Below are 42,854 nucleotides of genomic sequence, written 5' to 3' on the forward strand. Positions count from 1 at the left end.
TCAGGCTGCCCTCAGCTCCACCGCCCTGCTGCGACAGGGTCAGCGGTGAAGGTCTCCCACCTCCACTCGAAACAGCAGCGCCTCACGGCGCACGGGTGCGGGACGTCACCTACGACGAAGACCGATCCCAGATCCGCACCGGAACCGGACCCGAGGTCATGGCCGCCTTACGCAACGCCGCCATCGGCGCCCTCCGCACCGCCGGAATCGCCAACATCGCCGCCGCCAACCGACATCACGCCCGCGACAGCACCCGGCCCCTGGCCCTACTCGGCATCATCTGACGACTTTGCCGGGGCCCTGGTTGTCAGCCGGGGGGCCGGGGGTTCGAGTCCCCTCGTCAGCGCGCATGAAGGGTTGGCCGAGTCTGGTCGATGGCGCCGCGTTGCTAACGCGGAGCGGGTCACACCGCCGGGGGTTCAAATCCGTCACCCTTCGCCAAGCCGTCGTAGCTCAGTCGGTTAGAGCACGGAGCTGATAACTCCGGGGTCGCTGGTTCGATTCCAGCCGACGGCACGCAGCAATTCTTGCCCCCGTAGCTCAGTGGATAGAGCACGAGATTACGGATCTCGGTGTCGCTGGTTCGATTCCAGTCGGGGGCTCTTTCCGGGATATGGCGCAGGTTGGTAGCGCGCCGGGCCACGGTAATATGATCCGCATGTCGCGTCCTTTCAAGACCTCCGATGAGGAGTTCGCCCAGGTCGTTGCCCGGTGCCGATCCTGGAGGCACGTACTCCGCGAGCTGGGTGGTACTACCACCAGCACAACCGGGGTACGGCGGCGGGCGGAACAGCTTCAGCTCGACACGTCGCACTTCACTGGACAGCGGTTGTGGAGCGACGAGGAGCTGGCAAGGGCGATCCGGAAGGCAACGACGTGGAACGACGTCGCGATCAAGCTGGGAACTCCGGCGTCCAACGCGAAGCGCCATGCATTGCGTCGAGGTGTCGACTTCGCCCACCTCGACAGGCGGACGCCCATCGAGGGGGACGACGTCGCTTCCTCGCTGAGCCCCCAGCAGGATCTCCTGCGGAACGCGGGTGAGTCGCTGGCCGCGGCCTGGTTCAAGCTCGCCGGTTGCGGCGTCGGGCAGGTGGCAGATCAGCAGCCGTACGACTTGCTTGTGGTCTTCCCGAGCGGGCAGCCGGCAAAGGTACAGGTCAAGACATCACGGCGCGGAGTCAGCGGCGGGGTGCCGTGTTTCCAGATGAACACGAGGAATTACCTCTCGCCGACGCGGCGGACTCGCCTGCCCTACGACGAGCAGGACGTCGACTTCTTCTTCTTCATCGGTGGCATGGAGGACATGTGGTTGGTCCCTCACGCCCGCGTACTCGGGCAGGTTCACTGCTATCCAGGGCCGGAGTACGAGCGATATCGCGTGCGGTGGCCCGCGTAGGGCAACAACGGGACGTGGCGCAGGGGTAGCGCGCTGGTCTGGGGGACCAGAGGTCGGGAGTTCGAGACTCCCCGTCCCGACAAACGGGTAGTGGCGCAGTTTGGTAGCGCGTTCGCTTCGGGAGCGAAAGGCCGTCGGTTCAAATCCGGCCTACCCGACTCGTGGAGGGTTCCGGCCCGTGGGGGCCAGCCGGCCTCGAAAGCCGGAGGGGGGTGCAAGCCCTGGCGTTCGACTCGTCAACCTTCCGCCAAGCGCCGCTAGCTGAGTGGCTTAGCACCTGACTCTTAATCAGGGGAGCGGAGTTCGATCCTCCGGCGGCGTACCAACTTCCCCCAGTAGCTCAGTGGATAGAGCGCTGGTTTCCTAAACCGGGTCGTCGCAGGTTCGAATCCTGCTCGGGGGACGTCTATCGGGCCGCTAGCTCAGTGGTAGAGCTGCCGACTTTTAATCGGAGTGTCCAGAGTTCGATCCTCTGGCGGCCCACTTGCGGGATGGCGCAGTTATGGAAGCGCGCTGGGCTCATAACCCAGAGGCCGCCGGTTCGAATCCGGGTCCCGCTCCCGCCGCGGTAGCTCAGCGGGAGAGCAACGTCTCGACAAGGCGTAGGTCGCTGGTTCGATCCCAGCTCGCGGCACGCAGACGCGCGTTCGGTTATGGGTAGGCCCTCGCCCTTTCAAGGCGATGAAGCGGGTTCGAGCCCCGCACGCGCGACCATTCCGGCGTCGCCCAATCGGTAGGGCAGCGGACTGTTAATCCGTACAGGTACAGGTTCGAGTCCTGTCGCCGGAGCGATGACGGGGCCGGGACGGGGCGTCAGCTCCTCCCTGCGGAGAGTGGTCCACCAGGGCTGCCCGTCATCTTCATGCCCGTGTAGCTCAGCGGTAGAGCGCTGGTCCCACACACCAGTTGTCCCTGGTTCGATCCCAGGTGCGGGCACTGGCCTTCGGGCCGACGTTGTGACTGTAGCTCAGCGGCAAGAGCGCCGGATTGCGGCTCCGGAGGTCGGCGGGAAGTCGTACCCACTTGACAGACCCGTCCACGGGTACCTCCTCGATTTCGTCGAGGAGGTACCCAGATCTGGCGCGGGCGACGCCCCCGTCAGGCCTCCTGGCGCACCGGCTGGTAGACGGTACCCGGAGCGGCGCCCGCATCGAGATGCCACGGCAGCTCGCCGGTCGCGGTGCCGTTCGGGTCGTCGGTCTGGTTGCCGACCACGTAGCGCACCTTCCAGCCGGTCGGCTCGGCGATGCACTCCATGTAGCCGTACATGCCGTTGTAGGCGCCGCGGATCTCGTCGTCGGGGAGGAACTGGTTGCTGCTCTGGCTCGTCATCGGGGCGTTGATGAACTCGGTGGCGACGAACGGGCTCGTGTGGTCGCGGAAGCGGCGCACGTGGGTCACGATGCCGCAGTGGATGTCGCCCGACAGCACGACCGGGTTGAACGTGGCCGGTGTGGCAGCCTTGCGCTCCTCGAGGACGGCCGTGACGCGGTCGCGCACGCCGGTGAACGCGTTCCAGCCGTTGTTGCCGCCGTTCCACCAGATCGGCGTCGGCGTCGCCAGCGCGGTCCACGTCGCGGTCGTGGTGCGCAGCCAGTCGAGCAGATCGTCGGTCTGGGCGTTGCCGAGTAGCGATGGGCCGCGGTACTGGCGGACGTCGGTCAGGTACAGGTCGAGATTCGTGCCCCAGGCGATCCGCCGATAGAGCGCGAGGTCGTTCTTCGTGTCGCCGAGCGGGCCGGGGTGCCCGTTGCGCAGCGGCATGTTCTCCCACAGCGCCTGTAGGGCGCGGTTGAACCGGCGGACCTGGCCGACCCCGCCGAGGTCGCCGCCGCGGTAGTCGTTGAAGAATTCGTGGTCGTCGGGCATGACGTACACCGGGAACCGCCGGTGGACCTCGCGCAGGCTGTCGCGCAGCTTGTACTGGCCGTAACGGGTGCGGTAGTCGTCGAGCGAGCTGATCTCGCGCGGCGGCACGTGCGCGCCCCGCCCGAACTCGTAGAAGTAGTCGCCGAGGAACACGACGAAGTCGATATCCTCGCGGCCGGCGAGGTGATCGTGGCCGTGGAAGTAGAACTCGCCGCCGTCGGCGCGGGCGATGTTCTGGCACGTGACCACGGCGAACCGGGCCGTGCGGTCGTCGCCGGCCGCGAACGCCGTGTGCGTACGGCCGATCGGGCTGCGGAACACCGTCCCGTCCGGCCCGTCGACCTCGAACTCGTAGAAGTAGCGCCGACCGGCATCGAGCCCGGCGACGTCGACATGCACGGAAAACCCGTTGTCGGCGAACGCCACGGCCTCACCCGAGGCGATCCACTTGGACGGCGCGCCCAGGTGCGACTCGGTCCGGGCGAGGCGCCAGCGAACCGGCACGTCGGTCAGATCGCCCATCCCGAACCGGGTCGACGGATCGAGCGGTTCCGGGGCGAGCCGGGTCCAGATCACGACGCGGTCGGTCAGCGCGTCGCCGGACGCGACACCGAGCGTGAACGGATCGCCGTCGACCGGCGACATGGCGAGCGCGGGCCCGCTCGTGGTCGCCACGGTGCCCGCCGCGAGCAGCCCTGCACCCGCCAGCGTCAGAAACCGCCGGCGGTCGAGACCGGCTTCGTTCATGTCGCTCTGCCCAATCGAGTTCTCCTACGTCATTGGGTTGCCGGCGGGAACGTAACGACGCCGGTTTGCGCGTCGTGGCCCGCGCCGCGAACGGCAGGCAGCGCGCAGGCGAACTCGTTCGATTCCCGCCAGTGAACTCAAGGGAGCGCGCCACCGATGGTGAGGTGGGCCGGGCTGTAACCCCGGTGCGTTCGCGCTTAGGGAGTTCGAATCTCTCCGCTCCCACGCATGCCCGCGTAACTCAGCGGATAGAGCACCGCCCTCCTAAGGCGGGTGTCGCTGGTTCGAGTCCAGCGCGGGGCGCAGCATCGAGCGTCGCTAGCTCAGAGGGAGAGCAGCCGGCTTTTAACCGGCGGGTGCAGGGTTCGAGCCCCTGGCGGCGTACTTGCCGGGTAGAGGAGTTCGGTCGTCCTCGCCGGCCTCACAAGCCGGAGAACGCGGGTTCGAATCCCGCCCCCGGCCACCAAGCCCTGATAGCTCAGCGGGAGAGCACCGTCTCGACAAGGCGGGGGTCGCTGGTTCGACACCAGCTCGGGGCACAGCATCGCGCGTTCGGTTATGGGTAGGCCCTCGCCCTTTCAAGGCGATGAAGCGGGTTCGAGCCCCGCACGCGCGACCATTCCCCTGTAGCTCAAGGGCAGAGCGGCCGGCCGTTAACCGGTTGATCTTGGTTCGAATCCGGGCAGGGGAGCGATGACGGCTCTTCGAACTTGAGCGGGGTTTCGTGTCGGGCGGCCCGGATGTGAGGGGCTCGCAGCTCATCAGTGATCATTCGAACAGGACCTGAGCTAGACCAATTCGGTCAGATGGCCAACCCGGCACCCCCGGACACGACGATCTCCTGCCCGGTGATGTAAACGGCATCGTCCGAAGCCAGAAAAGCGACCGTCCCCGCGACGTCTTCTGGCGTCGCGAGGCGGCCGAACGGATTGTGCTCGGCCATCGCCGTCATCGTCCCCGCGACGTCATCGGTTGCCGTCCGGATCGAGGCTCTCGTCATCGGAGTGTCGGTCATTCCGGGGCTGACCGCGTTGATACGAATCCGGCGCGGTGCGAGCTCGAGCGCAAGTGTCGGGATCATGGCCAGCATCGCGCCGTGTGACCCGGCCGCGACGCTGCTGCCGGTGAGGCTGCGCGTTGCTCCGATACCCACTGTCACAATGACCGAAGCGCCGTCGGACAGCAGCGGCAAGGCTTTGACCAGGGTGAAGAACACCCCTTTCGTGTTGACGGCGAACACCTCGTCGTAGCCCGATTCGTCCCAATCCTCCAGCGTCATCGGACGGTTGACGCCGGCGTTCAGGAACAGCGTGGTCAGACTTCCGAACTGTCCTCCGACTTCGGACACGACCTTGTCGATGTCCGATAGCGACCGCACGTCAGCTTGCAAAACCAGGACATCGTTGGGCAATTCTTGCCGTGCGTGAGCCACGCTCTCCTGACGTTGTCCGGTGACGGCAACGCGGTAGCCGCGATCGTGCAGAGTCCGCGCGGTCGCCTTCCCGATTCCGCTGGTGCCGCCCGTAATCAGAGCCGTACGTTCCGACATCACACTCACTCCATCGTTCGTTGTTGGCTTGGGCTTGACCCGTTTCGACGGACAGGGTCGTTGTGTTGATCTTAGTTAGGCGGCTTGGTCGATCGGTAGCGGTTGTGAGCTGGTGGCCTCGAAAGCCGCAGGGCTGAGGTAGCCGAGGGTTGAGTGTCGGCGGCGGGTGTTGTACCAGCCTTCGATGTATTCGAATATGGTCTGGCGGGCGGCTTGGTGGGTGGGCCAGGCCTGGCGGTGCAGGAGTTCGGTTTTGATGGTGGCGAAGAACGACTCGGCGACTGCGTTGTCCCAGCACTGTCCGCGCCGGCCGACGGACAGGCGGATGTCGTGACGGTGTGCGAGGCGGGCGTGCTGGGCGCTGACGTATTGCGTGCCGCGGTCAGAATGAAACACCAGCCCGGGCTCGGGTCGGCGGCGTGCGAGAGCGTCGGCGAGGGCGGCGTCGACCAGGTCGGTCTTCAGGTTGTCGGCCACGGCACCCAGCCGACGACCCGGCGTGATGCGAGATCGATGACGGTGGCCAGGTAGAGCCAGCCCTGCCACGTGTTGATGTAGGTGATGTCGCCGCACCAGCGGGTATCGATTACGCCAGGATCAACACGGAAGTCGCGGCCGACCAGGTCAGGCCGGAGCCCGGCGGCCGGATCCGGGATTGTGGTCGTGCGCCAGCGGCGTGGGCTCTTGCCGGCGAGTCCGGCGGTGCGCATCAGCCGGGCGACGCGTTTGCGTCCGTGTCGTAGCCCCTGCTCGGTGAGGTCAGCGTGGATCCGCGGCGCCCCGTAGGTGCCCTTGGACCGTTCGTGCAGAACGGTGATCTTGTCGGTGAGCCGGGCATCGACCCGCTCGCGCTGCGACCGGGCGCCGGTTTTCTGCTGGTAGTAGGCGGATCGGGAGACCTCGAGCAGTTCGCAGGCACGTTTGACGTTGTGCTTGCCGGCCTGCTCCGCGGCGATGAACGGGAAGACGTTCACCGGGTCTCCTTCGCGAAGAAAGCCGTCGCCCGTTTGAGCACATCGACGTCTTCGCGCAGCCTGCGGTTCTCTTTGCGCAGCTGTGCGAGTTCGGCCCGCTCGTCGGTCATCAGCCCGTCGGCGCGGACGCCGGTGTCGAGTTCGGCCTGCTTGACCCACTCACGCACTGCCGTCTCGGTCAGGTCGAAGTCCTGGCTGACCTGCCGGAGCGTGCGGTCACCACGCTGGCACAACTCGACAATCTCGGCCTTGAACTCCGGCGTGAACGAACGCCGAGGCCGTGGCCGCTTCTTTCCCATGCTCTCCATGATGCTGGACATCCTCCCGGAGACCCCCGGTCCCCTGATCTCGGATGTCCGTCAAAACGGGGCAGGCCCACCTGGGCTGGCTGCGGCTCTTGGCCTGGGCCCGCGAACACGCGCCCCCATGACAGGGATTTGGCACCCCACAGGGGTGCCGTCCGGCAGGTACCCTCGGCCGGTGTTCTCGCCTCAAGGCCCGTCTCTGCGTGAACTGTCAAGCCCCGGGTTTGGTGGAGAGTTTGATGTTCCCCGGGTTTCGTGGAGTCGGGGAACATCACCTGCCCGGATGACATTCTCGGCAGGTACAGCGTCGAGGCGGAGCACGTCTGGCCGATATCGCGAGGCAGTTGGAGGTTGCCGCTCCCGGGTGGTACGACCTGCATCGACACGCGGAGCAGTCAGGGGACGGGGTGTTGCTCGACCGCCTGGACGGCATGGCCTCTGCCTGACGAGCCGCCGACTCTGCCGGAAGAAAACCCGCCAAAGATAAAGGCCCCCGTGCTGTTCAGCCGTGGGCCTTTACAAATGACTCGATGGTCTTTTTGTGATGATGCTTTTCCTGCTTTGGACTATTCCGCACGCAATACTTCAACTTTAAGTACCTTCGAGTGAAGACAGTCTAAGCTCCACCATCACCCCCACGCAAGTAGACGCGCTGGCTGGTCTCGAGAAGAGTGTGGAGATAGGTGTGTGGCTTGGCCGATCCGATCTCCATTTCTCGTGGCGTGAGCATGTGCAGGTCGATCGTGATCGGAAAGGCGCGCAGCGCCTCGTTGAGCTCCCGGTCACGGATCCAGGACGAGGTCGTGAATGGGCCGATCACCAGGATGTCGATGTCACTGTGCCGGTGCGTGGTGCCCTTGGCCCACGAACCGAACAGGATGATCTCGTCCGGGTCGCAGTGGCTGACGATGACGTCGACCAACGTCGTCAGCACCGGCGCCGACGGCCGCGTCATGATGTCGTGAAGGCGACGACCAGGTATGCCTCCGTCAGGTCGTCGGCCGGTAGTGAGTGGAAGTTCGGCACGCCGGTTCGCCGGATCTTGATGGTCAGCGGTCCGAGGATGTCTTGTGGCGGGGCCACCGGATCGACGATCAGGTGGTGTGCCTCGGTGGGTCCTCCCAGCCGGGACATCAGGTGCGTAGCGGCAGGGGCGGGCCCGGCGAAGTCGACGCTCACGTCGTAGTTGTCCGGGTGAGCGCTGTCGACGATCAGATCGAGTCGCGTGATCTTGACGCCGCGCGCACCGCGGGCTCGGAACGGCAGGTGCTTTCGCTCCAGCATGACAACCAGTTCCTGGTCTTTGCCGGGCTGCGGCGACAGGAACCGTTGCCATTCGCCGGCGAACTCTCGGTTCAGGACGAACAGCCGCATCCCCGACTTCGGGACGACCGTGGCCAAGTTGGTCCGGGCCGCGTCGACGAGGCCGGTGCTGCCCGGTTCGGCCTTGTACCGCACGTGCAGGATGACATCCGAGATCGTGTTGAAGTCGAACTGGTTGTGCTCGGGTGGCAGGTCGATCGTCCACTCACTAACCGCGCCGGCTCCCTCGAACGGCAGGAACCTGTCGTCGTTGAAGCTCAACTCGAACATGCCGCTGTCGTTCTGCGCGTGACTCGTGGCGATCGACGTGGTCGGCACCGCGTGGGTCGCGAACCGGTCGTCCGCCGGTGCCAATGGGTCGCCGTAACCGCCCGCGGTGCCGTCCTTCACCCGGACCCCGTTGTTGGTCAGCGACAGGGTGCAGTTGACGCTGGTGTACGGGCCGACGACGCACGGGACGCTGATCGAGACGGACGTGATGCGCCGCCGGAGATGGCCGGGATAGTCGAGGTCGTACAGCCATTCGGGCAGCTTCACGTGGCAGGTGCCGGTCGTCTTCAGGGTGAGGAGGGCGAGTGGGTCGACCTGCGCGAGCGAGACGTTCTTGCTGATCTCGAACGTACGGGTGTTCCGCTCGAGCCATGCCGCTTCCATGCGGCGCAGGTCGTTGGTCAGCCGTTCACCGGCGAGCAGACCCTTCTTCAAGCCGTCCCAGTATCCGAATTGGACGAAAGAGAACGTGTCGTCGCCGAACTCATAGCGCATCGCCTGCTCGGCGCGCTTCGCCATGTCGAAGGCGAGCTGGTAGCCCTGGAAATACACCGTGCTGACCTGCCGCAGCATCCAGTCGTAGAGCTGGCGGTTGGTGTACTTCGTACGCAGATAGTCCTCGATTCCGCGCGCCTGCTCGATCTGCGTCTCCTGGCCGGCGAGGTCGGTCTCGGCGATGGCGACCCGCACCTTGGCGGCTTCGATCTGGGCCAGCAACTGGTTGACCTCGAGACCTGCCTGGCCTTTCTGGAACTCCCACTCCTCGGCGCGGCGCTGGTACCCGCCCATCGTGGTCGCCATGCTCGCCCACTTGTCGGCGGCGCCGGCGATCGCGGAGATGGTGGAGACGGCGCATTCGGCGGCTTTGGAGAACTTGATGCCGTCGGGGATGTCGGCGGCCGCGACCGGTGAGCCGCCGAAGCCGGATGCCCCGATGGTGAACTTGGGGATGAACGCGAGGCCGCCGGCCAGGGCATACCCGAGGGCAATGGCAGTTTGGGCCAGTGTGGAGATACCGCTGAGGGTCAGCGCGGTGCCCTCCCAGAGGTTGATGTAGTCGCGAGAGCCGTAGTATTCGATCCGGCCCTCGGCCGTCTCCCGGCTGCGCTCGAGCGCCACCTGGTTTTGCTCTGCCTCCTTCACCTGCAGCCGCTTGATGTCGAGGCCGGCATCCAGCAGCCGCACCTCGTTCGACGCCCTGATCAGGTCCAGCGCCTCGGCGTCGCCTTTCTCGATGGCCGCGAGCAGGCGCTCGCCGAGGGAGTGGACGTCCTGTGTGTACTCCAGTGCCTTCTGGATCAGGACTCGGGAGCGGTATTGGCTGGACGGCGCTCCGCCGCCGCCCAGCACGGTGTCGAGGTCGACACCGGCCGCCGCGGCCTGGACGAGCACGGCCGGGTCGATCGGCGGCTCGAAGAGCGGAAGCTGCCGCACGATGCCGCGGATGTTCATGCAGTTGCGGATCTTCCAGAGCCGGTCGGCGACCAGATCCCAATAGCCGAGCAGGTCGTTGTTCTGCGGGATGCCGAAATAGGAGATCTCGAGTACGGGCATCGTCTCGGCGCCTTCGTCGGTGCGGATCACCTGGACCGGCGAGTCGGCGAAGTTCTCCATCAGGATCTCGATCTTCTGGTTGCCGAACGGGTCGAGCGCGCCCTCGGCGGTGAGCTCGTTGTACGACTTGTCGGAGCGGGTCACGTCGGGAACGGTGACCGGGCGCGGGCCGAGAATCTCCCAGGCCAGCAGGTACAGGGTCGTGGCCTCGTTGATGGACTCGATCGTGTCCCGGCGGAACAGCTGGTCACCCCAGGCGATGAGGTTGTCGATGTACCGCATGACCACGGTCTTCTGATACGCGACTGGGCGATAGCGGGCGATCAGGTGTGGCTTGAACGGGTTGTTCTTCCACGCCCGCAGCTGGTCGAGGTTGGCGCCGATGTCTTTGAGCAGCTCCTCGATCCGCTGCCGCCGGTACTGCTCGTCGTTCTGCTCGTAGAAGGGCCGGGTGATCCAGAAACGCTGGGGCGAATCGACTCCGTCCGTGCTGGTGGGGTCGAAGATGAAGTGGAACCAGCGCATGGCCTCTTCGAATCGCTGGTTCTGGGTCAGCTTGACGGCCGCCATCAGCGGAGCGTGGAAGAAGATCTCCCAGTTGTAGACGCTGTAGGCACCGCCGAGGTCGAAGTCGACCACGTCGCTCGCCGCCGCCGGCCGCGCCTGCGCGGGTGTGGCCGGGGCGTATTCGGTGAATCGGTAGCCGTTGCCGGGGTGATACGACTGCGGCGAGACCTGAATCCGGCGGTTGAGCAGCCCGTCGAGTCCGGAGCGCTGCAGCTCCCGCAGGAAGATCGCCGAGTACGGGTGGTAGAAGGGCGTGAACTCGTACTGCAGCCGTTGCAGCGTCTTGTTGTATCCCATCAGGACGGTGCGCCAGTACGGCTTGATCAGGAATGAACGCTGCGGATCCTGATAGATCATCGGCGGAGGGAACCGGACTGCCTCGTCGAATTGCAGGCCGTGCTGGGAGAAGACGAGATCGAACGGTGCCCGGGCGCCGCGCAGGAGCGCGATGCTGCCCGTACCCTCCAGGACGTTGAGCACGTTCGGGTTCGACACTCGGGTGTTGTTGCGTAGCCGGGTGTTCTCGAAGTGCATCCCGGCCGGGAGGATCGTGCGCGGCATGGTCTCGCGGCCACCGGCTGCCCGGCCGATCGCGGCGCCCTGCGCGCCGAACGTGGTGCTGACCCAGGTGTGCGAATCGGTCGCCGTGAGGTTGTCGGAGACGTTGCCGTTCGCGTCTTTAAGGTGGTACTGGCCGCTGAGGCCCTTCATGCGCGTGCCGGCCACGTTTCCGTTGAAGAGGAAGGACGACGAGTGCCAGGGGCGACCGGCTTCGTCGTAGACGGTGGCCGTGAGGCGCTGCTTCTGGCCGGTGTAGGCGTCGGTGAACCGTGTGCCGTTGAACTCGACCGACGTGGAGATGAAGATGTCCAGCCAGAGCATGTTCTCCTGCGAGCGGTAGCGCGGCCGGAGATTGTAGGAGTGCAGCGGCCGCTGCCACGGGTGAAGAAGCCTCTCGCGGGACAGTTTCTTGGCCGTCCAGCCGTCGTCCTTGTGCGTGGTCCAGGCGAGCTGGAGTTCGAGCTGGGTGGACGGGTCGGGAGTGTTCTGCGGTGTGTCACTGGGCTTGGCGGCCGGCTGCTTGCGCGGCTTCTGCGGCTTCTCCGTGAACACCAGCCAGAAGACGTACAGATCGCGGTTGTAGACCACCGGAATGGCGTGGTCGCCGCCGATCTCGACATCGATGCGCTCCCAGGGTGACCAGGTGCCGTAGTTGAGGTCGTATTGGCGGTAAAAATAGACGGCTGGGTCGGCCTTGGTCCGCCCGAGCACGTGCAGCCGGTTGATGTTCGGCGGCAGGTTGTCGTAGGGATTGTCGTCGTCGACCTCGTAGTAGACGCCGGTGACCTCTAGCCGGGCCACCTCGTGGACCTTCTCCAGATAGTGCCGCAGCGCCGCTTCGGCCGCGGCGTCGGTGATGTCCGCCTGCAACAGTTCGTTCTCCAGCTCGGTGAAGAACGGTGACTTGTCATCGCGAAGCTCCGGCTCGATCCAGTTCTCCGGGTAGAGGAAGACCTTCCGGTTGGCCTCCCAGACCCGGTAGTTCTTCATCCACCGCCACTGCTTCCAGCTGTCGAGCGAGACGGTGTCGGCGAGGGCGGCCCGGGAAACCTGGACGAACGCCTGCTCCAGATTGAGGAAGCAGCGCTGGACGAACATCTGGGTCGAGCCGATCGCCTGCTTCGTCCGCGACGTGAGCTGGCACGAGCTCATCTGCACGTCAATCAGCACCCAGGCGAGCAGGTCGTCGGCATCCTTCCAGCGCATCGGGTTGGGCCACTGCCTGCCGTCGACGGTGATCGCCGGAGCGGCGGTGCGCAGCGAGTTCTCGACCAACCACGCGGTGAGCGCGTCGCGCTTCTTCTCCCGCAGGCCGTCGACGAGTGGCGTGGCCACGGTGAGCCAGGCCCTGGTGGTGTAGTGGGCCTTCGTGGCCTGACGGACCTGTCGGGCGGTGGTGAACTGCGCGTTCGCGGTGTCGCGATCGGCCCAGGCCAGCAGTTGGGTGGCCGGCACGCCGACGCGGCGGAGGGCTTGGAAGCATTCCGCGAGCCGCCGGTACGTCTCGACGGAGCGGTACGAGGACGTGAGGCCGTGCGTGAAGCCGAGCCCGGTGTGCAGGTCCGCCAGGTCCTCGCGGTCCCAGCCGGTCAGGGCGCAGAGCTCGTCCAGCACGGCGGAACCGGCCGAAGCCTGGTTGCGGGCCAGGTCGAGGACGGCGGTCAGCGAGGTTCCCTCCGGGGCGGCGTGTTCGTCCCGGAACCGGAGCAAGCGGTGCAGGGCGAGCCAGCGCTCGTACAGCGATGTCGCGGGTGCGGTGTCGACGGGCAGGTCGGCCGGGCTGAGAGCACCGACGGCCGCGCCGTTGGACAGGAACCAGGTGATCTCGGCCGGGTCGCTCATGCCGTGCAGGGTGAGCAGAATGCCAGCCTTGTGCAGCCGGCGATAGCTGCGCAGGAGAGGCGCGGAGACGGTCAGGTCCGGATCGAGGAACCGGCCGATGATCGGGCCGGCGTCGTCGACGAGGCCGTCCAGCAGCACAGCCGCCTGCCCGTCGGTGAGTGCGAGGGCGGCGGCGACTCCCGCGATCACCTGGCCTCGCGGATCGGCGGCCGGGTTGCTGCGCAGGCTTTCGCGTACCGCTGCGATCTGCTCGGCGATGACCTCGTCGCGCAGGCCGTAGGCCGACTCCGGCCGCGCGTTGAGCAGGTGGTCCAACGCCTCGACGGAGACGCCACCGGCGGCAATCGCTTCAGCTTCCGAGATCGCGTCGAGGGTTCCGGCCACCGTCGCGAAGGGATCGTCGATGCCGACCAGCTTGAGCATGGTGACCAGGTCCGGCGCGCGCATGCCGAGCCCGGACGCCAGGGCGGCGTACCCGACCAGGGTCGAGAGGTTCGCGACGGTGAGCGCTCCGTCGGTGCGCCCCAGCAGGGGAGTGAGGTCGACGTCGCTGACGCCGAGCGCGGCGACCAGGGCCGGGCGATGGTCGGCGAGCAGCGGGCCGGCGGCGATCGGCAGGTCGAACGCGGCGTCGACCGGGTTGGTGATCGTCGGATTTCGGAAGAGCCGGCTGTACGCGGACCGGATCACCTTCTGCTGTTCCTCGGGCACTTTGCGGTCTCGGGTCGGCAGTTCGCCGTACATCGCGAGCACGGTCTCGGCGTTGATGCGCAGCCGTGACTGAAGTTCGCGGACGCGCGACAGGCGCACGAGGGTGTCGCCGTCGAGGTTCTTGTTGCCGATCTTCGCGGCCCGGATCAGCAGGTCGAGCTCCGACATCTGCCAGGGCGTGTGCCGCCACAGCCGCAGGAACCGGTGCAGCTTGTCCAGCTTCGCCGTGGTGAGGTTGGTCAGCCGCTGCTCCCGGAGGCTGTAGGTGCTCGCGGGCCGTTCGATCACAGAGTGTCCGCCGCCGGCCGGGTTCACGAACTCCACGTCACACAAGCGCAGCAGTTCCGGGTACGTGATCTTGGCGCGTTCCAGGAAGTCGGCGACCGGGATCGTGGCCGGGATGGCGGTCAGTCCCCAATAGAGCTTCTGGTCCGCGTCGGTCGCCCGGGCCGTGGTGATGAGATCGGTCTCGCGCGTGGAGATCCCGAGGCTCTCGCCGGCGATGCTCACGTCGGTCGGCTTGGGGCCGGCGGCGGCCTGGAACCGCCTCATCAGCTCGTGGCGGGGGAGACCCAGGTGGTCGAGAAAGACGCGCGCCTCTTCCTGCCAGAGGTTGAAGGCGCTGTGCATCGGGAAGTCGGCTCCCGCCAGCTTGTCGTAGACGGCCTTGTCCTCGTTCTCGGGGAACGCGCGCAATTCTTCTTGCGTGCGGGTGGTCTGGTGCCCGATGGCCGGGTCGCCCGGCGGCACCAACGCCTCCAGCACCTCGTTGACCAGGTCGATGTACGGGAGCGCGACCGTGGTGTTGTCGCAGTTGAGCCTCAGGTTTCCCAGGTCGGGCCGTCGCTTGAAGAGCTGTTTGCGGACCGTCTCGCCGGCGATCTGGGAAGGCTGCTCCTCCAGGAACCGCAACATGTCGGCGAGATATGCCGGTGGACCGAGGACGGAGAGGCAGTCCGGGCAGTCGCAGACATCCATGGAGCCGAACAGGGTCTCCAGGTTGGGCACGCCGCCCGAGAACTCCTCGAGCTCCGCCGCCGTGTAGGTGTGGGCGACGATGGCCTTCGGCGTGGTGCGGTTGAGCTCGGTGCGGTACGCGACGAGGCGATTGACGGCCTGGCCGTACTGGAACTCGGCTACGCCGTAAACGGTCAGCGCCGTCCGCTCGTCGATGCCCGCGGGGGCCAGGGTCGTGACGATCCGTTCCTTGCCCATGTTCAGCACCTGGAGAGCGCTGTGGATGCCCTGGTCCAGCAGGACCCGGCCGAGGCTCGCGTCCGGGGCGATGCGCCGCACCCGCTGGAGCACCTTCAGCTCGCCGCTCACCGCGTCATCGACGGCGACATGGTGGGTCGCGGCGTAGGCGTCGATCCGACTGGTACGCAGGTCGAAGTCCGGCTCGGCGTCGACGAACTGCTGGACTTCGGCGAGGTGGGTCAGCTGCGTGTTGACCCCTCGGCCGGCCTCGGCGACGAACGCGACCGTGGGATAGAGGCGTTCGGTCTGAGCGGCCAGTGTGGCGGCGTAGTTGGCGACCTTCTCGGCGGCGTTCGTGCCGTCGGTGCCGGGCGGCACGGCTCCGCCGCCGTCCGTGATGAGCTGCACCCACTCGGCGTGGCCGAGCTTGGCGAAGTCGCGCGGCGAGTTCGCACGGTTGTCGGCGGGGTCGTCGATGATCGCCTTCAGCCGGCCGGCCATCGTGCTGAAGTTCTTAGTGACCTCGCCGAGGCTGACGGTCGTCTCGAGGTCGTCGATCGCGGGCAGGCCACCGAAGTCGGCCGGCCGGCTCCGGGCGTCGGCGAAGAAGTCGGCGCCGAGGGTCTTGTGGGTGAGGAAGGCGTCCGCCACGGCCGGGTAGCGCGCGGGGTCGATCGAGGACGCGTCGAGCAGCGTCTTGAGGTTGCCGTCACCGATGAGGATCGGCTTTTCCAGCACGTACGTTTCGCGGGCGGCGGCAAGCGCGGCCAGGATGCCGTCCCGGCCGGTTCCGATGCTGATCGGGATGTAGTTTTCGCGCACCGCGTTGTCGAACGCCTCCAGCTGCAGGGCGGGGTCGAGGAAGACCAGCCCGTTCGCGACGCGTTCGACGACCTGGTCCACGAGCGTCCACTGCTGGGTGCTCTGCAGCAGGTCGCTGGGAAGCGACGGCGGCAGGTTCTGCCGGATGAAGGCGTAGACGGCTGCCGTATCGACCGGCGGGGTGTCGATCTCGGCCGCGACCCGGGCCGCGACGACCATGCGCATCACGTCGTTGACGCCGAGGCCGGTGTTGACGGAGACGTGCGTGATGTCCTGAACGGAGTCGGTCTCCTCGAGGTTGAGCAAGCCGACCGGGTGGGCCGCGGCCGTCACTGCGGTCAGGCGCTGCTCGAACTCCGAGGTGCCACGGTACGGCTGGCCACCCTCCACGAAGTTGACCCAGGCGATGGTGGTCGGGTTGAACAAGACCTTCTGGTCCAGCACCGCGTTGGCGCGGTCGACCACCTTCACCAGTACGTGGTACGGCAGCTTCCACTGCTTCGTCGCGGGGTCGAGCGGCGGCGTGTAGGGGATGTCGTAGAAGCCGGAGCTGGTCGTCGGACGCTCTCCGAGCAGGGCCCCGGTGCCCCGGATCAGCTTCTCCCACAGCTGGACCCGCAGGCCGGCGCGGCCCCGCCAGAGCTCGTCGCGCACGGAGCCGCGGATCCGGGCCGGCAACGCCTCGGAGACCGCCTGCGGGTTGGCGCCGGCGATCTTGGCGTTCAGCCGGCGGAGTGTCTCGCCTTCGACGTGTCCGGTGACGGGGATCTGGTTGCTCTTCTGGAAGGCGATCACCGCCGTACGGGTGGAGGCGCCGAACGTGGCGGTCTTGAACTCCTTCTCGTCGATCGGCAGACCCAGGAAGGCGAGCGACTTCTGGAGCTTGCCGACGTGCTTGTTGGTCATGTTGAGCCGCAGGTTGCGGGTCACCGGGGTCAGATCGTCGGCCACCTCGACCGTCAGCTTCGCGACCGGCTTGGGGCGGCTCGTGGCGACCGTCTCCATCCGGCGAAGGGTCAGCGGGTCGAGCTCCCCGGTCGGCCGCAGGCGGTATTTGCGCTGGAAGGCGACGATCGCCGCCTTGCTGGTTTCGCCGAGCCGCTTCTCCCGCAACTCGACGGGGTCGATCCGCAGCTCCAGTTTGCCGATCCGGATGGCCGACAGCAGCGTGCGGTGGATCTGCCCCACCTGGGTCCTGGTGCTCAGCCGGGCCTTGAGGGCGTCGCCTTCCAGACGATCGACGAGCTCCGGGCTCAGGGTCGTGTCGGTGGCCAGGCCGGCGCCGCGAAGGTAATCGGCGTACGCGGCACGGGTGCTGTCGCCGAAGCGGCGGCTTTTCGTCTCGGCGGGATCGATCTGGTGCCCGCTGCGAGCGAGCAGATCCTGGATCTTCGCGGCCCGCGTCTTGCTGTCGGTGAAGTACCGGTGGCTGAGATCCCGGTTGAGCCGATCCAGCGTCTCGCTGGTCAGCTCGCCGGATGCCGGCAGCCCGGCGGCCCGTTGAAACTCGCGGATGGCCGCGCGCGTCGAGTCGCCCAAATTCCCGGCCGCTTGTTCGTCGGGGTCGACGGTGATGCGGAGCCGGCCGAGCCCCGCATGGAGGGTCGCCAACTCGTGCCGGTCCGGCGTGCTGGAGGTGATGCGGATGGGCGGCATGGCGACTCCCACTTTCGATGATGCCCGATGCGTTTACCTGATCTCGGTGACGTGATGCTTCAGCGGCGGCGGCTTGACGTGCTTCGCCGCCGCGGTGGACAAACGGGTACGGAACTCGTCGATGCCCGCGGCGAACCGGGCCAGTGCGTCGGCACTGAGGTTCAGCGCCTTCACCGCGTCATGGGTCGTGACGTCGGCGGAGCCGCTGATGAGCTCCCACAGGGTGTCGAAGCCGAGCACGGCCGACTCCCGGATCACCAGGTTGACCTTGTCGGTGGGCAGCGTCTCGGAGTCCTTCGCCACCCTCAGGAGCTCGGTGACGACCTTGGCGGCGGCCTTCTTGTCGAGGCTGTACTGGTACTCGACCTTCGCGCGCAGGAACTCCGGCAAGGTGCTGCCGCCCGCGATGCGAACGTCGCTGTTGCGAGTCACGTGGCCGACGTCGATGTGTGAGACGAAGGTGTAGTTCGACAGATCGGGGTCCGCGTGCAGCGTGTCCGCCAGGCCGTTCTTCTTCCCGCAGGAGCAGGCCTGAACCACGAAGGTGATCTGCTGACTCTGCTTCGCTTCCTTGAGCTCACGCTTGAGCGTCGGAGCTCCGATCCACTCACCGTCGCCGAACGACATCTCGCTCGAGATGCCGTGCCCGAACGTCATGACGACGTCGGGCTTCTCCTTGGCGATGACGTCACTGAGCTTGCCGGATGCGACCGACTGCGCCTTCACGCCGTGGTCGGTGGCCGCCTGCGTCGCCTGGCGCTTGAACTCGTCGTCGCCCTTGTCGTACAGAATCAGATATTTCTTCTTGTGCGCCTCGTCCCAGAGCTTGCGTGCCATCTCGTCGGTCTGCTTGGGCACGGCCTGGCGAAACTCGTCGAACGTCGTGAACGTCCGCGGATCCGGCTCGGCGTCCGGCTGCCCGGCGTCCTTGGGATCGGTTCCCTCGGGATCCCGGTAACGCACCGGGTTGTCCCTGCAGTAGCGGTAGAGGTTCGGGCCGTCCACCAGCAGCAGAGGGTCGGGCGAGCACCAGCGGCCGAGCCACGAGGCGTAGAACCGCGCGCCCGCGTAGTCGAAACCGGTCTCGTCGTCGCGTTCCCGGCCGATGTATCGGTAACGCTTGAGGCTTACCTCCGCGACGCCGCGGCCCGCCTGGAAAGAGCTCGCCCCGAACGGCGTGAACTCCTCCAGGCTGATCAGCGCGCCCGCGTCGTCGAGCTCGACCGACGCGGTGCGGAGGTGGTTGGCGAGCTGATAACGCTGGAGCGGCACCGGGTCGGCGGTGTCGGCGCCCTGGTCGACGGTGAGCGTCTCGACGATCGCCACCTGCGCCTGATCGTCCAACACCCGCAGCGACTCGCGTTGGAGCTGGACGGTGGTGCCGGCGGCGTCGTACTCCCGGTACACCTCGAACACGCCGAGGTAGATGCGCTCCTTGCGGCGCGTGCCGCCCTGGGACTCGATCACCTTACGCATGCGCCGGCCGCCGGCATCGTAGGCGTACCAGGCGACTCCGCCGCCGCCGAGGTCCGCGCGGTGCAGCCGGTCCCGGAAGTCCCAGCGCAGCTCGGCGCCGTTCACCGCGGTGATGCAGCCGTGCGAGTCGCGGCCGTTCAGGTCGGCGTAGGAGTAGGTCTCGTCCGGAAGCACCTGGCTGCCGATCGCCGTGTGGCTCAAGCGGTTGCCGGTGCGACCGGGCTCCAACCGGCTCGCTTCGTCGCAGACGTACGTGCGGGTCCAGCCGCCGCCGGTGGCGATGTGCTGCATCCGCTCGAGGTTGCCGGCGAGGTCGTACCGGTACCGTTCGGTGTAGTTGCGCAATGCTTGGTTGTCGTTGGGATCGGAGCGAACTCCCACGAACGGGCGGTCCCGGCGGTCCGCGGTCGGGTTGGTGTCGAAGGCGGTCTGCCCGACATGCTCGCGTCCGGTGGCTTCCACCAAGCGGTACAGGGCGTCGCAAGTGAAGGTCGCAGCCGCCTCCACCAGCTGTCCATCGTGCAGGACCGCCTTCTGAGCGGCGTCGCGGATCCTGGTGGTGTTGCCGACCGGGTCGTAGGTGTAGGCGAGATCCTGCACCACCGCCGGGTTCGCGAAGAGCTGAGCGGCGGTCGTGTCGGCGGCGGCCGGGCGCGTCGTCCGCAGCCCGATCAGCCGGGACGTCGCGGGGTCGTACGTGTAGGTGGTCTCGGCGCCGTTGGCGTACTCGATCCGCTCACGTCGGCCCTTGGCGTCGTAGTCGATGTCCGTGACGAACGCGGTCGGCCCGCCCGCCGCGCGGAGCGTCACCTCGATGCTGTCCAGCAGACCGGCTTCGTTCCAGCCGGGCCGATAGACGCTGCCGTCCGGAGTGCTCGCCGTGACCACGCGGTTGAGGGCGTCGTACGTGCCGGCGCTGGTGAAGCTGCCGTCGTCCACCGGCGGGTCGTCCGCCCAGTCCACCGTGCCGTCGTACGTGCGCAACAGGTCGCGGCGGCTGGACACGAGGTTGCCTTTGAAGTCGTACCCGAGATGGGTGACGCGGCCGACCGCGTCGAATACTTCGTACACACGGGTCCGGTGATTGCCGGCCGCGCCCTGCGCCTCGCCGTAGACCGTACGCTCGACCAGGCGCTCGCCCGCGCCCTCGACGAGGAAGACATCCGTCGGACGGCGCAGCGCGTCATAGGCCACGCGCCTGGTGTGGCCACGGCTGTCCCACTCCCGCAGCGGAGCGCCCGTGACGTCGGGCAGCGACCAGCGCTCGCCCGAGTCCATGCCCGCCTGCCGGATGACCCTGCCGAGCATGTCGTAGTCGGTCCGCATCGCGAGACGGTCCAGCGCGTCGTGCACCGTACGCTGATTGCCCTCGATGTCCCACGCCACCCGCGTGGCCTCCGCCGACTCCACTTCGACGCCGTTGTCGACGAACCGGTTGGCGACGATCGTCGCGAACGGGCGGCCGAGCGGGTCGAGATGAGTGGTGACCGGGGTGTTCGCGTGGACCGCCGCCCGCTGAGCGGCGTCCGCCTCGTCCAGGCCCAACGCGTTGCCGGTCCGCCGGGCGAACCAGGTCGACCACCCGGCGCCCTGGCCGTCGAAATACCCTCGGACGTGCGCGCCGACGTCAGGATCGGTCCGCGGATCGCCGGTCTCGAGATCCCGCGGCGCGACCGTGTCGTTGCGGTCGAAGGCCGTCTGCTTCCACGGCGAGTGCACGACCTTCTCGTAGGTGTGGTCGGGATGCAGGATCGCGACGACCCGGTCGACCGGGTCGTAGAAGAGGAACGGGCTCACCCCGGTGTCGGTCAGGTCCGGCTCCGGCTCGTACAGGTGGGTCACGCTGAAGAACGGCTCGTATCGGCGTACCGGAAGGCCCTTGTTGTTGAACACCGTGCGACCCGTGCCGACCCATCGAGGCGCGGCGACCGCCTGCACCGGGTGCCCCTGCGCGTCGCGGACGAGCAGGCCGGGCACGACGTCTCCGCTCGGCAGCGTCGTCGATGGCTGCCGTTTCGGCGCCTCCCCGGTCTCGGCGAGACGCTTCGCCTGGATCGGCCGCCCGAATCCGTCGGTGAAGTCGACCTTGATCTGGATCGCGGTGGCGGCCCCTCCGGGGTCGGTGGTGTGGGTTTCCCGGGCCATCGTCAGGGCCAGGGCCGGCTGGCCGCTGCGGCGGAACAGGTCGAGGTCGTAGACGATGCGCGTCGTGGCCGTGCCGAGAAGCGCCGCGGCCTCAGCCGACGGGTCGGCGAGCAGCGCGCGGCGGGCGGCCGGTGTGGGATGCGGGTCGATCTGACCCAGCAGGTCGCCGCGTTGTTCTCCGGCCTTGCCCATCAGCGCGGAGGCCACCACGAGGCCCAGCGCGTCGAACGCCACGGCGGTGCGGTTGCCGTTCGGGTCGGTGACCTGGCGGGGGAGCAGGACCCGATAGTCATGCTCCGCGACGACCACGTTGCCCAGGGCGTCCTCGGATCGGGCGACCAGCAGGTCGGACGGGTCATACGTCACCACGGTGGCGTTGCCGAACGGGTCGACGACCTTGCGCGGCAGATAGAAATGGTCCCGGGCGGTCGCGAGCTCCTGCGCCGCCGTCGTCGCCGTGGGGTCGAAGTACGCGCTGCCGCTGGGAATCCACCACGCGTCGGCCATGAACACGTACCCGCCCTGGCCCTCGAGGACGGCGGCCGGAGCCGGCAACAGTGCCTCGTCCGGCGCGCCCGGCCGCTCACGGACGAAGGCCGAGTCGACCATCCCCGGGGTGAGCGCGAGCCGGTAGACCTCGGCGAGGATCGCCTGCGGCTCCGCCGTCGCGAAGGGGAGAAAGGCGGTCAGGTCGTCCGCGCGATAGACGGTTCGCACCGCCTCGACCAGCCGCCGCTGCCGGGTGGTGTGGTCGGGTGCCGAGTTGTATGCGATCTCGGTCGCGTCGGCGATCATCGCGAAGTCGTCCGCGGCCCAATCCTCGAAACCGAACCGCTCGGCGCCGGCCACCGGCCGGAACCCGGTCAGCTCGCTGGTGCGGACGGCCGCCGGCAAGGGGACGCGGTAGTCGTCGGGATACTCGGCCGGGTCGTCGATCGCGTTGGTGTATGCGTTGTCGATCAGGACAACGATGGGCCGTGTCTGGACCTCACGGTCGCCCTGCCGGAGGGCCGCCAACCCCTGGTTGGGCACCATCGTGACCGCGCCCGCCGCGTCGACCCGCCGCACGACCTCGCGTCGCCCGTACGCGATGCGAAGCTCCTGCCGCACGTTGCCGGAGGCGGTGTCGACCCGGAGCACGATCGCATGCTTGGCGCGGGGATCCTCCGGGCTCCGGTCGTATTGCGACTCGAGCGTCTCCCGCGGATGCGCGAAGAACACGGCATGCCGCTGGTGCACCCGTGGCTGCAGCATGTGGACGGCGAAGTTCTGCTCGGTCACGACGCACGGATGCGCGTCGAGGCCGTAGACCTCGCGGTGCAGCATGACCCCCTTCAACGCCCGGCGGGCCTCCCGCTCCTCCTCGATCGTCAGCCCGCCCGGCAGGACGGTGTCGTCCAGCGAAACTCGATCCCCTCCCGCAGCGCCCCCGGTGTGGAACCACGTCCTGGTGAAAGTCGGCGGGACGTGCGACGCGGCATCGACGTTGGTCGCGGTGACCAGCTCCGCGAAAAGCTGGGTGTCCCATTGCTCCACCAGGCCGAAGCCGTGAAACTCGCGTTCGGCGGTGTCGAAGTTTCCGTGGTGATAGGCGTAGCGGGTCAGGAACCTGTTGCCGGTCAGGTGGTCGACCGTCTCCACCCGTTCGAGCACGTGGACCGGGAACGGCAGACGGGTCACCCACGGCTTGCCGGCCAGCCGGTCCGATTGGAAGAACGTGGTCGACGACACGTAGCTGAGCCGGATTTCGGCCCCGAGGTTGTTGCGCCGGCCGATCAGCAGGTGGGGTTTACGGCCGCCCATGAGGTCGACGTAGCGCATCGACCGGCCCGTGTCGTCGGGACTGCGGCTCCACCAGACGAGGCAGGCGGTGCCCGCGCCGAGCAGATCGACGATCCGTACGTCCTCGGGTCGCTCGGTGATCGGGCACTGCGGCAGCGTCACGCCGTCGCTCCAGCTGTTGCCGGACAGGTTGCGGTAGAGCGTCGCCCCGTCGCCGCCGAGGTAGACGACGTCGGTGGTCCCGGACCCGTCGACGTCGGCGAGATGGATCCGTGCCGGGTCGAAGAGGTCCGCCGTGGCGAACACCGGCGCGTTGTCCATCACGATCTTGGCGCCGAACCGCCCGTACCCCAGATTCGGCCAGTACCAGACAGATCCGTTGGTGATCTGAACGAGGTCGGTCAGGCCGTCACCGCTCAGGTCGGCCACGAAGAACCTCGTCGCGCTGTCGCTGAACACCAGCTGAGGCCCGCCGGACTGACACACAGCCGGCCCGAAACCCTCCTTCCCGAGTGACGGATACCAGGTGATGGCGTCATCGCCGGTGACGACGATCTCCGCGATGCCGTCGCCGTCGAGGTCGAGCATCCGCAGGTTCGGATCCTTGAGGTCGAGGTTGGGGAACGACGCGAAAGGCTGAAAAGTCGACCAGTCCCCGGCGTCCGTGCGCTCGTGGAACCCGCCGGTGCCGGGCTCGAGGGCGGCGAGGGCCACCCGGCCCTCGCCGGTCAGATCGATCAGGGTGGCGACGCCGGGCCGGCCGGCGAGCGCCGGCCGGGATGTCACCGGCCGGCCGGGATCGAACCGCGCGAACGGCGGGCTGCCGGCGTTGCGGCGGTAATACCAGGCGCCCTCGTGCTCGGTGAGAATGCCGGACACGCCCTCGCCGTCGAGATCCACCCACTGCGCGGGCGAATCCGCGGCGTCGAGGTCGGTGCCGCCGACGGTCTCCACCGGCAGCCGGGCCAGCTCCGCCGCGTCCGGCACCCTGCTGTAATCGAGATCCACCGGCGGGTACGAGCGCACCAGATAACGGTCCGGGAGCAGTGCCGTGGCGCGTAGCGCGAAGCCGGACTCGACGACCGCGGTGAGGTAGGTCGCGGCGGGATCCGGCTCGTACTCGAATCGCATCGCGCGGGTCAGGTAGCCCGCGCGACCCAGTTCCCCGGGGAAGTGGTGGAACATCAATACGCGCCGGCAGAGGCGGGCGGTGCGCACCTCGAACCCGGCACGGTAACTGGAGAACGGATCCGCCCGGTCCGGCCAATGCGCGCCCAGGGACCGGGCCGCCGTGACGCTGGCGAACTCCTCGCCATCCACCGCCGGGGCCTGAACGTAGTGGCCGTCGTCGTAGTCGAACACGACGTCGAACATCCAGTCTCCGATGATCTCCGGGTCGATGGCGGTGCCGCCGGCGTCGCGGTTGGGGATCCGGTTGCCGTAGCGAACCCGCTTGAGATAGCGGTTCGCGCTCTCCGGCTCGTACTCGTATCTTGTGGCATTGCCCTTGTCGTCATAGCTGGAGCAGATGAGCCAGCTGAATACCCGCGTGGGATCAACGGGATCGACGATCCTGCTCTGCGGGGTGCGGCCATACCAGGACGTCACGTTGTCACGGCTGATCGTGCGCCAGCACGTGTCGCCATCGGACTGCCGGACCCACCGCTCGATCCGGGCGAACAAGCCCTCGATCCGCAGCCGGTAGCGATGGACCAGGAACCCGTCCCGAAGCACCGGCACGTGCCGCCACCCGCCCGCCGCGTCACGCTCCAGAAAAGGCACGAGATCGTCCGAACCGGAGACAACGAACGTGTCCGACTCGTTCGCGTCGTCGTACCGGGGGACCTGGCGGTCCGTCCGCCGCCTGATCACGGGCAGCGCGAGGCTCCAGCCGAGGCCGAACGGTCCGTTGCCGGAGCCGCTGTCGTACGAGAGCGACAACTGCGGGCCGAACCCCGCCCGGCCCGGCGAGAGGGGGAGCGGAAAGCGCAACGTCGCAGTGCCCGTCGCCTGGTTCGCGGCGAACGTCTCGCCCACGGCGCGGATCGCCCCGCCGCCCTTGGGAACCGTAGGGGGCACTACGGTGGGGCCGCTCGTCCCGGCGGCGGGGGGTTCGAACTGTGTGAGGCTTCCGGTCATTGACGCCTCCGGTGCACCGTGTAGTCGTCAACATCCTTGTGCCGTGTTGCGGCCGAACGACCAGCCAGTCCCGTATCTGACAGAGTTCGGCGGCGGCGTTAATCCCGACGTGGAGGCCGGCGAGTGGCGGAACCTCGATGTGTCCAGCGCGATCGACGCGGCCCGCGGCGTGGGTGACAAGCCCGAGTATTTGCAGTGGGCCGTCCAAGATCCATACTGCAAGACTGCAGGGAGGCACTCCGCGGCCGCTCGCCGATCCTTCACGCGGGCGCTGCGGATGCTCAAGGTGAAACCGACTGAGGTAGTCACGGATGCCGCGCCGGTCTATCCCGGCGTGCTCGACGAGCCTGGTGCCTTTGGCGTAGCGCCACGTCGAGCGTAATGCGAACAACCCGATTGAGGCCGATCACGGTCAACTCAAGCGCCCGCTGCGACCAATGCGCGGACTTGGGACTGATCGGACCGCTCAAGTGGTGATCGCCGGCCATGCCTTCCTGCAGGAGCCTGCGCCGCGGTCACTACGAACTCGTAGTCGCCGCCCGCCCGACATTGCGGGTCGCTGCGGCGTTCACCAAACGCGACTCACTGAGGAGCGGCAGGCGCGTCTGCCTGGTGGCTGGGGCGCCCGGCATGCCGCGCCAGGTGGGGGGCGGAGACGGGCAGGATGCAACCGGGCACATCGCGGACGAGTTGGCGGCCGGGCGCGACCACCTTGGCGACGGTTCTGGGCTAGGGCGGAGATCATCACCCGGGGCATACCCGGGGGGGTATGTGTTACCGTGGGATGCGGAGGTAGATGAGATGAAGTTGCGTCCCGAGATGACCGGCGAGGCCCTGACTCGCTTGAAGCGAGCCCGAGGGCAGCTCAATGCGGTCATCGAGATGATGGAGAACGGCGAGGACTGCCGTGAGGCGCTGACCCAGCTTGCTGCGGTGTCGAAGGCGATCGACCGGGCGGGCTTCAAGATCATCGCCTCCGGGATGCGGCACTGCTCCGCTGCCCGTGATCGCGGCGATCAGCCGGAGATGACCGAAGAGGAGCTGGAGAAGCTCTTCCTGGCCTTGGCGTGAGCCGCCGGGGCTGACTCTGGTAGGCCCAGGCGGCGTGTGACCCGCCCGGGCGGGTAAACGCGTGTTCGATTTCGACCAAGGGTGACGACTAATCCCCGGATACCCCCGGGGGTATAACTGGAAGGAGTGGACGGATGGCGATGCAGGTGTCGGTCATCGCGACCTCGTCCCTGGGTGACCGCAGCTACCTGGCGACAGACGGCCGGGTGGCGGTGGTGGTGGACCCACAGCGGGACATTGACCGGATCGTGTATCTCGCGGGGGAGAAGGGTGTGGGGATCACGCACGTGGTGGAAACGCACATCCACAACGACTACGTCTCTGGTGGCCTGCAACTGGCCCGGCTCACCGGCGCGGAGTACCTGGTCTCCGCCCACGACGAGGTGGGCTTCGACCGCATGCCGGTGTCCGACGGCGACCAGGTGACCGTGTCCGATGGGCTGCGGCTGCGGGTGGTCGCCACTCCCGGGCACACCTTCCACCACCTTTCCTACGTGCTGGACGAGCCCGGTGACGGTGGCTGGTCTCCGGTAGGGGTGTTCACCGGCGGCTCGCTGCTGTTCGGCACGACAGGCCGCACCGACCTGCTCGGGCAGCAGCACGCTCACACGCTGGCCCACCAACAGCACACCTCGGCGAAACGGCTGGCTGACCTGCTGCCCGACGGGGCCCAGGTATGGCCGACGCATGGGTTCGGCAGCTTCTGCTCGGCCAGCCAGGCCGACGCCTCCGAGTCGACCATCGGCCGTGAGAAGCAGGCCAACCCGGCGCTGCGGCTGGCCGCCGACCAGTTCGTGATTGAAACCCTGGCCGGGCTGGACGCCTACCCGGCGTACTACGCCCACATGGGCGTAGCCAACACCGCCGGACCGGCTCCCGTCGACCTCAGCCCCGTGACCCGCGCCGACGCCGGTCAGCTGCGGGAACGGATCGCCGCCGGCGAGTGGGTCGTCGACCTGCGACACCGCAAGGCGTACGCCGCCTCGCACCTCGCCGGCACGATCGGCCTCGGCCTGGACGGGCCCATGTCGACCTGGCTCGGCTGGCTGATCCAGTGGGGCGTGCCGATCACCCTCCTGGCGGAGACCCCGGAGCAGGTCGCGGGCGCCCAACGGGAGCTCGTCCGCATCGGTATTGACCGTCCGGCGGCGCAGGCCACCGGAACCCCCGAGCAGTGGGCGACCGACCTGACCGACCTGCGGGAGCTGACCGTCGCCGACTTCGCGGCCCTCGCAGCCGCACATTCGGGCAACATCCCCGACGGCCTGCCCGCCCCGCGGGTGCTCCTGGACGTCCGGATGACCAACGAGTGGAACGCCGGCCACATCGACGGCGCGGTGCACATTCCACTGCCCGACCTGCCCAAGCGCCTTCGCGACGTGCCGGCCGGAACCGTCTGGGTGCACTGCGGCTCCGGCTACCGCGCCACCGCCGCCGCGTCGCTGCTGGCCAACGCCGGCCACGACGTCGTCCTGATCGACGACATGTTCGGCCGGGCCGAGCAGGCCGGCGTGCGCATGGCCGCCTCGGTCTGACGATCGCCGCCCTCGTGCCGCGCCGACCACTCGACAGTGGCGTCGCCGGCGTCCTGCACGCCACCACACCCCTGTGGTCCGTGCTGGTCGCCCTCGCCCTCGGCGCGGAACACCGACCTCACCTGGCACGCCTCGCCGGGCTGCCGGACTTCACCGTCGCCGCCCTGCTCTGCAACGCCCTGCCGTTCCTACTCACCAACATCAGGCAGCAGAGCGTCGCACGCGGGCACCCCGACCACGTGGGCCCTACGCCCCACCAGCGGCCCGAGCCCCGAACCGACTCCAATCGAAAGGAAGCGCATGAGCACGACCCCGACGAGCCCCGCGACGCTTGACACGGCCACCCTGCGCGCGCTGATCGCCGCCGGGCAGGCACCCCGGCTGCTCGACGTCCGCACCCCCGGTGAGTTCGAGACCTCGCACATCCCCGGCTCCTACAACGTGCCGTTGGACCTGCTCAAGGAACACCGCGAGGAACTGCGCCACCACCTCGACGAGGACGTTGTCCTGGTCTGCCGCTCCGGCGCCCGCGCCGCCCAGGCCGAACAGGCCCTCGCCGGCGTGGGCCTGCCCAACCTGCGCGTCCTCAACGGCGGCATCATGGCATGGCAGGCGGCCCACGCGCCGATCAGTCAAGGCAAACCCCGCTGGAACCTGGAGCGCCAGGTACGCCTTGCCGCCGGCTCCATCGTCCTGGCCAGCATCCTCGCCTCGGTGTTCGTACCCGGCCTGAAGTGGATCGCCGGCTTCATCGGCGCCGGCCTCACCTTCGCCGCGCTGACCAACACCTGCGCCATGGGCATGCTGCTCGGCAAACTCCCCTACAACCGCGGCGCCACCTGCGACCTGGACAGCGTCGTCGCCCAACTGCAGCGGGAGCCTACGACCGGGCGGCAGGAATGACTGGCAGCATCGCCCTGACCGCCGGGTTGGCCGTACTGATCGGGATCAGCCTCGGTCTGCTCGGCGGCGGCGGTTCGATCCTGGCCGTACCGCTGCTGATCTACGTCGCCGACCTGCCGGCCAAGGAAGCCATCGCCACCTCGCTGCTCGTCGTCGGCGTCACCAGCGCTGTCGGCGTGCTGCCGCACGCGCGGGCCGGGCGCATCCGGTGGCGCACCGGGCTGCTCTTCGGCGTCGCCGGCATGGCCGGTGCCTACGCCGGCGGCCGCCTGGCCCAGTTCATCCCGGCCGGAGTGCTGCTGACCGGGTTCGCCCTGATGATGCTCGCCACCGCCATCGCGATGATCCGCGGCCGGCGTGCCGCAGAGGCTCGGCCGGTGCCGCACGAGCTTTCCGTCCTGCGGGTCGCTCTCGACGGCGTCGTGGTCGGCCTGGTCACCGGCCTCGTCGGCGCTGGCGGCGGCTTTCTGGTGGTCCCGGCACTGGCCCTGCTCGGCGGCCTGCCGATGCCCGTCGCCGTCGGCACCTCGCTGGTCGTCATCGCGATGAAGTCCGTCGCCGGCCTCGCCGGATACCTCTCCAGCGTCAGCATCGACTGGGGCCTGGCCGGCGCCGTCACCACCGCCGCCGTGATCGGTAGCCTGCTCGGCGGCCGGCTCGCCAGCCGTGTTTCCGAGAACGCGCTGCGCAAGGCATTCGGTTGGTTCGTCGTGGTGATGGGCGTGTTCGTCCTAGCCCAACAGATGCCCGGCCAGGTAAGGGCCAACCCCCTGCCATGGGCCACCCTCGGCCTGACCGCTGTGGTGGCAGTCGGCATCATCGTCCGGCAAAACCGACGGCGTGGCCGGCAAACCGCCCCTGAGGTCGTGGCGGCCGCACGCCGCTGAGACTCGGGGGGGTCCGAGATCGCCTCACCACCGTGGGCGAGCATCAACGTGAGATCCCCGCGAGCCGTGCCCGGGTCGTGCACACCACGTCGCCGCCGCAACCCTGCAAGGGTGTCGCCGCATGCACCGGTCAGCCCGGTCGCGTCAGCGACGTCAGCCAGCAGCGGAGCGTTGGCATGCACGAACCAAGCCACGCCCGTCGGCGCTCACGAATGACCTTGGGCGAATGATGAGGACCTCCTGTCATGAAGTGGAGCTGCTGAAGGCGACCACGTCACAAACCAGGACATCCTCGTGTCCTCACCCAACGCAGCGCTGAGTCCACGTGCCCAGCTGCGTCTGGCCAAGTTCATGGTGAATGAGGGCTGGCCGGTCGCCCGCCATTGCGACCTGTGCCGATGCGGCGGCGGCACGGCCGGCCAGGCGAATGGTGCGTACAGCCTCACAACGGGTCACGGCGGGTCTCCAGGTCTCAGGCGTGGCAGCGGACGCACTGACATGCCGATGAGCGTGCGTCGGCGACCGAGGTCGAAGCAGGTGCAACATGCTGGGTGCGCCGATCAACATCGAGTGGGCACGGGAGTGGCGGGAGACCGTCGCTGATCAGGGCTCGCGGGCGCCGTACACGCGCAGGATGCTGTGGCGCAGCGCTGCCGCCGTCTGCGCGGTGGTCATGCGGCCAGCGGCAACTTCGCCGCCGGCCGCGTGCCCGAGCGCCATGGTCGCGGAGACCAACCAGGCCGGGCTGACGGTGCTGTCGAACTCGCCGGTGACCTGGCCACGCCTGATCAGCCGCTCCAGGCGCTCGGTGACTGCGGCATGCTGACGGTCGGAGTCCGCCTGGTCGGCGGCGGTCACCGAGGGGTGCAGGAGCAGCGGGTACCGGTCGAACAGCCGCCAGGTGACGTCCAACCAGCGCAGCAGCGCCTCGGTGACGGTGCCGCTGTCCACGTCGGCGGCGTCGAGGGCGGCGACGGCTTCGGCGGTGATGCGGTCGATGACCGCGGCCACCAGCAGCGGCCGGGACGGGTAGTGGGCGTACACGGTTTGGCGGGTGACGCCAGCTGTGGCGGCGACCTGTTCCACCTTCGCCGCCGGATGCCGACCGAGCACCTGGACGGCGGCGTCGAGTACCGCGGCGGCGCTGCGCTCGGCGTCGGAACGCCGCCGGCGGCGCCGACCATCTGTTATCTCTGACACGTTGTCTAATCTACCGCCTTGCATTAACGTAGACACCGTGTCAAAGATAACTCGATTCAGGGAGATCAAATGACGCCCCGTACCGACCTGACCGGCTACCTGGCCCGCTATCCGCAGGAGGCAGGGCTGGGCGACGAGGATCCGGCAACCGTGCTGGACCGCTACCACACGCCGGACTATGAGCTGGTCAACGACGGCGTGCTGCTGGACCGGAAGCGGCTGCTGGATCACATCCGTCCGGCCCGCAAACGGGCCATTGGTCTCCGTGTCGAGGTGGAGCAGGCGCTGGTGGACGGCGGCCAGGTGGCCGCCCGGTACCGGCTCATCGCGGAACTGCGCAAAGGCGGCACCATCACCACGGAGATCTACATGTTCGGGGAGTTGGCTGCCGACGGTCGACTGCGCCGCGCCATCCAAGCCACGCGGGCGATCCCATCAGAATAGTTCCAAAAGTTTGCCAAGCGGCGCCTCGACGGTGATGACCACAGTGAGGTTCGCGCCCGCCCGATTGGGCTGCGCGCTGGCCGGCTGAACCGCGTACGACCCGGTCGGATTTTGTGTCCCAGCGGTGGCTAGGGGTCGGGGATCACGGTGGGAGCAGCCGGGTGCACTGAACGGCGTTGAACTGCATCCGACGGGGGCGCCGACACCGCCGCGCGTTGCACCTCGGCGGCCAGGCCGCCGGGCCCGACACCGACCCGCTGGTGGTACTGCCCGACTCCACTGCCCAGGCGTTCGCGGTTCCGGGCCGGCCCGGCCGTGTTGTCGTGACCACCGGCATGCGCCGGCTGCTCACCGACCGCCAGTTCGACGCGCTCCTCGCACACGAATACGCGCACCTGAGTTCGGGTCATCACCGGCTGGTCCAGTCGGCCGAGCTCGCCGCCGCGATGCATCCGGCCCTCTGGTGGGTCGCACGTCACGTCGACTATCTCGTCGAACGAGCCGCCGACGAGCAGGCCGCCGTGGAGGTGGGCAACCGCCACACCGTCGCACACGCGATCGGCGTGGTCGCACTGGCTTCGCGGGTTGAGATGGATGTCCCGCGAGGCCTGTACGCCGCATCGCCGGGGGGAGTCGTTCCTCGCCGGGTGGCCCAGCTGCTGCGACCGCACGCCACCCTCCGCTCACCCGCGCTGCACGGGCTGCCGGTGGCGCTGGCGCTGTCGTCGCTGATCTGGTCCGGCGAGGCGGTCTACGACTTCGTTCAACTGATCGGGGCGCGGCCCGGCCAGGCTGATTAGCGGCCGCCGGCTAGCCCGATTTTCCGGAGCACACTTCGGCAGCTACTGCTCCCTGTTCGACGCTCCCGCCGGACAGGGGCATCATTCGAGCGCGCCGGCATGTCCGTCACAACCGCCGGGACCGGCGGCCCCTGCACCCCTGGCCGGGCGGAGCGGGAAACTGATGGCATGTCCTCGACGATGCTCGTGGTTGGCCCGAAGCTCGGCGTTGCGCTGGTCGTGCTGACCCTCGTGGCGGCGGCCGTCGTGACCCTCGGGAAACTGGGCCACGGCCGGCAGGTGACGGTCGCCGCCGTCCGTGCCGCGATTCAACTGGGTGCCGTGTCGGTGCTGATCGCCGGCATTGTGGTGTCGCTGTGGGCCACGGCCGCGTTTGTCGTCCTGATGTGCGCGGTGGCGGCGGGCACCTCCGGTCGGCGGATTACGGGCGGCAGTCGGGGGTGGTGGGCCGGTGTGCCGATCGTGGCGGGCAGCATGGCCGTGGTGGCGGGGCTGTTGTTGGCGGGCCTGGTGCCAATGCGGGGTATCGCGATCATCCCGGTCGCGGGGATCCTGATCGGTGGGGCGATGACCGCGACGTCGTTGGCCGGGCGGCGTGCGCTCGACGAGTTGACCAGCAGGCGCGGTGAGGTGGAGGCCGGCCTGGCCTTGGGTCTACTTCCCCGTGACGCCGTGCTGCTGGTGTGCCGTCCGGCGGCCGGACAGGCGTTGGTCCCGGCACTCGACCAGACCCGGACGGTCGGCCTGGTGACCCTGCCCGGCGCGTTCGTCGGCGTGCTGCTCGGCGGAGCGAGCCCACTTGCCGCCGGAGTGACGCAGTTGGTCGTCCTCGTCGGGCTCCTCGCCGTGGAGGCCGTCGCCGTCGTTCTCACCGTCGAGCTGGTGGCCAGTGGCCGTCTCCAACCCGCCGGGCCGAACCCCGACCAGGCCACTGGCGCAATTCGATGTCGCAACGGCCGCAACGGCTTGCCTGATGGCAGTCGTCCGCTTCCATTCATTGCGGTCGGTCGTCGAACGTGCAAGCACCGGCCTAGGTCGGCAGCTCGTGGGCTCGGGATGCCTGGCCGATCACAGGCCGTTTCGCCTGCCCGGCCGGCGTCCGCGACGGCGGGAGACCACTGGGACGGAGCATTGTCTTCGGCTGGCCGCCGTCCGGATCGCGGCGCGGGCTGTTCAGATTCTGACCTGCCTGGGAACGGGCGGTGCGGCCGGTGGGCACGACGGTGCGGCGACCGCGCTCGGTCGCAGATTCGAAAGGTGACGCAACCATGTCGCGGTGGCTTTGATCATTCCGTCCTCGAACGCGAGGCGGGCACTCATCGCCGGGGATCCCTCGGCGGTGGCATCCGTCAGATTCCGCTGGCGTAGATGGGCCGCCGCCAGGCTGGTGCTGATGAACGCCTCGAACGTAGCCAGGTCTGCGCTATCGACGGCCAGTATGCCCTTGGTGTAGATCTCCTCGAGGCTGGCGTGCTCTGTCACGTCGGTCAGCCACGACTGTTGCCGGTGCTGGCCCGCTGCCGTCAGCACACACCTAGGCCGGTTCTGGTTCTTATTGTGCGGTGAGATCACGCGTTCCAACCGCACGTGCCCGGAGCGTGCAAGTCGGTTCACCGTCGTGGTGAACCGCCGAATGTCGACCGCCTGCTCGGGGCCGAGAAGCAGGGTGTGGCGTTGGTGCAGGTCGAAGGCGTTGGACGGCTGCCCGTTCAGCAGGACCAGCAGGACGTCGCCCAACGCCACGGGCGCGGACATCAGCGTCCTCCCCAACTCGTACTTATCCAGCCCTCGGCTCGTGGGCAGCAGCGACGACGGTGGCGAAACCGACTCGTGGGTGCCCTGCTGCGCGGCCTGCGGCCAACTGAGCCGAGGGCGATGAACTTTTACACAAGATGTAGAAGCAAGCAAGCGGAGGCTTGTCCGGATCGGTTCGCCTCGGGCCGCGTACTCGAACGTCACGAGGCGAGACGTGTCGGACCTGGATACCGGGGCCCTGCTCGGGTGACGGCACCTCAGCATCGGGGTAGCAGGCATGCCCCGCCCCTTCGCGCGCGATGATCGGAGGTGACGCGGACCCTGCCGGGTCCGCCGGGACTGCGGGCGGGAAGGAACGAACGGCGTGCGTGTGCTGGTCGTCGAGGACGAGACCGCCCTGGCGGAGGTGATCCGTACCGGCCTGACCGACGAGGGATTCGCTGTCGATGTGCAGCACACCGGGACCGACGGGCTGTGGGCGGCCACCGAGAACCCGTACGACGTGGTGGTGCTCGACATCATGCTGCCCGGCCTCAACGGCTATGAGGTGTGCCGGCAACTGCGGTCGCGGGACGTGTGGACGCCGGTGCTGATGTTGACCGCGAAGGACGGCGATTACGACCAGGCCGACGCGTTCGACCTCGGCGCGGACGACTATTTGATCAAGCCGTTCTCGTTCGTGGTGCTGGTGGCCCGCCTGCGGGCCCTGATCCGCCGCGGCGCCCCGGCCCGACCGGTGATCCTGACCGCCGGTGACCTGGCAGTGGACCCGGCCCGGCGGCAGGTGACCCGCGCTGGGCAACCGATCCGGGTGACCGCCCGGGAGTTCGCGCTGCTGGAGTTCCTCATGCGTCATTGTGGCGACGTGGTGTCCAAGCGGCAGATCATCGACAACGTTTGGGACGCGCACTTCGACGGCGACCCCAACATCGTCGAGGTGTATGTCGGCTACCTGCGCCGCAAGATCGACCAGCCGTTCGGCCGGCGGGCCATCCAGACTCAACGGGGCATGGGCTACCGGCTGGCCGCCGACGGCGGTTGACAGTGCCCCAAGTGGTGTCAGGCCTCAGCTCACAAAATGCGGGTGTGGTCGGTGAACCGATCCGCTCGGGAACGCAACAGTAGTGGCGATGGACAACGAGGATCTGATCGCTGCCATGGCCGGTGGTGACGAGAGCGCCCTGCGGGAACTGTTCTCGCGGCACGCCCCGTGGCTGGCGGGTCGGCTGCGCGCGGCGCTGCCGCCCCCCGACGTGGAGGACGTCCTGCAGGAGACCTTCCTGGCCGCCTGGCGGGGCGCTGCTACGTACCGAGGTGGGGGTGCCGGCGGTTGGTTGTGGGGCATAGCCCGCCGCCAGGGCGCGCTGTGGCTGCGCCGGCGCGGGCAACCCGCGCTGCTGCTGGCCGCCCTGGCCGAGACCGGTGACCACAACTGCGCAGACCCGGCTGAGACGGCGCTGTCCAGGGCCGAGCTTGCCGACGCCGTGAAGGTGCTAGGGCCGGAGGGCAGCCTGCAGCGCGAGACCTGGCGGCTGATGTACGTCGAGGACAAGTCCGTGGCTGAGGTGGCCGAATTGATGGGTGTTCCCGCGGGAACGGTGAAGAGCCGCGCGTACCAGATTCGCCGGCTGATGCGTGCTGCCCTACGGCGCCACGAGCCGGCGCGCGATGGAGGTGGGCAGTGACCAACGGTGATGTGATGCGCCGGGTCGAGGAGCCCGACGGGCGGGGCCCCGCACCGGAAGGTGTCGATCTTGATCGGGTCTGGGTCGGGGTGGCCGCCCAGGTGTGGCGTCGCCGCCCCGGGGCGGTGGAGCGGCTGGCTGGGCATCTGCTCCGCTCGCCGGGCCTGGCCCGGGCTTTGGTCACGACGCCGTCGCTGCTGCTTGGTTGGGTCATCGCCACCGCGGTGGTGCTGCTCGCCGGGCTCCTCGCCACGCTGAGCACCGGAACGCCGTACGTGGCGCTTCTTGCCCCTGCGGTCGCCGCGGCGGGCATCGCGTTCGCCTACGGCCCGGGCATCGACCCCGCCTGGGAGCTGTCGTGCAGCGTGGCCGTCAGCGACCGCATGGTGCTGCTGGTCCGGGCGCTGGCGCTGTTCGGTGTGAACGCGGCGTTCGGGCTGGGCGCTTCGGCCGCGTCGGGAACCGCCACGGCCGTCACGATCGGTTGGCTGGTCCCGATGACCGCGGTGTGCGCGCTGGCCCTGGCCGCCGCGACTGTCGCCCGGTCGGCGAACGTGGGCGTGGCCGCGGGCCTGCTCGGCTGGACGATCACCGTCCTGTCCGGGCAGGTAGCCGCCGGTCGGCTCACCGCCGCGGTCACCGACACCGCGCTCTGGCCTGCCTACCTGGCGTTCGCCGCCTGCTGTGCGGCGATCGTCCTCTACTCGACCCGGACACCGAGAGGAACGTCATGAACGTCGAGATCAGCGATCTCACCCGGCGCTTCGGCCGCACCGAGGCCGTGGCCGGGGTGACGATGGAGACCGGCCCAGGGGTGTTCGGTCTGTTGGGCCCGAACGGGGCGGGCAAGACATCGCTGTTGCGGATGTTGGCCACGGTGATCCCACCGACCTCGGGTCGGATCCGACTGCTGGGCCGCGACCCCGGCCAGTACGGACAGCGCCGGCAGATCCGGCGCCGGCTCGGCTATGTGCCGCAGAACCTCGGCTACTACCCGCGGTTCACCGTCGTGGAGTTCGTGGAGTACTTCGCGCTGCTCAAGGAGATGCCGCCCGCGCGGGTGCACCACGCGGTCGCCGCCGCGGTCGAGCGCGTGGGCCTGGGCGACAAGGCGACGGCGAAGCTACGCACTCTCTCCGGTGGGATGCTGCGCCGGGTCGGGATCGCGCAGGCCATCGTCAACGAACCTGAACTGCTCCTGCTGGATGAGCCGACCGCCGGGCTGGATCCCGAGCAACGGGTGGCGTTCCGTGCTCTGCTGCGCGACCTCGGCCAGCGCGCCACCGTCATGGTCAGCACGCACCTCGTCGAGGACGTCGGTGCCGCCTGCACCCAGGTCGCCCTCATGGACCAGGGGAAAATCGTCTTCCAGGGGACGCCGGAGGAGTTGACATCGCGCGCCGAGGGAACCACGGCGGCCGGCGATGCTCCACTGGAGCGCGGATACAGCGCGGTGTTAGCGCAGGCGCGGTCATGACCGCCGCCCCAGTGATCTCCGCGCTGGACGAAACGGCCCGTCGTACACGCGTGGCGATCACGGCGGCGGGAGGGCTGCTTCGCCTGGAGATGCGCCGCAGCGTGATGGTGTGGATGCTGCCACTGGTCGCCGCGCTGTTCTGGTTCATCACCTACCGGCCGAACATGGCGTACCCACCGCTGTGGAACGTCCGTGCGATGGCCATGCAGACGACAGCTCTGGCGGTCTTCGCGCCGACGGTGGTCGGCGCCTCCGCATGGCTGGGCTGGCGGGAGCGCCGTCACGGCATGGCCGACCTGGTCATCGGTACGGCCCGGCCGCGGTGGACTCGACAGCTCGCCACCTGGACCGCGACCACCTGCTGGGCGATCGTCGCCTACCTGGGATGCGTGAGCGTCTTGTACGCGGTGACCGCGTGGCAGGGCGCCTGGGGTGGGCCGCTGTGGTGGCCGGTCGCGGTGGGCGCCGCGAGTATGCCGGCGTTCTCCGCGCTCGGATTCGTAGCCGGGGTGCTGCGCCCCAGCCGGTTCACCGGACCGCTGGTCGCGATCGGTGTGTTCCTCGCGCTGCAGATCAGCCTGCAGTTCATTCACGGCGATGACTCGTACTGGCAAATCTCGCCGTTGGTTGCCGGCCCCTGGGAGATCGGGCCTGACCCGGGTGTGGCGACCTTCTACCGCTACCTGCCCGACCTTCCCGTCGCGCAGGTGTTGTTCCTCGCCGGCCTGACCGCGGCGTTGCTGGGCGTTCTCGGCCTACCCGCCGACGCCGGCGGGCGGTGGCTGCGCCGGTGCGCGGCGGCTATCACCGCGGCCGGGCTGCTGGCGGCCGGAACCGCGGTTGCGTTGGCCGGCACCGGCCGCCTCGACGCCCACGGCATGATCGCGATCCCGCTGCTGCACACCGCGGGCAACGATCGTCCAGTGCGCTACACGCCCGTCTGCAGCCACACCCCAATCCCGGTCTGCCTGCACCCCGCCTACACCGGCTACCTGCCCGCGGTGACGGACGCCCTCGAACCGGTGCTCACCGAGGTAGCGGGCCTGCCCGGCGCGCCAACGCGGATCAGCCAGGCCGCTGCGAGATATGAACAGGGGCCAGACAATCGCGTCAGCATCGGTCGGGCTGGCCCCCCTACGAGCGGCACGCCGCCGATATTCCACCTGCTCCTGCCCCATCAACTGACCACCGACGAGTTTGTTGCCGAGCTACGCGTGGACGCCGCGCCCAGCATCGTGAACAGCGTCGTAGGCGGTGGCCGCAACGCGAGTCCCGCGCAACAGGCGGTCGCGGAGGCCATCCTGGGCACATCCACCCTGACGCCCGCTAGTCCCGCCGCCGCAGCGGCGCAGCGATTAGCCGCGCTGCCGGCTGCTACCCGCCACGCCTGGCTCATGGAACACGTGGCGGCGCTGCGCGCGGGCCAGCTCACCCTGGCGCAGCTGCCGTGACCGCCAGCGAAACTCGCAATCGCGGGTACGCGATGGCACCCGGCGGCCCGGTGCGGGCCGGGCTCCGGCTGGCTCGTCTGCACCTGGCCAGCCGCCGCGTCCCGGCGGCCCTGGCGGCGGTGGCGGCCTGCGCCGTCGGACTGCGGGTCGCGCTGCGGTGGCAGTGGGAGGCCTACGGAGCGCTGCAGTTGCCGCTGATCTTCGAAACCGGTTGCGCCGTGGCCATCGCTGTCACCGCCACGAGCCTGCTCGGCGAGCCGGAACGCGTCACCGGCCGGTGGCTGCCCTTCCTGCGACTGGCCACCGCGCTGGCGCTGACCCTCGCCGCCGTCGGTGCGCTGGCCGCCGCTGGAGCCGGTACGCACCTGCCCGGCGGCGCCGTGGAGGTGCTGCGCAACCTGGCCGGGCTGGTCGGCGTCGCCCTGCTGTGCGCAGCCCTGTTCGGCGGCGCGCTGGCCTGGGCCGGCCCTACCGCCTATCTCATAATCGCCCTCTACGCGCTGTACACGCAGTGGCACGGCCCAGCGGTGACCACGCCCTGGATGTGGCCAGCCCGACCACCACACGACCTCGGCGGCGCACTGTGCGCCGGTGTGGTGTTCGTCGCCGGAGTGACGCTCATCGCGGTGCGCGGAGCCCGAGACACCGGCCCGGAGACCCCACGCAGCGGATGACCGGAAGAGACGTCGGGGGAGTCGCATCACCTCGCCGTCTCTCAGCGCCCTCTCAGCCCCGAGGACCCTAGGCTGCGGGTATGGCCGCCATGCTCACCCTGTTACAGGCCCCGGCCCGCTGGGCACGCCGCCGCCTGGGTGTACGGCTGCGCTCAGCGTTGGCCGCCACCATGGTGGTGGCAGTGACCTTCGGGATCGGCGCAGCGGCCTTCATCTACCTGGCCCGGGCCAACCTGGTCCGCGACGTGGATGCGACTGCCAGACAACGCGCCGCTGAGGTGGCCACCGCGGTGACGGGCGGAGACTCCGACGCCATCGCCCAGACGCTAAAGCCCAGCCCGGGGGAGCAGAACCTGGTGCAGGTCCTGGCGCCCTCGGGTGAGGTGGAGGCGGCGTCGCCGACCCTCGGCGGGGCAGAGCCTCTGTCCCCACTGCGCCCCTCCGCCGGTCAGACCCTGCGGGAACAGCGGACGCTGCCCTTTGCCGTCGAAGACCCCTACCGGGTGGTCGCGATCGGTGTCGGCACCACCTCGGGCACCCGGACCGTGCTGGTGGCCCAGTCACTACGACCAGTGCACGAGAGCACCGAGGTGATCGCCGCGATCCTGGTCGTCGGGTTACCGACGATGCTGCTGCTGATCGGCGCGGCCGTGTTCCTGTTCGTCGGCCGGTCGCTGCGTCCGGTGGAGACGATTCGCCGTCGGGTCGCGGGCATCACCGCCCGCGACCTGCATGCCCGGGTGCCGGTGCCGCAAGCCCACGACGAGGTGGCGGCACTCGCTGAGACGATGAACAGCATGCTCGACCGCCTACAGACGGCGGCGACCAGGCAACGCCGTTTCGTCGCCGATGCCAGCCACGAACTGCGCAGCCCATTGGCAACCCTGCAGGCCGGCCTCGACCGCCTGACGATGACACCCCTGCCCGGCGCGAACGACGACCTGGTCCGACTGATGCGCCGCGAGTCGCAGCGACTGGGCCGGCTGATCGCCGACCTGCTGCTGCTCGCCCGTATCGACGAGCACGGCCTCACGATGCGCCGTGAGGACGTCGACCTCGACGACCTCGCCTACATCGAACGGGACCACCTCACCGCCCGCCGACCCGACCTGACCGTCCGAACCCACCTCACCCCGGTCCGCGTGACGGGCGACGCCCACGACCTCGGGCGCGCGCTGCGGAACCTCGCCGACAACGCCGCCCGCCACGCGCGCCACGAGGTGCTCCTACGGGTCCGCGTCGACGACGGGTGGGGGTGCCTGGAGGTCACCGACGACGGGCCGGGCATTCCGCTGGGGCAGCGGCAGCGAATCTTCGAACGGTTCGTCCGGCTCGACGAGAGCAGGGCCCGCGCCGACGGCGGAAGCGGCCTTGGCCTGCCAATTACCCGCGAGATCGTCGCAGCGCACGGCGGGACCGTACGGGTGCTGCCCGGCCCAGGAACGACGATCCAGATCCGACTGCCGCTGACCAGCGACAACGAACCCGGCGACTGACCCGCACTGCGCAGGGCCGCCGACCCCTTCAGGCTCCTCTCAGCTGTGACCAGATTGGCTGGGCTCAGCCGGCCGAGGAGCCGGGTCGACCACGGGATCGGATGCCCGGTGAACTACCACCTGTTTCATCTCATCAACGCCGCCGCCGGACACAACGACCCGCTCGACGACGTGCTGGAGTGGTGCGCCGTCTGGCTGATCTACCTGCTCGGCGCTCTGGCCGCCGTCACGGTGCTGCTCGGACTGAAGTCCGGCGGCGGGTCGGTGGTCGTACGCGTCGGCGCGTCGTTGGCCCTGGCGTTCGCCGCCGGCCAGGTGGTCGCCGTGGCCAGCACCGAGGTCCGCCCGTTCCAGACGCACCCCGTGCACCAGTTGATCCCGCACGACCCGGGCGGGTCGCTGCCCAGCGACCACGCCACGGCGGCCTTCGCGGTGGCGTTCGCCGTCGGCGTGTTTCTGTCCTGGCGCTGGGGATTACTGCTCTCGGCGCTGGCCACCGTCATCGGATTCGCCCGAGTCTGGTCGGGCGTGCACTACCCGGCGGACATCCTCGCCGGCGCGGTCATCGGCGCGGGAGCCGTGCTGATCATCGCGCTCGCCGTACGCGTCCTCGACCGGCGCGCCCACCAAGACCGTCCCCGCGCGGCTGCCAGCCGCCGCTAGCCTCCTCGGCTTGCCCGCCCGCGTCACCCGTCACGCCCTCTCGGAGGTCTTCTCGTGTCAACGTCCCTCGCCCCGGTGGCCGTGGGTCCCAGTCTCCTCAACCCAGAGTGGTTGATCTCCACCTTCGGGCTGATCGGCATCCTCGCCATCGTCTTCGCTGAGTCCGGGCTGCTGATCGGGTTCTTCCTGCCCGGCGACTCGCTGCTGTTCACCGCCGGGCTGCTCGTCGCCGACGGCCACTACCTGCACCAACCGCTCTGGCTGCTCTGCCTGCTGGTGGCCGTCGCCGCGATCACCGGAGACCAGGTGGGGTACCTGTTCGGCAAGCGCGTCGGCCCGAACCTGTTCCGCCGACCCAACTCCCGCCTGTTCAAGCAGGACAACGTGCATCGCGCGAACGACTTTTTCGCCCGCTACGGAGCCCGGTCCGTGGTCCTGGCCCGGTTCGTGCCGATCGTGCGGACGTTCACCCCGATCATCGCCGGTGTCAGCCGGATGCACTACCGGACGTTCCTCATCTACAACGTCATCGGCGGGACCCTCTGGGGCGTCGGCGTCACCGTCCTGGGCTACTTCCTCGGCCAGGTCGCCTTCGTCAAGGCGAACATCGAGGTCATCCTGATCGGCATCGTCGTGGTCTCCGTACTGCCAATCGGAATCCAACTACTCCGATCCCGCCGCGCTGCCGGCACACCCGCAGCGGATGCCGCGGCAGCGGCAGAAGTAGCGCCCCGAATCGATTGACTCGCCGCACTAACGAGCCACTGACGGCTCTCGCATGCCACCGTCCTCTGCGGCGTCGAGGCGGACAGTGGTCGACGCTTGATGCGCGATTGGGGTCGGTAGCTGCCCGACCGCGACGGTTGCCGCCCAAAGTCCCTGAAGGAACGCCGAACTTGAGGCTGCTGACATGTACGAAGTCGACGACTGCCAGGTGCGTGCCCGTCTGGCTCGCCTCGGGCATCCGCGGGTGGATCTACGCCGACGCCACCGCCGGGTGGGCGGCGGGTCGTCGCCGGACCGGCCAGGGGCGTCGCCGATCTCGGGGACGCTGAGGTGAAATCCGTGGGTGGATGTCGTCGTCAGGGTCACTGGAGGACCTGGTTGCTTCTGTTCCGTGCTGCCCTGTCGTGTGGTTCTGGGTGTGGCTGGCTGTTATCGCGGGCTGGGTACACGCGGGTTTCGGTTGCTTTCACCGAGGCCCACAGCGGCTGTCCTGGGACGAGTCGTAGGTGCGCGGCGGCGGTCGGGGTGATGTCGGCGACTACGTCGATCGGACCGTCGAGTTGGATCCTCAGGTTGTCGCCGTGGCGTTGGATGCCGGCGATGGTGGCCGGCCCGCATGATGTCCGGGAGGTCTCCGTCGATGACCACGTCATCGTCTGCGCCCCTGACGCCGTCCACGACTGGGCAGACCTGGTGCAACACAACACCTGGGCGCACGAGTGCGTCCGCCTCGACTTCGCGGGGCCCAACAACTGGTCCGGAGACTGGCCGCTGGGTGACGCGTCCCGTTGGACACCGAACCGTGAGGATGTCCCGTCCTGGTTCGAGCCCGGTGACAACTTGATCTCGTGGGGGTGCTCCGTCAACGGCGACTTCCTCTTCTGGCACGTCAGGCCCGGCACGGCGCCTGACGACTGGCCTGTGGTGCTGAAGGAAAGAGGGCCGTACTGGGAGCAGTACTGCGTCGGATTCTCCGCGGCACTGGTCGGCCTACTCACCGGCGACGTTCAATCCGAATATCTCAGCCGTTGGCTTGGCGGACCGCACTCCTACGCTCTCTGACGAGGTGATCTTGGCATACGGCCTCTGCCGCAATCATTTGCTCGGATCTCATGGGTTCTGTCGGGTCGGTTCTTGGAGCAGACTCGGCGTCGGTAGCGGCTGGCGGGTCAGCACTCTCCGGATCTGACCCGTGCGAG

At 68.5% G+C, this 42,854-nt stretch carries 31 protein-coding genes, 20 tRNA genes and 2 pseudogenes; 42 read left to right on the forward strand and 11 right to left on the reverse strand.

The window, feature by feature from the left end:
- The first annotated feature begins 95 nt into the window (after positions 1 to 95).
- From ABZU69_RS33590 to ABZU69_RS33665, 16 genes are all read left to right on the forward strand, one after another.
- Positions 96 to 284: a hypothetical protein gene (locus ABZU69_RS33590; RefSeq protein ID WP_354968314.1), complete on the forward strand. Its 189-nt coding sequence runs from the start codon at positions 96 to 98 to the stop codon at positions 282 to 284.
- 67 nt (positions 285 to 351) lie between these two features.
- Positions 352 to 441: transfer RNA gene (locus ABZU69_RS33595), tRNA-Ser, on the forward strand.
- Between the two features lies 1 nt (position 442).
- Positions 443 to 516 (forward strand) — tRNA-Ile (locus tag ABZU69_RS33600).
- Between the two features lie 13 nt (positions 517 to 529).
- Positions 530 to 602, forward strand: a tRNA-Arg gene (locus ABZU69_RS33605).
- Positions 603 to 658: 56 nt separating this feature from the next.
- Positions 659 to 1,399, forward strand: a complete 741-nt coding sequence (locus tag ABZU69_RS33610) for a hypothetical protein (RefSeq protein WP_354968315.1) — start codon at positions 659 to 661, stop codon at positions 1,397 to 1,399.
- Between the two features lie 8 nt (positions 1,400 to 1,407).
- A tRNA-Pro gene (locus ABZU69_RS33615) sits at positions 1,408 to 1,479 on the forward strand.
- A gap of 4 nt (positions 1,480 to 1,483) precedes the next feature.
- Positions 1,484 to 1,557: transfer RNA gene (locus ABZU69_RS33620), tRNA-Pro, on the forward strand.
- 5 nt (positions 1,558 to 1,562) lie between these two features.
- Positions 1,563 to 1,649, forward strand: a tRNA-Ser gene (locus ABZU69_RS33625).
- A 1-nt stretch (position 1,650) separates the two neighbouring features.
- Positions 1,651 to 1,724, forward strand: a tRNA-Lys gene (locus ABZU69_RS33630).
- A gap of 4 nt (positions 1,725 to 1,728) precedes the next feature.
- Positions 1,729 to 1,802, forward strand: a tRNA-Arg gene (locus ABZU69_RS33635).
- Positions 1,803 to 1,810: 8 nt separating this feature from the next.
- Positions 1,811 to 1,882 (forward strand) — tRNA-Lys (locus ABZU69_RS33640).
- Positions 1,883 to 1,884: 2 nt separating this feature from the next.
- Positions 1,885 to 1,959 (forward strand) — tRNA-Met (locus tag ABZU69_RS33645).
- 2 nt (positions 1,960 to 1,961) lie between these two features.
- Positions 1,962 to 2,033: transfer RNA gene (locus ABZU69_RS33650), tRNA-Val, on the forward strand.
- Positions 2,034 to 2,039: 6 nt separating this feature from the next.
- Positions 2,040 to 2,113, forward strand: a tRNA-Glu gene (locus ABZU69_RS33655).
- Position 2,114: 1 nt separating this feature from the next.
- A tRNA-Asn gene (locus tag ABZU69_RS33660) sits at positions 2,115 to 2,188 on the forward strand.
- Positions 2,189 to 2,263: 75 nt separating this feature from the next.
- Positions 2,264 to 2,335, forward strand: a tRNA-Val gene (locus tag ABZU69_RS33665).
- A gap of 162 nt (positions 2,336 to 2,497) precedes the next feature.
- Here the strand turns inward: ABZU69_RS33665 and ABZU69_RS33670 are convergent.
- The gene (locus ABZU69_RS33670) at positions 2,498 to 4,015 is read right to left on the reverse strand and encodes an alkaline phosphatase D family protein (protein WP_354968316.1); all 1,518 of its coding nucleotides are present in this window, start codon (positions 4,013 to 4,015) and stop codon (positions 2,498 to 2,500) included.
- Between the two features lie 141 nt (positions 4,016 to 4,156).
- On the opposite strand from ABZU69_RS33670, the gene ABZU69_RS33675 reads away from it, so the two are divergent.
- The 6 genes from ABZU69_RS33675 (at position 4,157) to ABZU69_RS33700 (ending at position 4,706) form a co-directional block, all read left to right on the forward strand.
- Positions 4,157 to 4,240, forward strand: a tRNA-Tyr gene (locus ABZU69_RS33675).
- Positions 4,241 to 4,327: 87 nt separating this feature from the next.
- Positions 4,328 to 4,399: transfer RNA gene (locus ABZU69_RS33680), tRNA-Lys, on the forward strand.
- Positions 4,400 to 4,402: 3 nt separating this feature from the next.
- Positions 4,403 to 4,481 (forward strand) — tRNA-Val (locus ABZU69_RS33685).
- 1 nt (position 4,482) lies between these two features.
- Positions 4,483 to 4,554 (forward strand) — tRNA-Val (locus tag ABZU69_RS33690).
- 6 nt (positions 4,555 to 4,560) lie between these two features.
- Positions 4,561 to 4,634, forward strand: a tRNA-Glu gene (locus ABZU69_RS33695).
- A 1-nt stretch (position 4,635) separates the two neighbouring features.
- Positions 4,636 to 4,706 (forward strand) — tRNA-Asn (locus tag ABZU69_RS33700).
- Positions 4,707 to 4,817: 111 nt separating this feature from the next.
- Here the strand turns inward: ABZU69_RS33700 and ABZU69_RS33705 are convergent.
- The 7 genes from ABZU69_RS33705 to ABZU69_RS33735 form a co-directional block, all read right to left on the reverse strand.
- Complete coding sequence (locus tag ABZU69_RS33705; protein ID WP_354968317.1) at positions 4,818 to 5,564, reverse strand: SDR family oxidoreductase; 747 nt, start codon at positions 5,562 to 5,564, stop codon at positions 4,818 to 4,820.
- Between the two features lie 75 nt (positions 5,565 to 5,639).
- The gene (locus tag ABZU69_RS33710; RefSeq protein ID WP_354968318.1) at positions 5,640 to 6,041 is read right to left on the reverse strand and encodes an integrase core domain-containing protein; all 402 of its coding nucleotides are present in this window, start codon (positions 6,039 to 6,041) and stop codon (positions 5,640 to 5,642) included.
- Complete coding sequence (locus ABZU69_RS33715; RefSeq protein WP_354968319.1) at positions 6,026 to 6,538, reverse strand: IS3 family transposase; 513 nt, start codon at positions 6,536 to 6,538, stop codon at positions 6,026 to 6,028. Before ABZU69_RS33715 ends, ABZU69_RS33710 begins: the two co-directional genes overlap by 16 nt.
- Complete coding sequence (locus ABZU69_RS33720; protein ID WP_354968320.1) at positions 6,535 to 6,846, reverse strand: transposase; 312 nt, start codon at positions 6,844 to 6,846, stop codon at positions 6,535 to 6,537. Before ABZU69_RS33720 ends, ABZU69_RS33715 begins: the two co-directional genes overlap by 4 nt.
- 613 nt (positions 6,847 to 7,459) lie before the next feature.
- A complete protein-coding gene (locus ABZU69_RS33725; protein ID WP_354968321.1) occupies positions 7,460 to 7,798 on the reverse strand; it encodes a nucleotidyltransferase domain-containing protein in 339 nt (112 codons plus the stop codon).
- Positions 7,795 to 17,346 carry a neuraminidase-like domain-containing protein gene (locus tag ABZU69_RS33730; protein WP_354968322.1) on the reverse strand — a complete coding sequence of 3,184 codons (9,552 nt, stop codon included), beginning with the start codon at positions 17,344 to 17,346 and terminating at the stop codon, positions 7,795 to 7,797. The genes ABZU69_RS33725 and ABZU69_RS33730 overlap by 4 nt, the downstream gene beginning before the upstream one ends.
- 33 nt (positions 17,347 to 17,379) lie before the next feature.
- Positions 17,380 to 24,786 (reverse strand): SpvB/TcaC N-terminal domain-containing protein, encoded by a 7,407-nt coding sequence (locus ABZU69_RS33735; protein ID WP_354968323.1) that lies wholly within the window; start codon positions 24,784 to 24,786, stop codon positions 17,380 to 17,382.
- 145 nt (positions 24,787 to 24,931) lie between these two features.
- Between ABZU69_RS33735 and ABZU69_RS33740 the strand changes: the two genes are divergently transcribed.
- The 7 genes from ABZU69_RS33740 to ABZU69_RS33770 all read left to right on the forward strand — a co-directional run bounded on the left by ABZU69_RS33740 (position 24,932) and on the right by ABZU69_RS33770 (position 29,284).
- Entirely contained in the window at positions 24,932 to 25,270 is a 339-nt protein-coding gene (locus ABZU69_RS33740; protein WP_354968324.1) for a hypothetical protein, read from the forward strand.
- Positions 25,271 to 25,316: 46 nt separating this feature from the next.
- Positions 25,317 to 25,688: a hypothetical protein gene (locus ABZU69_RS33745; protein WP_354968343.1), complete on the forward strand. Its 372-nt coding sequence runs from the start codon at positions 25,317 to 25,319 to the stop codon at positions 25,686 to 25,688.
- Position 25,689: 1 nt separating this feature from the next.
- Entirely contained in the window at positions 25,690 to 25,959 is a 270-nt protein-coding gene (locus ABZU69_RS33750) for a metal-sensitive transcriptional regulator (RefSeq protein WP_354968325.1), read from the forward strand.
- 134 nt (positions 25,960 to 26,093) lie between these two features.
- Positions 26,094 to 27,494: an MBL fold metallo-hydrolase gene (locus ABZU69_RS33755; RefSeq protein ID WP_354968326.1), complete on the forward strand. Its 1,401-nt coding sequence runs from the start codon at positions 26,094 to 26,096 to the stop codon at positions 27,492 to 27,494.
- Between the two features lie 14 nt (positions 27,495 to 27,508).
- A complete protein-coding gene (locus ABZU69_RS33760; RefSeq protein ID WP_354968327.1) occupies positions 27,509 to 27,829 on the forward strand; it encodes a hypothetical protein in 321 nt (106 codons plus the stop codon).
- Positions 27,795 to 28,397, forward strand: a complete 603-nt coding sequence (locus ABZU69_RS33765; protein WP_354968328.1) for a rhodanese-like domain-containing protein — start codon at positions 27,795 to 27,797, stop codon at positions 28,395 to 28,397. The genes ABZU69_RS33760 and ABZU69_RS33765 overlap by 35 nt, the downstream gene beginning before the upstream one ends.
- Positions 28,394 to 29,284 (forward strand): sulfite exporter TauE/SafE family protein, encoded by an 891-nt coding sequence (locus ABZU69_RS33770; protein WP_354968329.1) that lies wholly within the window; start codon positions 28,394 to 28,396, stop codon positions 29,282 to 29,284. The genes ABZU69_RS33765 and ABZU69_RS33770 overlap by 4 nt, the downstream gene beginning before the upstream one ends.
- Before the next feature lie 603 nt (positions 29,285 to 29,887).
- Here ABZU69_RS33770 and ABZU69_RS33775 read toward each other — a convergent pair.
- Complete coding sequence (locus tag ABZU69_RS33775; RefSeq protein ID WP_354968330.1) at positions 29,888 to 30,484, reverse strand: TetR/AcrR family transcriptional regulator; 597 nt, start codon at positions 30,482 to 30,484, stop codon at positions 29,888 to 29,890.
- Between the two features lie 69 nt (positions 30,485 to 30,553).
- On the opposite strand from ABZU69_RS33775, the gene ABZU69_RS33780 reads away from it, so the two are divergent.
- From ABZU69_RS33780 to ABZU69_RS33790, 3 genes and pseudogenes are all read left to right on the forward strand, one after another.
- Positions 30,554 to 30,928, forward strand: a complete 375-nt coding sequence (locus ABZU69_RS33780; RefSeq protein WP_354968331.1) for a nuclear transport factor 2 family protein — start codon at positions 30,554 to 30,556, stop codon at positions 30,926 to 30,928.
- 176 nt (positions 30,929 to 31,104) lie between these two features.
- Complete coding sequence (locus ABZU69_RS33785; protein ID WP_354968332.1) at positions 31,105 to 31,728, forward strand: M56 family metallopeptidase; 624 nt, start codon at positions 31,105 to 31,107, stop codon at positions 31,726 to 31,728.
- Positions 31,729 to 31,908: 180 nt separating this feature from the next.
- Positions 31,909 to 32,553, forward strand: a pseudogene (locus ABZU69_RS33790) (ABC transporter permease); the annotation flags it as partial.
- 348 nt (positions 32,554 to 32,901) lie between these two features.
- Here the strand turns inward: ABZU69_RS33790 and ABZU69_RS33795 are convergent.
- On the reverse strand, positions 32,902 to 33,483 hold the full coding sequence (locus ABZU69_RS33795; RefSeq protein WP_354968344.1) for a hypothetical protein: 582 nt from the start codon (positions 33,481 to 33,483) through the stop codon (positions 32,902 to 32,904).
- Positions 33,484 to 33,847: 364 nt separating this feature from the next.
- On the opposite strand from ABZU69_RS33795, the gene ABZU69_RS33800 reads away from it, so the two are divergent.
- From ABZU69_RS33800 to ABZU69_RS33840, 9 genes are all read left to right on the forward strand, one after another.
- The gene (locus ABZU69_RS33800; RefSeq protein WP_354968333.1) at positions 33,848 to 34,525 is read left to right on the forward strand and encodes a response regulator transcription factor; all 678 of its coding nucleotides are present in this window, start codon (positions 33,848 to 33,850) and stop codon (positions 34,523 to 34,525) included.
- An 88-nt stretch (positions 34,526 to 34,613) separates the two neighbouring features.
- Positions 34,614 to 35,168 (forward strand): RNA polymerase sigma factor, encoded by a 555-nt coding sequence (locus tag ABZU69_RS33805; protein ID WP_354968334.1) that lies wholly within the window; start codon positions 34,614 to 34,616, stop codon positions 35,166 to 35,168.
- A complete protein-coding gene (locus tag ABZU69_RS33810; RefSeq protein ID WP_354968335.1) occupies positions 35,165 to 35,902 on the forward strand; it encodes a hypothetical protein in 738 nt (245 codons plus the stop codon). Before ABZU69_RS33805 ends, ABZU69_RS33810 begins: the two co-directional genes overlap by 4 nt.
- Entirely contained in the window at positions 35,899 to 36,645 is a 747-nt protein-coding gene (locus ABZU69_RS33815) for an ABC transporter ATP-binding protein (protein WP_354968336.1), read from the forward strand. The genes ABZU69_RS33810 and ABZU69_RS33815 overlap by 4 nt, the downstream gene beginning before the upstream one ends.
- Complete coding sequence (locus ABZU69_RS33820; protein WP_354968337.1) at positions 36,642 to 38,096, forward strand: hypothetical protein; 1,455 nt, start codon at positions 36,642 to 36,644, stop codon at positions 38,094 to 38,096. Before ABZU69_RS33815 ends, ABZU69_RS33820 begins: the two co-directional genes overlap by 4 nt.
- Complete coding sequence (locus ABZU69_RS33825; RefSeq protein WP_354968338.1) at positions 38,093 to 38,770, forward strand: hypothetical protein; 678 nt, start codon at positions 38,093 to 38,095, stop codon at positions 38,768 to 38,770. Before ABZU69_RS33820 ends, ABZU69_RS33825 begins: the two co-directional genes overlap by 4 nt.
- An 80-nt stretch (positions 38,771 to 38,850) precedes the next feature.
- On the forward strand, positions 38,851 to 40,266 hold the full coding sequence (locus tag ABZU69_RS33830; protein WP_354968339.1) for a HAMP domain-containing sensor histidine kinase: 1,416 nt from the start codon (positions 38,851 to 38,853) through the stop codon (positions 40,264 to 40,266).
- Between the two features lie 108 nt (positions 40,267 to 40,374).
- Positions 40,375 to 40,929 (forward strand): phosphatase PAP2 family protein, encoded by a 555-nt coding sequence (locus ABZU69_RS33835; RefSeq protein ID WP_354968340.1) that lies wholly within the window; start codon positions 40,375 to 40,377, stop codon positions 40,927 to 40,929.
- A 54-nt stretch (positions 40,930 to 40,983) separates the two neighbouring features.
- Positions 40,984 to 41,673 carry a VTT domain-containing protein gene (locus ABZU69_RS33840; RefSeq protein WP_354968341.1) on the forward strand — a complete coding sequence of 230 codons (690 nt, stop codon included), beginning with the start codon at positions 40,984 to 40,986 and terminating at the stop codon, positions 41,671 to 41,673.
- Between the two features lie 344 nt (positions 41,674 to 42,017).
- On the opposite strand, the pseudogene ABZU69_RS33845 reads toward ABZU69_RS33840, so the two are convergent.
- Positions 42,018 to 42,266, reverse strand: a pseudogene (locus ABZU69_RS33845) (TOBE domain-containing protein); the annotation flags it as partial.
- Here ABZU69_RS33845 and ABZU69_RS33850 point away from each other — a divergent pair.
- Entirely contained in the window at positions 42,247 to 42,717 is a 471-nt protein-coding gene (locus ABZU69_RS33850) for a hypothetical protein (protein WP_354968342.1), read from the forward strand. The pseudogene ABZU69_RS33845 and the gene ABZU69_RS33850 overlap by 20 nt on opposite strands.
- The last annotated feature ends 137 nt before the right edge of the window (positions 42,718 to 42,854 follow it).

Origin of the sequence: Micromonospora sp. NPDC005206, from assembly GCF_040608175.1 — a bacterium.
Lineage (GTDB): Bacteria > Actinomycetota > Actinomycetes > Mycobacteriales > Micromonosporaceae > Micromonospora.

Bases quoted from the DNA above. Each gene is read 5' to 3' on its own strand.
- ABZU69_RS33610 (WP_354968315.1), top strand. From the start codon at position 659: ATGTCGCGTCCTTTCAAGACCTCCGATGAGGAGTTCGCCCAGGTCGTT.
- ABZU69_RS33670 (WP_354968316.1), bottom strand. From the start codon at position 4,015: ATGAACGAAGCCGGTCTCGACCGCCGGCGGTTTCTGACGCTGGCGGGT.
- ABZU69_RS33705 (WP_354968317.1), bottom strand. From the start codon at position 5,564: ATGTCGGAACGTACGGCTCTGATTACGGGCGGCACCAGCGGAATCGGG.
- ABZU69_RS33720 (WP_354968320.1), bottom strand. From the start codon at position 6,846: ATGGAGAGCATGGGAAAGAAGCGGCCACGGCCTCGGCGTTCGTTCACG.
- ABZU69_RS33725 (WP_354968321.1), bottom strand. From the start codon at position 7,798: ATGACGCGGCCGTCGGCGCCGGTGCTGACGACGTTGGTCGACGTCATC.
- ABZU69_RS33730 (WP_354968322.1), bottom strand. From the start codon at position 17,346: ATGCCGCCCATCCGCATCACCTCCAGCACGCCGGACCGGCACGAGTTG.
- ABZU69_RS33750 (WP_354968325.1), top strand. From the start codon at position 25,690: ATGAAGTTGCGTCCCGAGATGACCGGCGAGGCCCTGACTCGCTTGAAG.
- ABZU69_RS33755 (WP_354968326.1), top strand. From the start codon at position 26,094: ATGGCGATGCAGGTGTCGGTCATCGCGACCTCGTCCCTGGGTGACCGC.
- ABZU69_RS33765 (WP_354968328.1), top strand. From the start codon at position 27,795: ATGAGCACGACCCCGACGAGCCCCGCGACGCTTGACACGGCCACCCTG.
- ABZU69_RS33770 (WP_354968329.1), top strand. From the start codon at position 28,394: ATGACTGGCAGCATCGCCCTGACCGCCGGGTTGGCCGTACTGATCGGG.
- ABZU69_RS33780 (WP_354968331.1), top strand. From the start codon at position 30,554: ATGACGCCCCGTACCGACCTGACCGGCTACCTGGCCCGCTATCCGCAG.
- ABZU69_RS33795 (WP_354968344.1), bottom strand. From the start codon at position 33,483: ATGTCCGCGCCCGTGGCGTTGGGCGACGTCCTGCTGGTCCTGCTGAAC.
- ABZU69_RS33805 (WP_354968334.1), top strand. From the start codon at position 34,614: ATGGACAACGAGGATCTGATCGCTGCCATGGCCGGTGGTGACGAGAGC.
- ABZU69_RS33815 (WP_354968336.1), top strand. From the start codon at position 35,899: ATGAACGTCGAGATCAGCGATCTCACCCGGCGCTTCGGCCGCACCGAG.
- ABZU69_RS33820 (WP_354968337.1), top strand. From the start codon at position 36,642: ATGACCGCCGCCCCAGTGATCTCCGCGCTGGACGAAACGGCCCGTCGT.
- ABZU69_RS33830 (WP_354968339.1), top strand. From the start codon at position 38,851: ATGGCCGCCATGCTCACCCTGTTACAGGCCCCGGCCCGCTGGGCACGC.
- ABZU69_RS33850 (WP_354968342.1), top strand. From the start codon at position 42,247: ATGCCGGCGATGGTGGCCGGCCCGCATGATGTCCGGGAGGTCTCCGTC.